Here is a 57671-nt window from a genome sequence, read left to right on the forward strand (position 1 = left end):
AAGTATTTTGAGGATGGAAGAGACGCATGGGCAAAGGAATTCGACTTCGATTTTACAGAGATCTACGAAAAGCATGGTCTGTTGATGCCCTTGGCATCCACGCATTTGGATTTCAAGTATCCTTTGCGTTACAACGAGATCGGGTTGGTGGAAACGACATTTATCAACTCGCCAGCGGCCAAGATGATCTTCCGCTTTAAGGTGTACAACGAAGACAGAACGCAGTTGAAAGCGAAGGGCGAAACGATTCAGGTTTTTATGGATACGGACCACGTATTGCAACTGAATACGCCACCTTTCTTCGAAGAGTGGAAACGAAAACACGGACTGGTTTGAGCGAGGTTTTCATCGGAGCGAAAAGCATTCTGTGTCCTTTGGGCGATACGCCATCCAAGGTCTATGACGCCATGCTGAACGGAGAAACGGGTTTGAAATCCGTAGACAGACCATTCGGTATTGACACCACAAGCCATGTGGGCTTGATTCCTGATCACCTCATTCCGCAAGAACACATGGATAGCCTGAAGCTGACCAATATGTTGGCGGCCTGCTACGAACGTTCGGTACGGAAGCTTCGTCATGATGCATTTCAGGATAAGGACGGATTGGTCATCATCTGTACCACCAAAGGAAACATCGACAAGGTTGGAGAACCGAATGATCCACGTTTACCTCTGGGGCGGCTCGGTCGCTTCTTGAAGCAGAGCTTTGACCTCGGAAACGACCCGATGATCATTAGTAATGCCTGTATTTCGGGTGTGTTGGGCATCATCACCGCTGCACGCTTGATACGCGCGGGCAAGTATGAACACGTGATGGTTCTGGGTGGCGATATCGTGTCTGAATTCACGCTTTCGGGCTTCGCTTCCTTGCATGCATTGACCGAAGGCCTTTGCAAGCCTTACGATAAGAACCGAACTGGAATTAACTTGGGCGAAGCAGCCGCTGGCTTGGTCCTTTCAAGCGATGAGACCATTTTCAAGGGCTCATACAGCGAATACATTTCGGGTGCGAGTTCGAATGATGCGAACCACATTTCGGGTCCATCTAGAACGGGAGAAGGTTTGCACCGCAGCATCGAACGAACATTGAAACCTGCTTCAATTGAAGCTGATCAGATCGGATATCTATCCGCTCACGGAACGGGAACTTCCTTCAACGATGAGATGGAAAGCATCGCATTTGAGCGCAGCGGCTTGTCCGAAACACCTGTGAACAGCATGAAAGGTTATTTCGGTCATACGCTTGGTGCGGCTGGCGTGATAGAAACCTTACTTGGATTGGAAGGCATGAAACGCAAACAACTCGTTCCTTCATTAGGATTCGAAGAAATGGGTGTTTCGCAGCCAATGAATATCATTCAGGAAACCACTGCTCCAAACTCAGCATACTTCCTCAAGACCGCTTCAGGTTTTGGCGGATGTAACGCTTCAGCCTTATTCAAAGTGGGATGAGTTTGTTCCTGAAAACATATTGCCGCATTAAGGGTGGAGAGGTTCACATCAATGGCGAATTGTTCTGCCAACACATGGACGAAGACCCGTTTCTGCGTTCGCTTTACAAGCACATTGGACTTAGCTATCCGAAGTTCTTCAAGATGGATGAGCTATCGCGGTTGGGTTTTATCGGTGCCGAAATGACCTTGATGCGTTCCGAATTGGAGAATTACGCAGACGATGAAGTGGCGGTTATCTTCTCCAATCGTTCGTCCAGTTTGCAAACCGATTTCCAGTATTACGAAACGCTGAAAGGCGGAATCGCCAGTCCTGCGCTGTTCGTATACACCCTTCCGAACATTGAGGTAGGCGAGATTTGCATCCGCCACAAACTCTATGGCGAGAATAACTTCCTTATTACCGAACGCTTTGATGCTGCGCAATTGCTGGAGCAATGCGAAGCCCTGTTCGAAGACAATGCCGCCAAAGCCGTTCTCATTGGTTGGACGGAGGTAGAAAGCGATAACCACGATGGTTTCTTCGCGTTCATTACCGCATCAGGAATGAACGAAGTGACGGCAGAAAGTTTGACGGATTTGTATTTGAACAGATGAACATGTTAGAGCCACAGATGCACGGATTATCACTGATTTTCCACGGAAAGGAATCATCTTTTTCATCTGTGGAAATCTGTGAATCTGTGGCTAAAAAATGTAATTATTAAGCCTTGGAAATTGCAATCACGGGCATAGGAGCGATTTCGGCCATTGGCAACGATGTAGATGGAAACCTGCGTTCGCTATTGTCGAAAGAAACAGGCATAGGCAAAGCCAAATTGCTTCGTTCCAAACTCACAGAAACGCATCTTTTTGGAGAAGTGAAACTCTCCAATGAAGAATTGAGAATAGGTTTGAACTGGACTTCAGAAGCTGTTTCTCGAACCACGCTTTTGAGTGCTTGGGCCATGAAAGAAGCCATCAAGCAGTCAGGGATTGTGATGGATAATCAGGTCGGTCTGGTTTCATCTACAAGTGTTGGCGGCATGGATCGCAGCGAAGGCTTTTTCGAGCCGTATTACACCGAACAGGATTTTGCGAATGTGTTTATGCTCGGCACGCACGATTGTGGCACCTGCACGAAACAAGCGGCCGCGCATTTCGGAATTACCGCTTATTCTACAACCATTAGCACGGCCTGTTCTTCGGCAGCAAACGCCATCGCTATGGGCGCACGCTTATTGCGCCAAAGAAAATTGAAGCGTGTGATTGTAGGCGGAACTGATGCCTTGTGCCGATTTACGGCCAACGGTTTCAATTCGCTAATGATCTTGGATACAGAATGGTGCAAACCCTTCTCTGCCAATCGTGCTGGATTGAATTTAGGCGAAGCCGCGGCTTATCTCGTGCTTGAAAGCAGGGAAGACGCAGAAGCTCGTGGAGCTGAAATCCTCGGACTGGTGACAGGCTGGGCCAATACGAATGATGCCTATCACCAAACGGCTTCATCGCCAGATGGAAACGGTGCGTTTATGGCGATGACGCAGGCGTTGGAAAAAGCGAATTTGAAGTCCACAGACATCAGTTACATCAACGCCCACGGAACGGGAACGCAGAATAACGATCAGTCGGAAAGCATTGCCATTCATCGTGTTTTCGGAGCACAGAAACCACCAATTAGCTCTACGAAAGCTTACACCGGTCATACATTGGCTGCCGCTGGCGCGATTGAAGCGGTTTATTCAGTTCTTGCTCTCAAGGAGAGTAAGTTGTTTCCGAATTTGAATTACCAAGATCCAATTGAGGAGAACGATTGGAAACCGCAATTGGAAGTTGAGAGTGCGGATATCAAGCACGTTTTGTCCAACTCATTTGGGTTTGGAGGTAACAACTCAACGGTAATCTTTAGTAAGTATTAATGGTTGCACTGTCAAATAAATCCTCCGCCTTACTTCGACAGGCTCAGCACAAGCTGTTCCTCGGCACCTCCTTTAAAAGGAGGAATGAGCTCCTTCCCCCTTTGAAAGGGGGTGGCTCGAAAGCGGAACTTGTGGAGCTTTTCGAGACGGGGGATTTAGTAATTGAGAAATTAGTCTGAAATGTATTTAGGAGCCGCCACTTGCATATCGTTTCAAGACACTTTCGGGAATGAAAACCCTTGGAGTTCACTCGCTGCAATCAACGGGGAAACGCAACTTGTCCAGCCTGATTACAAGGAATTTGTGAGCCCAGCAGCCTTGCGAAGAATGAGCAGCGTTCTAAAAATGGGTGCTGCAGGCGGTAAATCGTGTTTGTATAAAGCAGGATTGGAAAATGCAGATGCCATTACGGTTGGAACTGGCCTTGGCTGCGTTCGCGACACACTCAAGTTCTTGAAAGCGGTTTATGAAGATGGTGAAGGAGGACTTTCGCCTACGGCATTCATCCAATCCACGCATAATTCCATTGCTGGACAATTGGCGTTAATGCTCGGAAACCATGGTTACAACATGACGCATGTGCAAGGCGGGTTGTCGTTGGCCTATGCGCTTTCAGATGCAGAATTATTGATTGGTGAAGGTGATGCTGAGACGGTGCTGGTTGGTGCTGTCGATGAGAAAACGGAGGAATTGGTAGAATTGCTTTCTAAACTTGCTGATACCGTCAGTTATAAATTGCCAGAAGTAGGCGAGGGCGGAGCGTTCTTTCTTGCTTCCAAGGAAAAATTGAATTCATCTGTTGCCAAAATGGTCGGATTGAATTTGTCGGGAAAACTGGAGGTTGATGCAGACCTCGTGCTTTCAAACACGGATCAAGGATTCAATTACACCCAATTCTCAGGCGAGCATTTCACCTCTGTTGGTTTCGGACTTTTCATGGCGCTAAAGGCTTTTGAACTAGGAAAAGTTGACAACGGTCACATTTCATTCGACCATCCAACGCGTATTTTAGTGCATCATAAGTTGCTCGGACAGGAAATGAGCATCTTGCTTGAAAAGCTTTGAACTTCCAACGACTGAACATACTGGCTATTGGATTTGTCCTCGTTCTAATTCCAGCCATCACACTTGGATTTATTACATGGAAAGTCCTTATTATTCTATTGCTCGCGTATTCAATCACACTTGGTTGGGGTGTTTTCGACATCGGTTCGCAGTTTTTCATCCCGACTTTTTGGAGAGGCGAGAAGGGAACGGTCAGTTTTACCTTCGATGATGGCCCAGACCCAGAAGTGACGCCAAAGGTGCTGGATGTGCTTCGTGAGGAAGGAGTGAAGGCCGCATTTTTCGTCATAGGAAGAAATGCTGAGAAACATCCGAAGCTACTGAAACAGATCATGGATGAAGGTCATGTGATCGGGAATCACACCTACAATCATGATTACGTGTTCTCAAAAGCTGCAGCTGAAAAACAAGTAACGGAAGGACAAGAAGCCATTGAGAAGATCATCGGTAAGAAACCAGCCTATTTCCGGCCTCCATTTGGCGTAATGACGCCAGAGATTGCTTCCGCTATCCGAAAGGAAAAATGCACGGTCATCGGTTGGGATATCCGTTCGCAGGATGGACGCATTCGCACAAAAGATGCGACCATCAAGCGAATCAGTGCGCACCTCGAAAAATCAACCGTACTGTTGTTCCACGATACCAATCCGACAACGCCTGATGCACTTCGCGAGATTATTCATCTTTGCAGGCAGAATGGCATGAAGATCGTTTCAGTGCCAGAGCAATCGGGAATTGAACCCTACCATGCCTAAAATCACAACATTTTTCCTTTTCATCCTTTTTCCATTTTTCCTTTTCGCGCAGGATTGGAAAACGATTGAAGCGAGCGACCCGATGCTAACGGGGTTGAAATCAACTTTGGCGGGAATGAATAGCATCAAAGGCGATATCAAGCAAGAAAAGAGCTTTGCATTTCTAACAGATAAACTCGTTTCCACAGGCATTTTCCTCTATCAGAAGGAAAGCAAATTGCGTTGGGAGTTCAAAGAGCCAATTGATTATGTCATTCTCATCAACGAGAGCACCATGCGCTTGCGCGAAGAGGGCGTGGAGAAGAAATACAAGGGGATGAACCAGATCTTGCGGCAAGTGAAGGAGATCATTCTTGGTTGTATTGATGGTTCGATCATGAGTAATTCGAACTACAAAACGGTGTTCTCGACAGACGGAACCAACATTCGAATTCAGCTTCAACCGAAGGAGAAGAACCTGAAGGAATTCATCAAGCAGATTGATGTCGAGTTTGCAAAATCGGGTTCCATTCTAAAGAAAGTAACTTTGACCGATCCGTCTGGCGACATGACGGACATTCATTTCTCGAACGTTCAGTCCAACCAAAAGATAGATGCGGCTCTTTTTGCTGATTTTTAGTCTTCTTGCCACTTCAGTTCAGGCGCAAGCTCCCGGACAGGACGTAGAAATTCTCGCTCGCGGAAAAGAGGCTATTTATAAGGCTGAATTCAATATCACGGGAACAGCGATCAACGGATTTCTTGCGGTTCAGCACAAGCGAAATGACGTGCTTCATGTGGAATTCACCTCACCAATGGGTAATAATCTGTTGGAGATAGAGTGGAAGCGGGGTAAATGGAAAAAGATCTACGCCACCAAGAAACTCAGCGGAAAGTTGATCTTTAACATGATGACGGAAGACATTCTATTGCTCTTTGCACATTATCAGTATGATCAGAGTTTTGAGGATTTTGGCAACGAATGGAAGTGGAACAAAAAGACACTTCTTCCTGTTTTTGAGGACGGAAAACTGAGCTCGGTGAAGATCATTGGAAGACGCCATCATCCATCTAAAACGGTGAAATACAAACGTGGCGAAGATTGTATTGATGAATTAAGCATCGACCATCAAGGTTTTCCTTTTTCCATCACATTGGAACCATTGAAGAAGAAATAATGGCAACACTTGCGGGATTTTACGAACGAATTTCTGAAACCAAGACCGCTGCTGGTTCGGTGGTAAGTGCCAGACTCAATCCGGATCATGAAGTGTACGTTGGGCATTTTCCAGAAAAGCCTGTAGCGCCAGGTGCAGCGCTCACCCAAATGGTTTTGGATGAAGCCATCAGATTGACCAATGGTGAGAAGAAAGTGACTGAATTCCGCCAGATCAAATTCCTATCGGTTATTGATCCTACTCAAGTTCAAGATATTGAATTGGAGTTCGATTTTAGAGAACGGAATGGCGTTGATATGTTCACATGCGTTGGTCGCTCTGGCGAAACCAATTATTTCAAGTTGAATGGCATCTTCGGATAATTCGATGAATTACCGTTCTGAACTCAAGCAAATGGGAATTTGCGTGATTGTTCCTACATACAACAATCACAAAACGGTCAAACGCGTTATTGAAAGTGTGTTGGAATACACGGATGATCTAATCGTTGTGAATGATGGTGCCACAGATGGAACGCCAGCTATTCTGGACGAATTTGGAGATAGGATCGTTCTCATTTCGTACGCTCCCAACAAAGGAAAAGGCTATGCACTGCGGATGGCTTTCGCTAAAGCAACGGAACTGGGTTATCACTACGTTATTACGATTGATAGCGATGGGCAGCATTTTGCCAATGATATTCCAAAATTCATTGAAGTGCATCGAAGTCACCCGGATGCGGTAATTATGGGCGCCCGTAATTTGGAGGCACACGGAATGGCAGCTAAAAGCAGCTTCGCTAACCGTTTTTCCAATTTCTGGTTCCGATTACAAACGGGAATTTACATGCCCGACACGCAGACGGGTTTTCGTTTGTATCCGCTCGAAAAGATCAGGAACCTTACGCTGTTCACCAATCGGTTTGAGTTTGAAATTGAGGTGATTGTGAAACTTGCTTGGCGCGATGTGCCGTTCGTTTCCGTACCGATACAAGTGAAGTACGATCCTAATGAACGTGTTTCACATTTCCGTCCAGGACCAGATTTCACGCGTATCAGTTTTCTCAATGCGTGGTTCACGATTCTTACAGCGTTGTATCATCTTCCACGAAGACTGCTTTTGAAAGGGAAGCTGCTCAAGCTTATCAAAGAAGAAGCCATCAAACCAGAGGAAACCAATCTGCGCAAGGCGGCAAGCATCGGTTTCGGGTTCTTCTTCGGAATTCTACCTATTTGGGGATTTCAGTTGTTAATTGGTATTCCAACCGCCATTTTTCTACGGATGAATAAGGTGCTGTTCATTACAGCGGCAAACATCAGTTTGCCACCGCTCATTCCGTTCATCATCTTCTTCAGCTACTTAATGGGACAGCCGTTCGTGGATGGCGAACCAATTCCATTTGATAAACTATCTGAGCTATCGCTGGATAATATCCACGATAGTTACATCCAATATGTGATTGGAGCAATTCTGCTCGCAATCTCTACAGGATTGATGGGTTTCTTGGTGAGTTGGATAACGCTTACAGTCCTTCGGAAAGACCCTGAAGCGGTTCAAAGTGTCTGAACTTCCTTGTGACGGAAGCAATCTACCGTATGGTCGTTTACCATACCAGTTGCCTGCATGTGAGCGTAGATAACTGTTGGCCCAACGAATTTGAATCCGCGTTTCTTGAGGGCTTTACTGATCTGTTCGGCCAATTCAGTTTTGGCAGGAATGTCTTTTAGCGAAGCCAAGGAATTCTGCATCGGCTTCCCATCTACAAAATCCCAAATGTATTTGCTGAACGAACCGAATTCCTTTTGAATTTGAATGAAAGCCTGCGCATTTGAAACAGCTGCGCGAATCTTGGCTCCATTTCGGATAATACCAGCGTCAGCCATCAGGCTTTCAAGCTTAGCATCATCGTATGTGGCCACTTTTTTTACGTCAAAATGGTCGAATGCCGCACGGAAATTCTCGCGCTTGCGAAGCACTGTGATCCAACTCAATCCGGCTTGGAATGTCTCTAATATCAGAAACTCGAAAAGCCGCTGTTCATCAAACAGCGGCACTCCCCATTCTTCATCGTGATAAGAGATGTAAAGCGGATCATCAGAAACCCAGCCGCAACGTTTTTTTGCTTGTGGATGATGATTCATATCGTTCAAAAGGAGTAGTTACCCTTTCTTCTTTACGATCTTTGCTTCTTTTATGAACTTACCATTCACTGATTCGCCAAGAATCACGACTTCTTTCGATTTTTCGTAATCCTTAACTGCTAGCATCATTTCATCTTCAGTATCCCTTCTGATCTTGATTCCGGATACTGCACCCGTATTACGCACTTCAATATAATAGCCGTCTTTAAGCTTCTTCGGTCTTGTAGGAGGTCTTCCCATGTCTTGTTTTGTTCTTTTTTCACACCAAGCTCGAACAATATCATGTTCAACTCGGCCTTTACTCTTCGGTGTGAAATATAGGTATTTGAACCATACTAGGATAAAATAACTGTCAATAAGTCTTAACCGATACATGTTGATTCTGAAATTCAATGATTTCTGAGTTCAAAATGCAATTATTCAGGTTAAATTTTGTTGATTTCCGATGGTTTATAACCGACAGAAAGACCGATTCATAATCGTTTAGTAATCGAAAGCAACTGTAATACCTTTGCAACCGAATTCTGTAAGTAGATGAAACAGTTCGACATACCTGAGTTTTACCGTAGTCCGATCATCGGACCGCTGAAAGAAATGCGCAAGAGCAAAGATCCGCGTAAGCAGGACTTTACGCCAACGTTGCTCGACTTCGGTCCGGTTCAGTTTTACATCGCGCGGCATTTTGGCTTCTGTTATGGAGTGGAGAATGCGATTGAAATATCCTATCGCGCACTAAGCGAGAATCCAGGGAAACAGATTTTTCTCTTGAGTCAAATGATCCATAACCCTGCTGTGAATGACGATCTTCAAGGTCATGGTATTCAATTTATCATGGATACCTACGGAAATCAGCTTATTCCTTGGGATGATATTTCTTCGGATGATATTGTCATTACGCCTGCATTCGGAACAACGGTTGAGATTGAAGATCTATTGAAACAAAAAGGCATTCAGCCTGAATTGTACAATACAACATGTCCGTTTGTCGAGAAAGTATGGAAACGGTCTTCCAAATTGGGTGAGGACGATTTTACCGTCATTATTCACGGAAAACAGAAACACGAAGAAACGCGAGCAACGTTTTCGCACAGCTATCAAAATGCGCCATCGTTGGTCATAAAAGACCTGAATGAAGCGCACATTTTGGGCGAGATCATTATGGGCAAACGCCCGGTGGAAGAGTTTGAAAATCAATTTCGTGATCGTGCATCCGAAGGTTTTGACCCGAACACACATTTCGACCGCATTGGAGTGGTGAACCAAACAACCATGTTGGCCACGGAAACACAGGCCATTGCCGATCACCTCAAAAATGTGGTGCTTGAGAAATTTGGGGAAGCGAATTCTAAGCAACATTTTGCTGATACGCGTGACACGCTTTGCTATGCTACCAACGATAATCAATCTGCAACGTACGGCTTGATGGAAACCGATGCTGACCTGGCCATTGTGGTTGGAGGTTACAATAGTTCCAATACATCGCATTTGGTGGAGTTGCTCGAAGAGAAATTCCCAACCTATTTTATCAGTTCAGAGAATGAGATAAAAGATGATGCAAGCGTTGAGCATTTCAATTTCCATGAAGGAACTATTGGTCAAACGTCCGATTTCTTACCCAAAACCGACCGACCATTGAAAATTGCATTGACCAGTGGTGCATCGTGCCCTGATTCGGTGGTTGACCGTGTGCTTCAAAAAGTGCTTTCCTACTTTACTGGAAGTCGGGAAATAGGGAAGGTGATGGAGGAGTTGGAGGTGAATTAATTCTGCCTTTCAGCAACCCACCCCAAAGCCAATTCCAATTGCTGATCAGGAGATAGATTGGAGTTGTCTAGAACCACAGCATCTTCTGCCTGAATCAGTGGGTCTTCCTTTCTGCTGGTATCTTCCTGATCACGAGAAAGAAGGTTGTTTCGAACTTCTTCCAACGAAACGTCTTTGCCATTGGCTTTCAGCTCATCGAATCTGCGTTGGGCTCGCACGTCTGGCGAAGCCGTCATGAAAATCTTGAGTTCGGCATGCGGAAAAACGGCTGTTCCAATATCGCGGCCGTCCATAACCACACCACCGCGTTTACCCAATTCCTGCTGGAGCGAACGCAGCTTGGCGCGCACTTCTTTGATGACACTTACAAAACTGACTACCTCAGAAACACGCATACTTCGTATTTCCTCTTCCACGTTTTTTCCGTTCAAAAACGTGGTTACTCTTTTGGTATTTGAATCGTAATTCAGGTCAATATCGATGTTGTTGAGCTCTAGAACGAGGCTGTCTTTATCCACATATTCTTTTGTTGCCAAACCATGTTCTATGGCAAACAGCGCCATAGCGCGATACATCGCACCGCTATCTACATACGTGTAATTGAGTTTGGCAGCGAGTTGTTTGGCAAGTGTGCTTTTGCCGCATGAAGAATACCCATCAATGGCGATGGTGATCTTATCCATCGGTAGCTGGCTTATCTTTTTTCGGTTCTTTCTGTACTCGTTTGGGCATTTTTATATGCGTACCCAAATTGGTTGAAATCGAAATCTGGTTGGTTCCACCAGCCAAGTGGTACGTGGCGCGGCTGTATGAAAATGTGAATCGATTGACCTTGATTCCAATTCCCCACGAGAATCCGACTGTTGCAGGTTTGCTGGCCACTTTGAATTCTTGGCGTCTGCCGTAGTTATATCCAGCACGAATAAAGATTCTTCGGGCAATGGTCAACTCCGTACTGAAAATGAAATGCCGCATGATGGCATCTCCAACGTTCGATTTCTGCTTGATCGCTTCGCCAGTAAGCGGATCAATGTCTGGAGGAGAATTGGTTGGGTCTTTGTAAGTAAGATCTGGTTTCTGAAGGTCCACAATGGTCATTGACAAGCGAAGTGGAATGTATTTCAGTTTATGACTGACTCCAAGATCCAAGCTAAGCGGAAGGGGCTCGTACTGACCAGTAACATATGGCTTCAATTGAGAACCAAGATTTCGCGCTACCAAACTTACTGTCCAATTTTTCTGTGGATGATAAAACGTTGCCGCTAGGTCAACCGCCATTCCAACACTGCTGTAATCGGCCAGTTGTGAATAAATGAGTTTAAGATTCGCTCCGGTAGAGAAGAATTTTCCAAATGGGCGTGCATACGTAGCGTGAAGCAGCGTCTCGTTGGCCGAAAAGTTTCCTTGAACGGTTCCGTTCACATCCGCTCGCGTAAAATTTCCATAATTGGCATACATCACGCCAAATGCCATGTTGCCGATCTTATTGAACGTGTGTCCGTAGCCAATGTATCCGTAGTTGATGCCACCATAATAATTGGTGAAATCAGTGACGAGATACTTGTTCATGGAACTGTCCAAAATGGCCGGATTCAAGTAAACCAGATCAAGATCCCCGTCTTTGATGGCAATTTGATCACCACCCATCGCTGCATTTCGGGCCGAAGCCGTCATGTCCATAAAACTATAGGTAGAACTTCCACCAAGCTGCGCAAATGCAGCAGAAGCAGAAAGTGTAAAGGCAAGGATGGATAGGAGTCGAATTCGCATCAATGGCAAATAAAAACATTATTTGTGGCCGAGGGAACGGACAAGGTCTAGACTTATTGCCTTACACATCACAATTGTGCAATTTTTACTGAAAAGCCTTGCGGAAAGTTCAATTCAGCAGGTTCATTTTCAAATAGACCAAAGACTGTTGATCCGCTTCCGGTCATTGCTGCATAATCTGCTCCGAGTTCGTACAGTTTCATGTTCAAATCAGCAATAGCGGGATATTTTGGAAAGATCGATAGTTCAAAATCATTCTTCACGCTATGTTTCCAATGTGCCACATCCTTCGAAAGCGAGGAAAGAAGCAACGTTTCAGTTGCTTGCGGTCTAATTCCTTCGTACGCTTCCTTGGTTCCAATATGTATGTTAGGATTTACGAGAACGATCCAATAACCAGAAAGTTCAAGGTCAAATGGTTCAAGAATTTCTCCTCGCCCAGTAACGTATGCAGGCTTGTTTGAAACGAAAAACGGACAATCGCTTCCAACTTTCGCAACAATTTCTTCAAGTTTTGTTTCTGTGATACCAAGGTCGAACATATCGTTGAGCATTACAGCTGCGAAAGCCGCATCGGCACTTCCACCGCCTAAACCTGCTCCAATAGGAATGATCTTGTGCAAGTGCATTCGAACAGAAGGAAGCCCAAATTCTTGATGAAGCAAGTGATAAACGCGTTCGCAGAGGTTCGGTTTTCCGTCAGAAACAATTTCAATTCCTGATGAAGTGAAAGTCACTTTCCCTTTTCCCTTGTCGGCAACAATTTCTAAGATGTCGTGCCACGGAATAGGGTAGAAGACACTTTCAATATCATGGAAGCCATCCGCACGTTTGCGAATAACGTTCAGTCCAAGATTGATCTTTGCGTTTGGGTAAGAAATCACGGAGGCGAAATTAGAATTCACTTCGGTCTGCATCATTAAATTCATTCGTACATCTGTTTAAGAACACAGATTTTTTCTGAAATTGAATAACATTACTCGATCAACATCCAAAACGGAATGGGCATTGCAACCAAAATAGTTCTGATTCTGATAGCGCTTCATTTGATCATCGGTTTCGGATGGCTCATGTATAAGTTATCGCCACAGAAGCATGATGGTGATGACGACAAAGCGGAAGGCGCTGAATAGCGGCCAATTCCTAAACGTCAACTTTTCGGGAATAATTATGAAATTCGCACAATGAATTTGCAATGCATGCATTGCTTTAAACGAATCCTATGAGCCACCCCAAATATCCGCATCTCTTCGAACCACTTGATCTTGGTTTTACCAAGTTGAGAAACAGAACCTTGATGGGTTCTATGCACACCGGATTGGAAGAAGAAAAAGGTGGTTACGAACGCATGGCCGCTTACTTTGGCGAACGTGCAGAAGGTGGTTGCGGCCTCATCGTTACGGGTGGAATTGCGCCCGATGTGCACGGATGGACGAGTCCATTCGCCAGTACTTTAACGAACAAAAGCACTGCTGATAAACACAAGGTGATCACCGAAGCAGTACACAGGCACGATGGAAAGATCTGCCTGCAGATCCTACACACAGGTCGTTACAGTTATAGCCCGATTGCGGTGGCGCCATCGGCTCTAAAATCTCCGATTTCACCGTTCAAACCGTGGGCGTTGAGCAAATGGGGCATTGAGCGTACCATCAAGCATTTTGTGCGCTGCGCGAAGTTGGCGCAGTACGCGAATTATGATGGCGTAGAGATCATGGGTTCCGAAGGATACCTCATCAATCAGTTCATTGCAAAAAAGACCAATCATCGAACAGATGAATGGGGCGGTTCTTACGAAAATCGAATTCGTTTTGCTTTGGAAATTGTGCGCAGAACGCGAGAAGCAGTTGGCACCAATTTCATCATCATCTTCCGCCTTTCTATGCTCGATCTTGTACAAGGAGGAAGCACATGGCCTGAAGTGGTGCAATTGGCGAAGGAATTGGAGAAAGCTGGTGTTACCATCATCAACACTGGAATTGGTTGGCATGAGGCCAGAATCCCAACAATTGGAACAATGGTTCCCCGAGCTGCATTTACGTGGGTGACTCGCAAAATGAAAGGTGAAGTTTCGATTCCGCTCATCACCACCAACCGAATCAATGACCCAAAAGTGGCCGAAGAGATCATTGCCCGTGGCGATGCGGACATGGTTTCGATGGCACGTCCGTTTTTGGCCGATTCTCATTTGGTGAAGAAGGCCGAGGAAGGAAGAGAAAGCGAGATCAACACCTGTATTGCTTGCAACCAAGCTTGTTTGGATCACGTTTTTCAGCGTAAAATCGTGAGTTGCCTCGTCAATCCGCGTGCTTGCCACGAAACGGAATTGAATTACAAGGCTACTACAGCAAAAAAGAAAATTGCAGTTGTAGGCGCTGGACCTGCAGGGTTGGCAGCCGCAACCGTGGCTGCAGAACGTGGTCATTCCGTCACGCTTTTCGAAGCCGATAAGGAAATCGGTGGTCAGTTCAATATCGCGAAGCAGATTCCTGGAAAGGAGGAATTCTACGAGACCATCCGCTACTTCGATACCAAGATCAAGAAACATGGCGTTGATCTGAAATTGAATACTTGGGCTGATGAAGCTTCTTTAGCTGGATTTGACGAAGTGCTCCTCGGAACAGGCATCACACCTCGAAAACCGAACATTCCAGGCATCGATCATCCAATGGTTTTGAGCTATTTGGATGTGCTTCGCGATAAGAAAGCTGTTGGAAAACGTGTAGCTATCATTGGTGCTGGAGGAATTGGATTCGATGTGGCTGAATACTTGACTCACGAAGGTCAACCAACATCTTTGAACTTGGCAGCATTCCTCGAAGAATGGGGAATCGATGCGAATAATGAAGTGCGTGGCGGAATAGAAGGCATTCAGCCGCATCCTGAACCATCTCCACGGGAGGTGTATCTGCTTCAACGGAAAGAATCGAAGGTTGGTGCTGGATTGGGAAAAACCACTGGTTGGATCCATCGCTTGGCGCTAAAGAACAAGAACGTACAGATGATGAATAACGTTCAGTATGACAAGATCGATGATAAAGGATTGCATGTCACCATTAAAGGTCAACCAGAATTGTTGGAAGTAGATAACGTGATCATCTGTGCTGGTCAGGAAAGCAACAATAAGATGTTCGAACCGCTGAAAGCAAAAGGAATCAACGTGCATTTGATCGGTGGTGCCGATCTTGCTTCAGAATTGGATGCCAAACGAGCCATTGACCAAGGAAGTAGATTGGCTGCCGCATTGTAATTTGGCGGCTGAATGCTGAATTATCTTAAAACCCACAAACTCGCATGGCTGGTCACAGCGGTGTATGGCGTGGTTTTCTGTCTGATCTCGCTGATCAATCACTACAATTTCAGAACCTACGGGCTCGATCTGGGCATTTACACCCATGGGATCTATAGCTATTCTCACCTGCATTGGCATCAATTCACGCTTGGATTGGAAGGTGAATCATTCAATCATTTGGGGAATCATTTCTCACCGATTGTCGCGCTGCTTTCGCCCTTCTATTACCTTTTCGGGACCTACACGCTTCTGATTCTTCAGATTGCTGCCATTGTCTTTGGCGGGTGGGGCATTTATCTATTTGCGAAGGAACGACTGGAAGGATTTCAGCCAGAGTTGGTCATGGTGCTATTCTTCAGCATGTGGGGCATTTATTCGGCCTTGGCTTACGATTGGCATGCGAACGTGATGGCCGCCATGTTCGTGCCATGGTTCATCCTGTTCTACGAACGAAAAGATTGGAAAAAAGCCATGATGATGTTCGTCCTAGTGCTCATTTGCAAAGAAAACATGGCTGTTTGGATGGCTGCGATCTTAGCTGGATTGGCCGTTCGTGATTTCTTCCTAAAACCGAATCAGACCAACTGGCTTTTCCTTGGTTCATTACTTGGTTCAGCTATAGTTTATTTTCTCGTTGTTCAGGCGGTCATCATGCCTGCACTGAACACGGCAGGTGTTTCTGATCATCTCGGTAATTACAGCCATTTGGGTAACGGACCGGTTGGAGTAATCAAGACCATGCTTGGTAAGCCACGGCACATTTTCTATCTGATGTTTGAGAGTTTGCAGAACGATCCTTTAACCTTCATGCTCAAATCACAGTTGCATTTCATGGTATTGGTTTCTGGTGGATTTGCTTTGATCTATCGTCCACATTACCTCATCACGCTAGCGCCCATTTACGCGCAGAAATTGTTGTCGTCAAATCCAGCGCATTGGGGCGTTTATTCTCAATATTCGATTGAGTTCGCGCCCATCATTGCATTGGCTTTTGTTGAATGGATGCAGCATTTTCCTTTCGAAAAGTGGAAGACGACTTTGCTTATTGGTACGATTGCCACGGCAACGTTTTTCAATTGGCATCCAACACGACCGAATACGGGTTTTTATCAATCGGCACATTACCAATCGGGATTGAACTCAGAAGCCATTTACAATGCGTTGGAATTAATTCCTGCCGATGCGGTTGTTTCGGCAAGTAATGTGATTGTGCCGCATGTTGCTGATCGGGAAAAAATCTATTTGTTTCCAGTTGTAAAGGATGCGGATTATCTGGCCATTCTAACTCACGGCCGCGACCTTTATCCAGTTGATAGTCTCGAATTTCCGCAGAAAATGGTGGAACTTAGAAGCGATTCCTTGAACGAGATCATTTATGACGAGAATGATTTCCTCATCATCAAACGGAAAGTTATTTCCGAAGGAATGAGATAAAATCAGCCACTGATCTTTCAGGAATTTCTTCCATCGGAACGTGACCCATGTTTTCGTAGATCAAGAGTTCTGAATTTGGAATGTCGGCATGGAACTTAGCCGCAGCTTCCACATTTACCAATCCATCCGAATCTCCCCACATGATAAGTGTTGGACATTTGATCTGTTTGACTTCTTCAGAATGATCGTAATTGATCTGTCGCGTCTTGCCCATCAAACCAGCGCGGTTTCCTTCGCGAAGCAATAATTCGTGATAACGTTCCACCAATTCCTCTGTGATCTTCCAATCATCGAAATAAACCACTTTGACCGATTTTCTTACCAACGATTGAGGCGTAAGATGCAGCAAAACAGGTTTCATCCAGTCCATTTTCTGAAGTTTGAAACTTACAGGCGTAGGCTGATCTCCACGTGGATAACCGCTTGAATTGAGCACAGCCAACTTCTTCACCTTATCGGGATGATTGACAGCAAAGCTCCATGCCATATATCCACCGAAGGAATTACCGGCCATGTAGCACGTGTCCACATTCAGTTTCAGTAAAACATCTTCAATGAATTTTTGGTACCGTTCGCGGGTGTAATTGTCGTTCGGTTCAGGTCCAGTAATGCCGAAACCGGGCATATCGAAACTCACCACGCGGTAATATTTCGAAAGTTCGTTCGTCCAGCCTTCCCAAGTGTGCAAAGAGGAAGCCGTTCCATGCAAAAGCACCACCGTTTCGCCTGTGTCGCCATTGATGCGATAATGAACCTGCATGCCATCCAATTCTACGAACTGCGAATTGTCGTAAGCATATTTTTCGATGATCTCTTCAACCGGAATATCATCATGCCAAGAAGATGCTATGAATCCACAGACGAGACCAACTAGGCCGATAAGAATAAGACGGATGGCTATTTTCATTTTGATTTGGTTCAAAGATGCTTCGGTCGCTCTGGTTCAGAATGCTGAATTACAGAACGAATCTCATCTTTTTCGATGATAATGAGTTTTTGCTTGTAAAGTCCTCCGATGGCTTTTTTGAAGAGTTTCTTACTCATATGTAATTGTTCCTCAATGTCTTCGGGTGCGCTTTTGTCGGATAGGTGAAGAACCCCTTTGTTTCGGTTCAATGCATCCAAAATCTTACGAGAGTTGGGTTCGATGCTTGCCACTCCCAACGGTTCAAGGCTTACATCGATCTTACCGTCTTCACGAACCAGTTTGATGTAGCCTTTGGTTTCATCACCAACCTCAATTGGTCGAAAAACCTCGTTTTCATACACCAATCCACCGTGCTTACGATTGATCATTACCTGAAAACCAAGTTCGGTTTCATTATAAACTACAAGATCGACTTCTTGACCAGTTTTTAATTGGATGTCAGATTGATCCAATAGTTTTCCGATGCGCGGAGTTGCCACTAAGCGTTCCGATTTTTCGTCCAGGAAAACGCCAACTAAATATTTTTTGCCCACTTCCATTTGTTCCACCATTTCGGCATACGGAACAAAAAGATGTTTCTCCAAACCCCAGTCCAAAAACGCTCCGATCCGATTCACAGAATGAACTTCAAGCCATTCGAATTTACCCAACGAAATGCGTGGTGTCTGAGTAGTGGCAACAGGGCGTTCTTCGGTATCCAAGTAAACGAAAACAGTGAGTTCATCGCCTTCTTGCATGCCTGGTTTCAGGTATTTGTTGGGCAATAGGATAACGTCATCGTAGCCAGCATCTGGCTCGCCCAAATAGGCACCAACGCTGGTAAATCTGTGAATGGTAAGTGTATTGTATTCGCCTATTTTGAACACGAATTTTGAATTAAGAATGATGAATTAATAGTTGGTTCAAAGCTCTTTTCTGAGCCGTGCAACTGGAATTCCCAATTGCTCGCGGTATTTGGCAACGGTTCTTCTAGCAATGATGTAGCCTTTTTCTTTGAGCAACGCAGCCAATTTTTCATCGGCCAAGGGATGGTTTTTTTCCTCGCCTTCAATCGCATCGCTCAAAATCTTTTTCACTTCCCTAGAACTTACTTCTTCGCCACTTTCTGTGGTCAACGATTCAGAGAAAAAGGATTTTAATAAGAAAGTCCCGAATTGAGTTTGAACGTATTTGCTGTTCGCAACGCGAGAAATGGTGGAAATATCCAAGCCAACGATGTCTGAAATATCCTTCAGGATCATCGGTTTCAACTTCGTTTCATCTCCCGTGAGGAAATATTCTTTCTGATATTCCATAATGGCATCCATGGTGCCATAAAGTGTCATCTGTCGTTGCAGAATGGCATCAATGAACCATTTGGCGCCATCCAACTTTTGCTTTACAAACTGTACAGCTTCCTTCTGTTCTCTATTGGCCTTTCCCTTTGTTTCTGAATAGGCGCGAAGCATTTGCTTGTACTCGTTACTTACTTTCAGTTGAGGCGCATTTCGCCCGTTCAGTGTCAATTCGAGCTTGCCATCTTCATTATTGATCATGAAATCGGCAACGATGTTCTGAACAACTTTCGTGCTGTCGGAAAGTGAATTTCCAGGACGAGGATTGAGTTTTAGGACCTCATCAAGCACCTTTTTCAATTCGTCTTCTTCGATATGAAGTCGTTGACAGATTTTGGTGTAATGCTTTTTCGAAAACTCATCCATCATATTGGAGATGAGTTCTTTAGCAAGATGAACAGTGTCTGTTTCTTCCTTGCGGTTTAACTGCAATAGAAGACATTCTTGCAAGTTTCTAGCACCAACTCCAGCAGGTTCAAAGCTTTGTATCACATCCAACAGGTCTTCAACTTCATCTTCGTTGGTGTGAATGTTCTGGGTAAAAGCGAGGTCGTCAACAATGGCATAAACCTCTCTGCGTAAATAACCGTCATCGTCTAAATTCCCAATGATGGTCTCGGCAATCGTCCGCTGCTGTTCAGAAAGAACGCGCATTCCAAGCTGTTCATCAAGCAATTCGCGAAAACTGAAACCACCGCTCAGCGGCATTTCGCGCTCCTCGTCATCGGGGCTCGTGTTATTCGCGTAAAGCTTGTAGTCAGGAATGTCATCGTCATCCAAATAATCCTCTATCGTGAATTCGTCATCCGCGCTAGAGTCTTCCTCAAAATCATCCTGATCGTCATTCTGAAGATCTGACAGTTCATCATCAAACTCATCGCCTTCTGGTCCTTCTTCCAAAGCTGGATTTACTTCCAACTCTTCCTTGATGCGCTGTTCAAGTGCGATTGTAGGTATCTGAAGCAACTTCATCAGCTGGATCTGCTGAGGCGAAAGTCGCTGTAATTGCTTCTGCTGTAATCGTTGTTTCATTGCCATGGGAGTGGTCTTTTACGATTGGTCGAAGATCGGTATTCCAATTTGAGTGCCAAAGACAATTCAATGGTCAATTGGCAATTTACCGTTTTATAGATTGATTGCAATTATTCATCTCCAATTATAGATTTTTACAAAAACTGAACGGTATGGCTTACAGCGAACATTTAGTAGAACGTGTGAGACTGCGGCTTCAAAAAGCCAACATTACGGACGAAAAAAAGATGATGGGTGGTTTCATTTTCATGGTCAATGGTAAGATGTGTATTGGCGTGGATAGAGATAAAACAACAGGAGAAGACCGTTTGATGGTTCGTGTTGGTAAGGCAAGGCACGATAAGCTGTTATTCAAAAACGGAAGTCGAGAAATGGATTTCACGGGCAAGACAATGCGCGGTTTTCTTTTCATATCGCCCGAAGGATTTGATGCGGAAAGTGATCTGGATTTTTGGACTGAGAAAGCGCTAGAATTCAACCAGATGATTTGAATTCAATAAAAAATTTACCTTCGGCCGAATTCAAAAACGAGTTTAAGTAAACACAGATCAGGTACGATGGAAAAGGAAATAATTGCGAGAAGCGGTTCAAAATGCGAATTGTGTGGTTCTGAAAAGGACTTGCAGTTTTATGTCGTTCCACCGAAATCTGCCGGTTCTACCGATAATGCTATCCATGCCTGTGGAACTTGTTTTGAACAATTGAATGATTCCGAAAAAGTAGATTCCAATCATTGGAGATGCCTAAATGATAGTATGTGGAGCACGGTTCCTGCAGTGCAGGTGGTTGCTTGGCGCATGCTTAATCAGCTAAAGGCAGAAGGTTGGCCGCAAGACCTGCTTGATATGATGTATTTGGAAGATGAAACCGCTGAATGGGCAAAAGACGGAATGTTGCCAGAAGGCGAAGAGGCCATTATACATAGAGATAGTAATGGCGTGGTTCTGAGCTACGGAGATTCTGTAGTGCTGATAAAGGATTTGAATGTGAAAGGGACAAGTATGGTGGCCAAGCGTGGCGAAGCTGTTCGCAACATTACATTGGTGCACGACAATGCAGAACAGATCGAGGGCCGCGTAAACGGCCAAATGATCGTGATTCTAACGCAATACGTGAAGAAGACGAATTAGAATTCGCAGTTATTCGGAGTTCTTGGAAAAGGAATAACGTCTCGAACGTTTGTCATTCCAGTAATGAACATCATCAGTCGTTCGAAGCCAAGGCCAAAACCACTGTGTTCAACCGTTCCGAATTTACGAGTGTCCATGTACCACCAAACGCTTTCGAGTGGAATGTGGAAGTCTTCGATTTTCTTCATCAGCACATCATAACGTTCCTCACGTTGTGATCCTCCTACAATTTCTCCAATGCCTGGAAATAGAATGTCCATCGCGGCCACTGTTTTTCCATCTTCATTCAGCTTCATGTAAAACGCCTTGATCTTAGCTGGATAACCCGTAATGATCACTGGTTTTTGAAAGTGTTTCTCAACCAAGAAACGTTCGTGTTCGCTTTGAAGGTCAACACCCCATTCATCTACAGGGTATTCGAATTTCTTCTTTTTGTTTGGTTGGCTGTTTTGGAGAATATCAACTGCTTCTGTATAAGTGATACGAGCAAAGTCATTGCTTACCACAAACTTCAGTTTGTCTAACAGCTCCATTGGTTGGCGCTTATCCTGTGGCAGACTTTTTTCTTCTTCAGCTATTCGGTCGCTCAAGAATTTCAAGTCGTCCGGACAGGTTTCCATTACATATTTAATTGTCTCCTTGAGAAAATCCTCTGCAAGGTCCATGTTGTCGTAGATATCGTTGAAAGCAACTTCAGGTTCAATCATCCAGAATTCCGCCAAATGGCGAGAGGTGTTGCTGTTTTCAGCACGGAATGTTGGTCCGAAAGTATAAACCTTCGAAAGTGCCATAGCGGCCAATTCTGCTTCCAACTGACCAGTTACGCAAAGGTTAGTCTGCTTTCCGAAAAAATCTTCCGAATAATCTACTGCTCCATCTTCATTCAGCGGTGGGTTTTTAGGATCAAGCATCGTAACGCGGAACATTTCTCCAGCGCCCTCGCCATCCGTACCTGTGAGAATAGGGGAGTGGATATTGAAGAATCCGCGATCATTGAAATACTTATGAATGGCAAATGTGAGTGCATGACGCACTCGGAAAACCGATCCGAATGTATTGGTCCGCATTCGCAAGTGTGCGTTCTCACGAAGAAACTCCAAACTGTGTTTTTTTGGCTGGATTGGAAATTTCTCAGGGTCTGCAATTCCATGAACCTTTACAGATGTCGCTTTTACTTCAACAGTTTGGCCTTTGCCCTCGCTGGCAACCAATTGTCCGACAATGGAAACGCAAGCTCCCGTTGTCACTTCTTTAAGTGCTTCATCGCTAAACTGTTCCATGTCAAAAACGCACTGGAGGTTATTGACCGTAGAGCCATCATTCATTGCTACGAAATTGACATATGCGTTTCCACGTTTCGTTCTTACCCATCCTCTTACCGTCACTTCACGGTCAATTTTGTCCGTGGTCAATAATTGTTTAATGCTTTCCATTGCCATGTTTTTGAAGCGTGCAAAGATAGATGCTTAGATTATTGTGAAATGAGCCCGAAACGAATTGGCGAAGAAGATTTATACACCATGTATTCTGATGTGATTGGGCGGAAAAGATGTTTCGAAAGCTTCAAACCTGCCAAAGCAATTGAAATTTGAGCTTGAATTAACATGCGAGAACGGTTATTTAAATTACTATTTTTGCAATCCCAAAAATGGGAGGCTCTTCCCGAACAAGAGTCGTATATAAAAACAATCTCTCTAACGATACGGGAACGTTGAGATACAAATCTGACCAACATGGCAGAAGAAAAAAAATCAGCAGAAACCACAGAAAACAAGGTTGCTGCAAACGCTGGAGCAGATGCTCCGAAAGCTAAAAAACCACGAATTAAGGCAACACCAGTAGCAGAAGAAACTGAGGAATCAGTAGAAGCTGCAGCACCAGTTGCAGAAGTGGAAGTTGTAGCCGAAGTTGAAGCTGCAACTGAAGAAGTAGCTGAAGTAAAACCAAAGAGAACAGAGCCTCGCAAACCAGCTGAGCGTCCTGCTGACTTTGATTGGAGTGCCATCGGTAAGAAACAAGAAGTTTATGCTGAGAAGGAACGCGCTGCGTTGGAGGCAATGTATGATGCCACCATCACTTCGTTCAATTCTAATGACGTGCTTGATGGTACGATCATAGAAAAGACCAAAAAGGATTTCATCGTAACTATCGGTGGAAAATCTGAAGGTATCGTTCCTTTGAGCGAAACACGATACAACCCTGATTTCGAAGTAGGAAACCCGATTGAGGTTTACATTGAGAAAGTAGAGGATAAAGGTGGACAATTGGTATTGTCTCACAGAAAAGCCCGTGCCCTTCGTTCTTGGGACCGAGTTAATAAAGCCTTGGAAGATGATGAAATCATCAGAGGACAGATCAAATGCAGAACTAAAGGTGGTCTTATTGCCGATGTATTCGGAATTGAGGCATTCCTTCCAGGTTCTCAGATTGATGTGAAACCTATCCGTGACTACGATGTGTACGTAGGTAAGATCATGGAGTTCAAAGTGGTTAAGATCAATAACGAGTACAAAAACGTTGTTGTTTCGCATAAAGCGCTTATCCAAGCAGAACTTGAATCTCAGAAGAAAGAGATCATCGGTAAATTGGAGAAAGGACAGATCCTTGAAGGAACTGTTAAGAACATCACTTCATACGGTGTATTCATCGATCTTGGAGGTGTTGATGGACTTATCCACATCACCGACCTTTCTTGGGGACGAATCAATCATCCAGAAGAAATCGTTGAACTTGATCAGAAAATCAATGTGGTTATCCTTGATTTCGATGACGATAAAAAACGAATCGCTCTTGGTCTTAAACAGCTAAGCTCACATCCATGGGATGCTCTTGAAAAAGACGTTAACATTGGAGACAAAGTGAAAGGAAAAGTTGTTGTTGTTGCTGATTACGGTGCGTTTGTAGAAGTTGCTCCAGGAGTGGAAGGACTACTTCACGTTTCTGAAATGAGCTGGTCACAGCACTTGAGAAGCGCTCAGGATTTCCTTAATGTTGGAGACGAGGTTGAATGCGTTGTCCTGACTCTTGATAAAGAAGATAGGAAAATGTCATTGGGTATCAAACAATTGATGCCAGATCCTTGGACCGACATCGTTACCAAATATCCTATGGGATCGCAGCATACTGCTAAAGTTCGCAGCTTTACCAACTTCGGAATTTTTGTTGAGTTGGAAGAAGGAGTTGATGGTTTGATTCATATCTCTGACCTTTCATGGAACAAGAAAGTGAAGCATCCATCTGAATTCACCAGCATTGATGCTGATATCGAAGTTCAGGTTTTGGAAATCGATGCTGAGAACAGAAGATTGAGCCTTGGACACAAACAATTGGAGCAAAATCCATGGGATGTGTTTGAAACGGTCTTCACAATCGATAGCGTTCACCAAGGAACAGTTACCTCTGTAAATGACAAAGGAGCTACCGTTGCTTTACCTTATGGTGTTGAGGGATTCGTTCCAAAACGTCACATGGCAAAAGAAGATGGTTCTGAAGTGAAATTGGAAGAAGCTGCAGATTTCAAAGTGATTGAATTCAGCAAAGACAGCAGACGTGTCGTTGTTTCTCATGCCAAGATCCACTCAGATGAGGCATTTGCTTCTCAAGCGGAAGAAGGCGACAAGAAGAAAGCAGCTGGAAATGCTACAAGCCGCGGAGTTAAGAAAGTACAAGCAAGTCAAGAAAAGACAACACTTGGAGACCTTGACGCTCTTGCAGATCTCAAGTCTCAACTTGAGAACTCGGAAAAGGCAGCAAAAAAGGCCAAGAAGTAAATCAAGAAAAACCCCGCTAACAGCGGGGTTTTTTTTTACCTAATATCGAATTACATTTGCACGAAATCAATGAGCATTGAGTCGCGCATAATCTTAGATAGCCAACAGCTCAATCTTTCTATTGAAAGAATTTGCTATCAGCTCATCGAGAACCACAACGATTTTTCGGACACGGTTTTGGTTGGATTACAACCCAGAGGCGTTTTTGTCGCTCAGCGAATCCACAAAAGATTAGAAGATCTCCTTGGAACCAAAGTATTGCTTGGTTCATTGGATATCACTTTCAATAGGGACGACCACCGTAGGCACGACCTTCCGCTGATTCCGTCTAAAACCAAAATGGATTTTCTTATCGAAGGAAAAAATGTCATTATGATAGATGACGTGCTATTCACTGGAAGGACAATTAGAGCGGGTATGGATGCGATGATGGCATTCGGAAGACCCTCTACGGTTGAATTAGTAGTTCTGGTTGATAGAAGATTCACTAGGCAACTTCCTATAGAACCTAATTATGTAGGAGCTAGAATTGATACGATTGTTTCCGAAAGGGTAGAAGTGGCTCTTTTGGAAAGTGGCGGCAACGACACGGTTAAACTTTATTCACCTGAAGCAGAATGAGCGGGTTATCGGTAAAACATCTTCTTGGCATAAAATACATCACCAAAGAGGATATAGAACTGATTTTTCAAACGGCAGATAATTTCAAGCAGGTCATTAATCGACCTATTAAGAAAGTGCCTTCGCTTCGCGATATTACCATCGCTAATCTGTTCTTCGAAAACTCAACTCGAACAAAACTTTCCTTCGAATTAGCTGAAAAGCGTCTGTCTGCAGATGTGATCAATTTTTCAGCTTCAGCTTCTTCAGTAACGAAAGGAGAAACGCTACTCGATACGGTCAATAATATTTTGGCGATGAAGGTGGATATGGTAGTTATGCGTCATCCATTGCCTGGTGCTGGTCAGTTTCTTTCAAGAAACATCAATGCGGTCATTGTAAATGCGGGTGATGGAACGCACGAACATCCAACCCAAGGATTGTTGGATGCGTATTCCATTCGCGAAAAATATGGTGAGGTAGCTGGCAAAAAAGTCGTGATCGTAGGTGATATTCTTCATTCGCGGGTGGCGTTGTCAAACATTTTCGCCCTTCAGAAACTTGGAGCAGAGGTTAGGGTCTGTGGTCCTGCCACGCTTATCCCAAAGCACGTGGAGTCTTTAGGTGTGAAATACGAACCGAACCTTATAAAGGCTTTGGAATGGTGTGATGTCGCCAATATGTTGAGAATTCAGTTGGAACGTCAGGATGTTCAGTATTTCCCAACGTTGAGGGAATATTCGCTTCAATATGGATTGAACAAGCAATTATTGGATACCTTAAGTAAAAAGATTACGATTATGCATCCTGGCCCTATAAACCGTGGGGTTGAAATAACTTCCGATGTGGCTGATAGCGAACAGGCCATTATTTTGCCTCAAGTTGAAAATGGGGTTGCAGTGAGAATGGCAGTTATATACTTGCTGGCTGGAAAAATTGAATAGAAACGTTTTTTAGCATATTGAAATAGATCGTAACTTACCGCCTCAATATTTTGATAAATTTGCAGCAAAGCATACCATGAATTTCGAAATAGAAAAGAAAGACAACTACGCTGTAGTAAAAGTGAAGGCTGAGAAATTGGATAGTCAGATTTCACCTTCGTTGAAGTCAGAACTGGTGGTTCTGAACGCAGATGAATTCAAGAACATCATAATAGACCTTTCTGATACGCGATATTGCGATAGCTCTGGTCTTAGTGCCATCTTGGTTGCAAATAGATTGTGCAAGAATTCAAACGGTTCTTTTGTCCTTTGTGGACTTCAGCGATCTGTTTCTAAACTTATTTCTATATCTCAATTGGATACCATTTTGAATATAACACCAACGCTTGAGGAGGCAGTGGATCTCTTGGCTTTGGAATCAATTGAAAAAGACCTTAATGACGAATAATTTAAATCTAAACTCTAAACAATAATTCAAACAAAATCATGAAAAAAGTTCTACTTACATTTATTGCTGGTGCACTTTCAATCAGCTTTGCTGGTGCACAATGTACTCCAGATCCAGCCTTGGCTGGCGAATCATTTGGTCTGTTTCCAGATAGCTTGGCTACTGTTTACACTTTTCCAGGTGCTGGTGATCAAGTTCGCGTTGTTGATTTGGTTACTTTTGCTGATACCTCATTGCCAAATCCAATTAACCCAGCAGGTGGAGATATCGTTATCTACATCGATGCTTTCAAAATTGTTGATGTAAGAAACGTTCCTGCAGGAATGACTTACGGAACAAACATTCCTACGAATGACCCATCTGTCAATGCAACAACATCTCCTTGGGGAATTTGGTACAATGGAGGAACTGTTCCAAATCAAACACTTACTCAAGGTTGTGTTTATATTAACGGTACTGAAGGACAATGGAGTGCTCTTGCTGCAACTGAAACTTACGGTGCAGGTTCTATGCAAGGTGCTGTTCAATTGGAAATTGATGTTGATGCAAGAATTGCAGCATCTAATCCTGACATCAGCGCAATCATCGCAAACGGAGCTTGGTTAAGTTCAGTACCTGCTTCTTTTGGTGGTGGTGTTATTACTGTTGATTCTTACTGGTTGGTAGCTAAGGAAAGCGGTGTTGGCATTGCTGAAGTTGACGAAAGCAAATTCATGCTTGTTAACAGCTACATTGACAATGCAACTGGAATCACAAACATCGAGTTCAATGCTCCTTACGACATGAAAGGACTTGAGTTCAACGTTTACAGCGTTCTTGGAAGCAAAGTTCAAAATGTGAAGTTTGACGTTGAAAGAGGAATGAATGCTGTTAAATTCAACGGAACTCGTCATGCTGCTGGTCTTTACATCTACACTATTTCTGATGGAAACAGCATGCTTACAAGCAAAATGTACACTAACTAAGAATTAGTTGGTTTTATGAGAAGCCTCGCATCATTGATGCGGGGCTTTTTTATGCCATATACCCTCAATCGGGTATTGCTGCTGGGCAATTGGTAGGATAGATTTGCGTCACTATTTAAAATCAATCTAAATAATAAAAGCCTATTGCAAATCCTTACAAAATCATACCTCGCTGTCTCTTCAATACTCGTTTTCATTCTCATCATCACAGCTTCATGTAATCAAAATGAAGAAGGTGAATTAGAAGTTCCATTGACTTACTCCTTTGCGAGAAACGGAGTGTCTACGGTTGATTATTCAGGACAGACAGAGCGTTTGGACATGTTGACCATACTGGGTAATTACCTTAAAACTGCTAATACGGTTGGTGCGGCTCCATTGGACGCTGATGTGCTGAAAGCCATGTTCCGTAATCAGAACGATCCGTTTTCAGGTCAATCATTTGAGAAAGATCTGGTGTCGAAATGTTTTGGGCCTGACACAAGCTTTTTTCTTCAATTATTTGATGATGTAGCATTAGCAAGTCAATCTAGTACAACCGCATCAAACGGAGTGGCTGGAGTCTTGGTTGATGGAAGTAGTGATCCAAACAGTGGATATCGTGTGAATGAAAACGGAATAGAGTACAGGCAAGTGATCATCAAAGGGTTGATGGGAGCTGTTTTCTATTATCAGGCCATGGAAATTTATTTGTCGGAAGATCGAATGGGAATTGATGGAAATCTGGATTTTGAGACTGGAGAGAATTTTACATCAATGGAGCATTATTTTGATGAAGCCTTCGGTTATTTCGGAATTCCAACCGATTACCCTAATCCCGTGACGTTGGAAGATGCCAGATTTTGGGGTGAATACTGTAACACACGTGATGAAGGTCTTTATCCAGGAATTAATAATATAATCTCTACCGCTTTCCGAACCGGAAGGGCGGCTATTTCTGCGAAAGATTATGCGGCTCGTGATGAGGCCATTCAAACCCTGATGCAAAAATGGTCGGTTGTGATTGCCGCATCAGCAGTTGGCTATTTGAATGAAGGCTTGTCTACTTCCGGTACGCCTGTATACAAACGCCACCACGAAATGAGTGAAGCAATAGGTTTTATGCTTGCGCTTAAGTATCATTTCAATGGGGGAAACTCAAAATATCCACCACATTACACATATTCGCACATTGAAGATGCATTGGCAATTGTTGGCTTGGAATCCAATTTGTACGAGCTATCCGATGCACAGATTCAAATGGCCATTGACCACATAAAGATGGCATTCCCAACTGGAGAGATCAAATAATATGAAACGAATATTTATTGTGCTAAGCACTTTCCTTATCATTTCTACAGGCTGTAATCAGAAAGATGATCTGATTAATTGCGATTTTGATCAAGAAGCCATGTTGACCAATTATGCGGACAACATCATCATTCCGCGCTTTGAGAATCTTAATCTTGGGCTTGCTTTTCTGCATTCCTCTGTGCTCGCTTTTAAAGCAAATCCGACCGCTGGATTATTGGTTGAAATCCGAGTATCATTCGGAGCGGCTTATTTAGCATATCAGGATTGTAGCCCATTTGGATTTGGACCTGCCTTGATAAATGGGGTCTCGTTCCGAGAGCGGTTCAATACGTTCCCAACGAATGTTGCCGCAATTGAAGCAAATATCAGCAGCGGATCTACGGTTTTAGCGGGTTCAAAATCTGCTGTTGGATTTCCAGCCATTGAATATTTGATCTTCGGGGATGGCACGATGACCGAACAGCAACTTTTGGAAGCTTTCACAACTGGATTGAATGCTGACGCTCGAATGGCTTATCTAGAAGATTTGGCCACTGAAATGAAGAACACGGGCGCAACCATTAGTGAACATTGGGATTCATCGCGATCTGCGTTCATTTCCAACACTGGTGCTGCTGAAGGAAGCTCGATTTCACTGCTGGTCAACGATCTGAACTTTGATTTCGAGACGCTGAAGAACTTTAAGTTCAAGATTCCCTTAGGTAAGTTCAACGGTGGAGCTATTTTGCCAGAAACCGTAGAAGGTTATTATGCTGGTGGATCCATCCAACTGGCACAACGACAATTGCTTGGAATGCGTGAAATGTTTCTAGGAATTGGAAGCAATGGTGCTGATGAACTTGGGTTATATGAGTTCACGGAATGCGTAAAACCTTTAACCAATGATGAGCAACAACAAGGAATTGTTTCGTTGGCTGATGAGATCAAAGATCAATTCTTTTCTATTGGAGATGCAATGGATTTAGTTCCAGATCCAATGTCTGAAACGCTTGTTTCTGATAAACCGATTGTAGATGCTGTTTATTTACAACTACAGATGATGACTCCCTTGATCAAAAATGAAATGACATCTGCGATGGGAGTTCAGATCAATTATCAAGACAATGACGGGGATTGATGTCCTCCATCTTTAAGCATACACAACAGCTATTGAACCGTGAAGTGAGCATTGCGCCACTTGTCACGGTTCGCTTGCTTTTTGGGTTGATGATGTTCTTCGGAACTGTCAGATTCATCAGCAAAGATTGGGTCGATCAACTGTATGTTCAGCCACATTATTTCTTCCATTATTACGGATTTGATTGGGTCAAGCCGCTTCCCGAAAACGGGATGTATTTCGTGTTCGGCTCAATGGCAATCCTCGCCCTTTTTGTGGCAGCGGGTTTTCTTTATCGCATCAGTTCGCTGCTTTTCTTTATGCTATTCACTTACGCGGAATTGATCGATGTGACCAATTACCTGAATCACTACTATTTCATCAGCATATTCTCTTTTCTGATGGCATTGGTTCCTGCCCATCGCAGGTTTTCGGTAGATGGGTATCTGTGGCCAAAGATCAAGCGAGAAAGCATTCCGTTTTGGGTGATCGGTGCATTACGGTTTCAACTCGGAATCGTTTACTTTTTTGCAGGCGTTGCCAAACTGAATTTCGATTGGCTGTTCCGTGCCGAACCGCTTAGAACATGGTTTTTACCATTTACACAGTTACCGATTTTTGGTAAAATGTTCGGATACAGATTTACTGCGTTCATTTTTAGTTGGGCTGGGGCGTTGTATGACCTATCCGTTCCGTTTTTACTTTCTATGCGCAAGACTTTGCCATTTGCTTACGCAGCCGTGATTGGATTTCACATTATCACGTGGCTCATGTTTCCTATCGGCATGTTTCCGTGGGTGATGATCGTGTTGACGTGGGTTTTCTTCCCGATTCCATTCCACGAAAAACTGATTACAAAACTGGAGTCGTTTTTTCCGAAGGGAGGCGTTCAGACAGCAGCATGGAAACCCAGACTTGTCCAGCCGCTTGTTGTGTTTCTGGTTGTGCATTTCACCATTCAACTACTCGTGCCATTTCGTTATTTGCTTTATCCCGGTGAACTGTTTTGGACGGAACAGGGATTTCGATTTTCGTGGCGCGTTATGCTGATGGAAAAGTCTGGAAGTGCGCAGTTCTACGTTTCTGAACCTAAAACTGGTAGAACTTGGGACATCTACAATCCGCATTACCTTACACCGGTTCAGGAAAAGCAGATGAGCACACAGCCAGATCTCATCTTACAATATGCTCAGATTCTGGAAAGTGAGTTTCAATCCATTGGAGTAGTAGATCCTGTGGTAACGGCTGATATTTTTGTGAGCGTGAATGGGAAGCGGAGTAAGCGATACATCAGCAATAAAATTGACCTAACTAAACTGAAGGATGGTTGGGCGCACAAAACCTGGATTTTAGACAATGAATCAGATTAGTCGATTATCCATTATCCTTATACTGCTGCTGGTCAGTCATTTTGTGTACGCCCAGATTACTATAAAAGGGACCGTTACCGATGATAACGGTGAACCGATGTTCGGAGTGATTGTGCATGTTGATGGAATCACGGAAAGTTTTACGACCGATGATCAAGGTTCGTATAAGATCGTTGGCCTGAAACCAGGATCTAAGAATTTCACTTTTTTCCAGCCTGGTTACAAAAAAGTTGAGCGGACCATTGATCCAAAGAGTGGCACACATCGATTGGATGTACAACTTGCTCCACTATCGAAAGACCTCGAAGGCGTGGTTATTTCAGGTAAGAAGGAGGATTTAGAAGTGATGACCACGCTTCGACCTGTGGAAGGAACGGCCATTTATGCAGGAAAGAAAACCGAAGTGATTCAGATGAATAACATCACTGCAAACCTTTCCTCCAATCGGGCACGACAGATATTTGCACAAGTAGCAGGATTGAATATATGGGAATCTGATTGTGCAGGAATTCAAATTGGAGTAGGAGGTAGGGGACTCAGTCCGAGCAGGAACGAGAATTTCAACACACGGCAGAACGGGTACGACATTGCTGCAGATGCACTCGGCTATCCCGAAAGCTATTATTCGCCTCCGATGCAATCGATAGAACGCGTGGAAGTAGTGAGAGGCGCGGCATCGTTGCAATACGGGCCGCAGTTCGGTGGTATGATCAACTTCGTAATGAAGGAAGGCACGAAGGATCGGAAATTTGAATCAGAAAGTATTCAATCCATCGGATCGTATGGATTTTTCAATTCTTACAATGCTGTTGGCGGAACCATTGGCAGGTTCAATTACTACTCTTTCTTTCAATATAAATTAGGGAAATGCTGGCGTTGTAATTCCGATTTCGACAATTACACGGCTTATGCAGGTTTGCGCTATACATCTAAGAATGGCACGTCTGTAAAGATGGAATACACTCGAATGTGGTATCTGGTGCAACAGGCTGGAGGTTTGACTGATGCTCAATTCAATCAGGATCCGCAGGCCGCTTACCGAGACCGAAATTGGTTCCGCGTGAAATGGAACGTAATGGCGCTTTCGCTGCAACACGAATTTTCCTCAACCGCAAAATTGGATGTACGCTTGTTTGGCTTGATCGCTTCGCGCGAAGCTTTGGGTTTTCAAGGAACTCCAAATCAAAGTGATCCGATCAATAATCCCGGATCTTCCGCCATTCAGAAATTCAGGAATCTGATCTTAGGAAACTTCAACAACATAGGAGGCGAGTTCCGATTTCTTAAACGCTATCAGATAAAAGAACAGCCACAGATTTTTCTAACTGGCGTCCGATTGTATAAAGGATTCACGCAAAGTAAACAGGGAGCTGCAGATTCTACTGATGGGCACATTTTTGAATTCGTAGATGTTGTTGCAAACGGATCATCGTCAAGTTATCCGAGTGGAAATGTGGCGTGGTTTGCTGAGAATATCTTCAACCTTCATAAAAAGTTGAGTATCACACCTGGGGTTCGCATTGAGTTCATTGATACAAAGGCCACTGGTGAGTCGCGTACTGTTTACCGCGATCAGGCTGATAACGTGATTCTAGATAGTCTGCGAACAGGCGATACAAGACGACAACGATGGTTCCCGTTGTTTGGCGTTGGTCTGAGTTACAAACCTCTCAAAGGAATGGAGCTTTATTCCAACTTTTCGCAGAACTATAAGCCGATCAACTTCAACGATCTGTGGGTCTCCAATCCAAGTTATCGGATTGATCCTAATATGAAGGACGAAACAGGATTCAATGCCGATCTCGGTTTGCGAGGCAGAATAAAGAACGCGTTCCAGTTTGATGTAACAGGTTTCCTTATGATGTATAACGACCGCATCGGTTACATACAACAGGTTGATCCAGAATTGTTCAGCGTTTACAGGCTTCGCACAAATGTCTCGAATGCCCGAACGGTTGGCATAGAAAGCTATTTGAGATGGAACGCTGTGGAAACCTTCTTGCACAATTCAGATTGGAAGTTGGGAATCTTCTCAAACGTAACTTGGCTTGACGCCAGATATGTTTCGTCAGACGAATCTGCGTTTAGAAACAATCGGGTAGAACTGACGCCTTCGTTCCTTGTTCGTGCTGGATTAGATCTTGGATGGAAAGATATTAAGCTCTCTTATCTGTATTCTTATACAGCCAAGCAATTTACAGATGCAACCAATTCTGTTCAGACAAGCAACGCTGTAAATGGTGTCGTGCCGTCTTATTATGTAATGGACATCAACATGACTTACAAAATCTGGAAGTTCAATTTTGGGGCAGGAGTAGAGAACCTTACGAATAATATGTACTTCACGAGGCGTGCAACCGGATATCCTGGCCCAGGCATCATTCCTTCATCAGGAAGAACCTTTTACCTGACCGTTGGAATAAAGGTGTAATTCGTAATAGTTTTTGTAACCAATTGTGCCCGAATTAAGTAAGAAGGCATCAGATAGAATGGGAACCAGTCAAGAGCACATTTCGTTATTTGTCGATAAACCCTCTGAAAATGAGGGTTTAAGGCTCGTTCGAGACGTTGTCTGTTCCTGCTAATTTTTGTTACTTGCGAACCATAATAACCAGACATAGGTCATGACAAAAAGTAAATATTCAAACAAGTGGATCGGATACAGTGGCGCACTTGCGCTTGCTGCCATTTTTATGGTCGGCTGTGTATCTGACGTAAAGAAAGACGATGGAGGAGAGGGCGTTGCTGAAGTGGATTCTTCGGCTACTAAGTTGATGACCATTGGAGGAAGTATGTTCAGTATTCCTTCTCCAATTCAAACAGCCATGCTGATTGAAAAGTCAGGTTCAGATTACAATAAAGGTTTTTTGAATGATGCCAAAAAAGTGACCACTTACGCTACCAACTACCAAAAAGCGCTCAACTTGGGTGTTTACGGAGCTGATGTTGGTTACGTTACCATTTACGATCAAAGTCAGGATGCCATCAAATATCTTGGAGTCATCAACAAATTGTCTGATGAGCTTGGTATTACTGGTGCATTTGATGAGAACACCATCAAACGATTTGAGAACAACTTCGGAAAGCGAGATTCCATGCTGAACTTAGTAGCAGTTGCTTATCGTAATTCAGATGCTTTCTTGAAAGATAACGACCGAATGAATGTTGGAGCCTTGGTTCTTGCAGGAGGTTGGATTGAGACTCTTTACTTCTCTACTCAAATTGCAGTTAAGGATAAGAACAAAGATGTGATCAATAGAATTGGCGAGCAGAAGTACACGCTGAACAACATCGTTAAAATGTTGACTCCTTATTACAATCAACCAGAGTATGACGTGTTGGTTGATGACCTGATTGAGTTGGCTTACGATTTCGATGCGATTGATATTCAATACTCCTATGAAAAACCAGTAGTTGATATTGCCAATAAAACTACCAAGATCAACAGTAAGACCACGGTGGTGATCACTCCTGAGCATCTTCAGGGAATTGCCGATAGAGTAAAAATGATCAGAAACAAAATAGTAGGCCAATAATGAGAACGATGACACTAAGAACACTTATGGCCACCCTTATTGTGGGATTGGCGTACGTTGGAAACGTTTCCGCGCAATGTGATTCCATTGCAAAAATCTGCGCTGACAACATTACTGGAGATTACATTTCTGATGGGCAGTCTTATCGGGCCCTGTTAAATGGAGATCAAGTTGCTGAATTCCGTGCTACTTTCTACGGAGGAAGCACTTACAGAATTGCAGGTTGTAGCGGGTTTACAGATGGAAATCTCATTTTCGAGATCTATGATGAAGACCACAATCAACTTTTCGCAAGCAGCGAATACAAGAACACGCCTTACTGGGATTTTCAGTTTGGTTCTACCGTTGATTGTACGATAGAGGCGAAATTGAATACGGTTAATGTGAAATCCGGTTGTGCCACAATGGTCATCGGCTTCAAATAGCACCTAATCTTATTACGCGATTCGCGTAACCAAAGGCATCCTTACCCCGTTGTAAGGATGCCTTTCTTTTTTAGCGCCTATGAGTGAACGTATACTAAAAGCCTTAATGCAGCTCTTTGCCTTGGTAGCCAAGGACGAGAGCTTTTCCGATTCAGGAAGGAAGGTCGTTAGGGTTTTTTTAGAACAGCAGCTTAATAAAGAGCTTGTTCTTCAGTATCTCAATACGTTTGACGATTTCTTTAAGGAATATCATGGCGATACAGATGAGCTTGACGAAAAGAAGAAGAAGCGAATCTCCAGAAGTTCGGTTAAGATCCTTAAGATCTGCATGGCCATTAATTCTGAGCTTACGCAGAAGCAAAAGATCATTGTGCTTTTCAGGTTGCTTGAGTTTGTCAATTCTGACGGATCAATAGACGGACAAGAGCTTGATTTCGTCAACACTGTTTCTGATTCATTTAACATTGATGAACAGGAATTCTTACGCTGTCTTCGTTTCGTTAAGGCTACGCCAGGCGACCAACACGATTCGGATACGATTCTAGTGGTTAGCAATCAGAAGAATCAAGCATTCGAGCGCGCGCATCACATTTATTCCGAATCACTGCATGGGGAAATTCGTGTGCTTCATGTTCAAAGTGTAAGTCTTTATGTATTCAGGTATTTCGGCACGGAAACCCTGTTTATCAATGGGCAGCCGGTACGTTCCGGAACGGTAAATATTCTGTCTCAAGGATCATCCATCAGAACTTCTGGTCTTGCGCCTATTTATTACAGCGATATCGTTGGCCGATTTATGCGCGCCACGGTCGATCAGGCGTTGGTGTTTGAAGCAGATAAGATTGAATTCACTTTTCCTGGTGGAAAAACGGGCTTACATCGACTTGAGCATAGGGAAGGTTCTGGACAGTTACTTGGTATTATGGGAGCCAGCGGTGCTGGAAAATCCACTTTGCTCAATATTCTTAATGGCACAACAGCTCCAACAAAAGGAGCCGTTAAGATCAATGGCGTTGATATTTACAAAGAGCCCGAAAGGGTAAAAGGACTTATCGGATACATTTCTCAGGATGATCTTCTTATTGAAGACCTGACCGTGTTCGAGAATCTATATTACAACGCGAAGTTATGCTTTGATGGATTCACGGAGTATCGTCTTACCAAAATGGTGATGGCAACGCTTAAGAATCTAGGATTGCATGAGATAAAGGACCTGAAAGTTGGAAGTCCGCTCAATAAGAAGATCAGCGGTGGGCAGCGCAAGCGACTGAATATTGCTTTGGAATTGATTCGAGAGCCATCCATCCTATTCGTAGATGAACCAACATCAGGTCTGTCATCGCGCGATAGCGAGAACATTATGGACCTCCTGAAAGAACTGGCTTTGAAAGGAAAGCTGGTATACGTGGTGATCCATCAGCCATCGTCAGACATTTATAAAATGTTTGATAAGCTGATGATCTTGGATACGGGCGGATATCCTGTTTATTACGGAAACCCGATAGATGCCATCAGTTACTTTAAAGCGCAGATAAATGATGTGACCAGTAATGACGTTGAATGTCATAATTGCGGTAATGTGAATCCGGAGCAGGTGTTCAACATCATTGAGGGAAAGGTATTGGATGAATACGGGCAGCTTACTCAATTGAGACGAGTGAAACCGGTAGATTGGAATGAGAAATTTCTGAATTCCGGTAAAATGGAAGCGGAATTGGCGGATAAAAGCAGTCATCCGGGAACGCTTCCGAAAGCTGCAACCATTCCGTCAAAATTCACCCAGTTCGTGGTTTTTATTACGCGTGATGTTAGGTCGAAATTGGCCGATACGCAGTATATGTTGATCAATTTCCTTGAGACACCTGTGCTTGCAGTCATTCTTGCATTTCTCGTCAGGTATTTTGCCAATGATGAAGTAGGATATCTGTTCCGAGAGAACGACAACATCCCTGCATACATGTTCATGTGTGTGGTTGTGGCCTTATTTTTTGGTCTTACCGTTAGTGCTGAAGAGATCATTAAAGACAGGAAAATCCTTAAACGGGAGAAGTTCTTGAACTTAAGTAGATCCAGTTATCTGGTATCTAAGATCATGATCATGTTCTTCATTTCATTTGCTCAAACCCTTTCGTTTATACTTATTGGGAATGCGATCCTTGAAATTCAGGGCATGAACATGGCTTATTTTCTCGTCTTGTTCTCTACGGCTTGCTTTGCCAACATGTTGGGCCTTAATATTTCAGCCAGTTTCCGAAATGCAGTCACCATCTACATTCTCATTCCATTCCTCATCATTCCACAATTACTATTAAGCGGTGTTATTGTGGAATTTGACAAATTGAACCCTGGATTTTCTTCCAATGAATATGTGCCGATAACGGGAGAGATCATGGCTTCAAAATGGGCTTACGAAGCACTGGCAGTCCATCAGTTTAAAACGAATAAATACCAGAATGATCTGTTTGAATTCGATAAGACGATCAGCGAAGCGACATTCCGAAAGGATTATTGGATTCCTGAACTGAAGAAGAAGGTGATTTCGCTTGATGCTGAATCAATGGATCAGGATAAGCAGATCAGTACGCTTGGTCTTATCCGTTCTGAATTGATCAAAGAGAATAACTTCAATCAGGATCTTCAATTCGCAAAGGTTGATGAACTAACTCCTGACAAGCTTTCGGCTGAATTGCAAACGGAACTAAGAGAGTACTTAGATCGACTTGCAAAGCATTACGTGAAAAAGCGCAATACGGTTGATGCTGAAAAAGATGGGTTGATTGCTACCAAGATCAAAACTCCAGAAGAACGCGAAGCATTTAATCTTCTAAGAGACGATAATTACAATGAGAGTTTAGGTGATCTTGTGCTTAATAGTTCCGATTTCTATCGGATCATAGAGCGCGATGGCAAGTTTATCCAGCGCTTACATCCTATCTATCAGGATCCTGTTGGAAGTAACCTACTTCGATCTCATTTTTTTGCTCCTAGAAAAATGCTTTTCGGCCATTACATTGATACGTATTGGGCCAACGTGCTGGTGATCTGGTTGATGTCCATTTTCCTGATGGTCACGCTCTATTTCGATGCGCTTTCTAAGCTGCTCAATTTCATTGGCGGACTGGGCGAGAGGATTTCGGACCTACGCGAAAGGAAACGGAAGTAGCTACGTTGACCTTCTAAAAACATCAGTTGTCGGGCTAAACAAGGCAACTATTGTTAACTATGTTTCCAAATCTTGGATTTCGGCCATAAGTGCTTGAAAAAGCGCTGCATGCATACTAATTTCGGAGAGTAGCTTTTAAGTTACACTCAACCCCTAATTATACACGAATGAATTTCCGCTTATTGGCTCTTTTGTTGAGCCTTTTGTTCACCTGTCAGCTCAGCTCTCAGGCACAGATCAATGTTGCTAATGTTGAAATTGTCAGAGACAATTTTGGAGTTCCACATATTTTCGGGAAGACCGATGCAGATGTTGCTTACGGTTTAGCTTGGGCAACTGCCGAAGATGATTTTGGCACGGTTCAACAATTATTGTTGGCGGCAAACGGCCGACTTGGTGAAGTGACAGGTAAAAATGGCGCCTTGCTTGATTTTATGGGCAAGATAGCGCAAGTAGAAGAGCAGGTCGAAAAACGATTTGACGGTACGTTTTCTGAGCATTATCTGGAATATCTGAATGCATACACCGATGGATTGAATCGTTTTGCAGAATTACATCCAGACGAAATACTGCGGAAAGGCCTTTTTCCCATCACTCCTAAAGACTTGGTCAAGGCAAATACACTCACCTTGGTTTTTCTAACGAGCGTTTATGTTGAGATTCAGCAGATCTTCACGCGTTCCATCGTGCTTTACGAACGAACTATAAAGTATGATGGAAACCTTCCCGATGGTTCGAATGCCTTTGCAATCAATGGAAACAAAACCGCTAACGGACACACCTATCTTGCCATCAATTCCCATCAGCCTTTGGAAGGGCTTTTTTCTTGGTATGAAGCGCATTTGGTAAGCGATGAGGGAATGAACATTTTGGGAGGAACATTTCCAGGAGGAGTCAATATTTTTCATGGTGTAAATGAACATTTGGGATGGGCAGCAACGCTCAATCATCCCGATCTGTGCGATGTCTATAAATTGGAAATGAATCCGAAATCAAAATTGCAATACAAGTTTGATGACGGTTACGAAAATTTGGAGACGTTCAAAGCCAAAGTGAAGGTAAAACTTGGGCCACTTCGCGTTCCTGTTACCCGTAAATTCTACCGAAGCAAGCACGGAGTTGTCATCAGAAATAAAGATGGTTTCTATGCGCTCAGATTCCCAGCCAATATGGATCTGGCAGGGACAGAACAGCTGTATTGGATGAACAAGGCCGACAACTTCGATGAGTTCAATAGAGCCTTGGCATTGGGGCATTTTCCCGGAACAAACAACATTTACGCAGATGGTGAAGGCAATATCCAATATGCGAGTCTTGGTATGTTCGCGTACAAAGACTCCACTTACGATTGGCTTTCTGTATTGCCCGGAAATACTTCCAAAACACTTTGGGAAGAGAAGTTCCATCCTGTTTCAGACCTTCCTCGTTACGTAAATCCTACATCGGGATATCTGTTCAATACCAACGGAACGCCATTTGTGGCCACTGCGGATGAGGAGAATCTGAAATCATCCGATTTTAACAAAACCTTCGGGTATCAAGATGAGAGCAAGATCAACAATCGCACGATCAGATCTAAAGAAATACTGAGTGGCTTTGACAAGATGACTTGGGAAGATTTCAGAACACTCAAGTACGATCAAACTTTCAATGATGAATGGGCGACCTTCAATATCAACAACATGAGGACGATTGAACAATTGGATCCCGCCAAATATCCTGATCTGAAAGAAGCGATTGAGGTTGTTAACGCTTGGGACCATACTGCCAATGTGGAAGACACAGAAGCAGCTTTGTTGATTCTTGCTTTCAATAATTTGGCTGCCATCATCATGTCAAACGGAATGCAATACGCATCCAATACGATTCCTGAAGAAAAGTTTGTGGAAGCTTTGCTTGATGCCAAGAAACACATGTTGAAGCATTTTGGTGCTTTGCGCGTACCATTAGGAGACGTTCAAAAACACGTAAGAGGCGATAAAGTGATCGGAGTGGGTGGAGCCCCTGACGTGATTGCGGCCAACTTCTGCAAACCTTACAAGAAGGGAATGATGAAGACCTTTGTGGGCGATTCGTACATCATTCTGGTTGATTTTGATGAAAATGGAAAACCAACCATTGGAAGTATCAATGCATTTGGTGCAAGCAACAGACCAGAAAGCGCGCATTACAACGATCAGATGGAACTCTGGGCTGCTCAGAAAACCAAACCTATGACCTTGGACAAACAAGAGGTTTACGAAAAAGCAGAGCGCGTTTACCATCCTGAATGATCTTTCATTTTGGTCTGAGTTCAAGTAGCAGGTAGTTGCTTGCAAATGTTTTAGTCGAAATGGTCAAGCCGTGAGAGGTGGAATCTCTCTACTTTTACATTGATAAAAATCTTGGATCATGAAAGTCATTAAGTCCTTATTACTGCTTACGCTCCTAGGTGTTTTCAGCCTTCAATTGTCGGCACAGAACCAGCTAGAAGATGTGGTTTATTTGAACAACGGTAGCATCTATCGCGGTGTGATCATTGAAGAAGTTCCGAACGAGAGCCTCAAGATCCGGATCATGGGAGGAAGCGTAGTTGCCATTGCTATGGGTGATATAACGAAGAAGACCAAAGAGCCTTTTTATACGGAAGAATCACCAGCGCCCGAAACTGTTTCTCCTGTGCGAAATGAACCAAGGCCAGAGCGTGTAAAAACACCATTCGAACCAAGAAAGAAAGGCTACTTTTTCCAAGGGCAATTGATGCTCGAAATTCCACAGGCAGGGGTTAGAGTAGTGAACGGTTACAAATTCGGACGCTTCGGACATGTGGGTATTGGTGTTGGATTGGACCTCGTGGGAGGTTCCGTATTCAATGGTCCGGTCAATGATCTGGATGTGACTGATCTGGCTGGTGTTTATCTGCCTTTGTACCTCTACTATGCTGGAGACATCCTGCAAAGTCGTATCACACCATTCTATGCCATTGAGGCTGGCTATACGCACCCACTCAATTCTGGAAGTTTTGGTGGCGGCAGATTTGTAGACGATGGCTTTGGAGGAAGCAGTATTACGCTTGATAGAGGTATTGCCATGGGTTCTGTGGGAGTAGGAGTTCGGTTCAATACGGCCCGAAGAGTCAATTTTAGCCTCTTGCTGAACGTAGAGATCAAAAGCGTGCAGTATTCTGAGGAATATTACATCTACGATGATTTTAGTGGCGTGTATGATAGCTATGGAGTTCAGAATCAGAATGCCACGCTTATCATTGGCGGACTTCGATTTGGCATCGGATTCTAACGGGCCCACGTAAAAACCAGATTAAGTTATTTCCCAAAAACCACTGTGTGAATCAGAAGATACTATTTGTAACTCCTCCGTTCACACAGCTGAATACGCCCTATCCGGCCACTGCGTATCTTAAAGGCTTTCTGAACACCCAAGGAATTCCTTCTGAACAGATGGATCTTGGCATCGAAACCATTCTTCAGTTGTTTTCAAAACAAGGATTGGAGCAGTTGTTTGACGCTGCTACAGAAAAGATACGATTGGCCACTCCGAATGCCGAGCGCATCTATGATCTGCGAGAGAGTTACATCCATACCATTGATCCCGTCATTCAGTTTTTGCAGGATCAAGATCCAACCTTGGCCCATTTTATCTGCGGAAGGAACTTTTTGCCGGAAGCATCGAAGTTTGAACAACTCGAAGACCTTGAATGGGCCTTTGGCTCCATGGGAATCCGCGATCAGGCTCGACACATTGCTTCCTTGTATCTCGAAGATCTGGGTGATTTTATAGTTGAATTGATCGACCCTCATTTTGGCTTCAGTCGCTATGCCGAACGCTTGGGCATTTCGGCCAATTCCTTTGATGAATTGTATGCCGAATTGAAGGCACCAACGAGTTACATCAGCGAGGTGATGTTATCGGTATTCGAGCAACGGATTTCGGCACTCAAGCCAACGCTGGTTTGCATATCGGTGCCCTTTCCTGGCAATCTATTTGCCGCCTTCAAATGCGGACAATGGTTGAAACAAACGCACCCTGAAATTAAGATCGCGATGGGGGGCGGTTACCCGAATACGGAGCTGCGTTCGCTGAGCGATGCCCGCGTATTTGAGTTTGTCGATTTTATCAGTTTGGATGATGGCGAAGCACCGATGTTAGCGCTTCTCGATCACTTGGATGGAAAGACGGAGCTTCCAATGCTCAAACGAACCTTTGCGTTGATAGACGGAAAGGTGAGCTATTGCAACGGCAGCCTCAGTAAAGACATTCGGCAGGAAAAAGTAGGGACGCCTGACTATGCAGGCCTTCCGTTAAAGAAGTATCTATCAGTCATTCAGCTTACCAACCCCATGCACCGCCTTTGGAGTGATGGTCGTTGGAACAAGCTTACCATGGCGCACGGTTGCTATTGGGGCAAATGCACCTTTTGCGATATATCGCTCGATTACATCAAAAACTACGAAGCTTCTTCTGCATCACTTATTGTTGATCGGATGGAAATTTTGGTGCAACAAACGGGCGAACGGGGCTTCCATTTTGTGGATGAAGCCGCTCCGCCTGCATTGATGAAAGCGGTGGCCTTGGAAATACTGCGTAGAAGGTTGGTGGTGAGTTGGTGGGCCAATATCCGATTCGAGAAAAGCTTTCACTACGACCTCTGCCGACTGCTTGCCGCATCTGGCTGTATTGCTGTTTCGGGTGGTTTAGAAGTAGCTTCTGATAGACTGCTGAAACTGATTTCTAAAGGCGTATCGGTGCAACAGGTGGCGGTTGTGAATGAGAATTTCAATAGAGCCGGCATTATGGTGCATGCTTATCTGATGTATGGATTCCCTACTCAGACGGAGCAGGAAACCATCGACTCCTTGGAAGTTGTGCGGCAGTTGTTCGAAATGAATGTGCTGCAATCTGCCTTTTGGCATCGCTTTGCCATGACGGCCCACAGCCCTGTGGGCATGTTCCCTGCGCAATTCAAGGTGAAGACAGTGACGGAAGGAGTAGGCACCTTTGCAAATAACGACCTCGTGCACGAAGACCCGACAGGAGCCGATCACGACATGTTCAGCGAAGGTCTCAAGCGCTCACTTTACAATTACATGCACGGAATTGGCTTCGATCTTCCGCTTCAGAATTGGTTCGACCACGAGGTACCGTCAACCAACTTGCCGCCCGATCTGATAGAAAGCTATTTGGCCGATCTGCCTTATCGCGAGATGAAGGACAGCCACTTACTCGTTTGGATCGGTGGGCCAGTGATGTTTGATGCACAGTTTTCGCTACTTACCATTATTGGCAAGCAAGAAGGTGTGCAGATGGAATGCAGCCCCGAGGAAGGGGAGTGGTTGGCTGAAAAGCTCAACCTGATGGCACCAACCAATGCGAAGCCTATCACTTATCAATTGCTACAGGAAGCGTACGCAAACAGCGGCCTTCACGATTTTACCGCCTTCTGGTATGATGGACTAATGGAAGAACTGAGAGAAATAGGTCTGTTGATCTTGTAGAGATTGCTTCGTTGGCCTTATTCAAAGAAAAAGGGCCCCTCAGCTTTCGCCAAAGGACCCCATCCACCTACATAAGATAAAGCTTAGTGCTTTATCAAGCGTTTAGATTCTACTGTTCCATCTTTAGCTATTACTCGCACGAAGTAAACACCTGCCGGCATCATCGATACGTTCAATTCGGTAGCGTTTATACCAAGTACTGGGGTTGATTTCAGCAGCCTTCCAGAAATGTCGAGCAATTCAATTTGAGATAGGTCTGTGCCATTTACGGTAACCACCGTTGAAGCTGGATTCGGATAAATGGTCATGGTTTGTTGTTTTTCGGTTTCGTCAATTCCTGTGCAAAGCGATACGTTGACGTTCACAACATCTGTGTATTGGTTATCGAATTCGTCATAGGCCTCAACCATTATCTGATGATCCCCTGTTCCCAATTCGGTAGCATCGATAGTGAATGATGGCAGGTTGCTGTTGTTATGGGTCCATAGGTAGCTGCAAAGACCACTTGCAGCGCTTACTGTTTGGGTTTCCCCAGTACACATAACGAGGTTGTCTTCCGATACCAGATCAATATTATCACGCATCATATCTGAACGCAATTCGCAGATGCTCAAGGCACGGTCCCAAACCTTTAGGTCATCCATAACACCACTGAAATATTCACCTGAAGTACCTAAGGCACCGATTGTCCAAGGGGCAGTGGTAAATGTTGGGCCAGTTGCAGGCGTAGTGCTCTGGAGTTTATTTCCGTTGTGGTAGATGGCCATTTCGGTACCATCCCAGGTACAAGCAATGTGATGCCAATCTGTTCCGATGATGGTAGCCGTAGGCGCTATGCACCAGACGTATGAGCCAATGTAATAGTGGGCAGTCAGCTTATTGGCCTGAACGCGAAGCACGATATCTCGACCAGTTTGAGTCTTCGAAACAATGGTATGGATTCCTGCACCGTTATCCACTTTGATCCATGCAGAAATGGTGAATGCACTGGCTAGAGCTGCGTACTCAGTAATGTATGGTACCACCGTTTTGCTGCTTATACCATTGAAACGGGAAGCTTTGCTGGTCTGACCCCAACGATCGGTTGCTGCAGTTACACCGTTTGCAGTCCCGCTATTTGCATTCGGAGAGATATCCAATCCATTATTGTCTAATGGCATTTGTAGAACGATATTCTCATGCATTGGAACAAAAGCCGACATAAGACAGGCAATTTCATCTTCGGGTGTAGTGTAGGCTCTAATTTGAACATCATCTATGTGGCCATTCAATCGTTCAGCACTTCCAGTAGCAAAAGAGCCGATTCTCAAGTTTCCAGCATTCTGAAAATCGGGTCCGCCAGTTAGCACAAGGTCTTTTTTCAATTGACCATTCACATAAATGCGCATCTCGTTACCATCCCATGTGGCGGCCAAATGTTGCCAAGTATTAAGGGATATGACAGATGAATCGCAGGTAACGAAGCTGATACCATTGGAAGAGTTAGTGAAATGAACCTGCGGCTTGCCCGTATCGTCAAATCGGAATACGATGTCGCGATGACTGCCGTTCAATTTGGAGATGACCGTATTGTATTGTTGGAATGCCGTAGGATAGATCCAAGCAGCCATGGTAAAGGAGTTATTCATGATAGAAAAATCCTCTGGATTCGAAATGGAAACATAATGGTTAATTGAACTGAAACTCAATGCTCCTTGTGAACTTTGGTCTTGCCCTGTTGTGTAGCTCGGTCCGCTTACGGTAACCGTATGGAAGTAAAGAGATTCATCGATGGCAGAACCACTGACGATAGGTAGGTTCACCAATTCGTCCAGGTCAATGCACTGTGCTCTGACGCTTGCGGTCCATGCAAGTAGACTCATAATGCCCAAAAGGCTCAGTAAAAAAGGTACATGTTTTTTCATGATGTGTTGTTTTGTGGATTAATATGCCACAAGTGTAGCCATGTGCCATTGGTACATTGGGTCTACTTCAACAACTGTTATGAAAGCTGTAATAAGTGTTTGGAGCTTTGTATGTTGTTCCGAGGAACAAGGATTACGCACTGAGATGCTTCCTTCTTCAGCAAGACAAAACGAAATCTGATTTCAGAATTTACTTTCTGACTTATGACTTGGGTCTTAACAAAATGGGCTTCCTTCCCTTATAGCCGTTTCATCAGTTCGTCCTTCTTTCTTACGGAAATAGGCACCTTATGGGCTTGGCTGAGGTGTACCGTCAGGTTAACCTTATCAATGCGGTGGATGTGTGCCAGATTGATGAGGTGCGAGTGATGGATGCGCGCAAATCCACTAGGGGAGAGCAGCTGCTCATATTCCTTTAGGTTAGTGGAAACAAGAATTGGACGAAGCATTTCCTTTACAAAGAAACGGGTGTATCGGCCATCGGCCTCGCAATGGATGATGTCTGCAATTTTGAGGACGTAGATGCTGTCTAGGTCTTTGAGCACAATGCGGTCTTTTATGCCCGATGCATGTTGAAGCATTACATCTATCGGGTCTCCGCCAAGATTTACCAACTTGGTTTTGGCGCGCTCTATGGCCTCTACCAGATCGTCTGGGTCTACGGGTTTTAGAAGAAAGTCGCAGGCACTCATACGAATGGCTTCAATGGCATAATGCTGATGGGCCGTGACGAAAATGACCTCGAAATTCCGGTTGGGCAGTTGTTTCAGCAGGTCGAAACCCGTTCCATCGCCCATTTCCACATCCAGAAAAAGCAGCTCTGGCTGAAGCGTTTCAATGGCTTTCTTTGCTTCTTCTACACCACTTGCTTCGCCAATGAGCTCCGTTTCTGGAGCATACAATTGCAGCAATGCCCTCAGCGCTTCGCGCACATTCTGTTCATCATCTACTATCAGTGCTTTCATGTCTGTGTAAATGGGATTTTGAAAATTACTTCAGTCCCCGAACCATCTTCATTGGCATCTCTTATCTCTAACGAGTATTTGCCTTTTCCTTGTCGGTTAAGCAATGAGATACGTTCTTCTGTGATGACGGTTGCAAGCGATTTCTTGTCTGCTACTTTAGGGCCTTCTTCAGCTGCACGTTTTCGGCCAATGCCGTTGTCTGAAAGCTTCATTATCAGACGATCACCTTCCAACTCATACTTAAGTGTGATCTTACCGTTATCCATGTTTCGGATACCGTGCTCAATGGCGTTCTCAATAAGTGGCTGCAGAATCATTGGAGGAACCTGAACTTCTTCTGGAATCAGTTGATCATCAATTTCCACATCAAACTCGAAACCGTTGCTGAATCTCAGTTTCTGAATTCCAACGTATAGTTCTAGTGCATTCAACTCCTTATCGAGTGTTATCTGTTCTTCCTGGTTGTACTCGAGGAATGCCCGCATCACCTTGGCAAAATTGGAAAGGTAGCGAACGGCTTCGCGCAGGTCTTTTCCGCCTAGCATGTAGTTCTGCACGGCTGTGAGTGCATTGAAAATGAAATGTGGGTTCAGTTGAACACGCAAGGAAAGGAGGCGATTTTCCAGTGTTTCGCGTTCTTGCTTCAGCAAGCGCTGTCGCGATACGAAATAGATGGTTCCAGCTACCAGAAGTGCTATTACGATGAGGACGATGATCCAAATGTTCCGCTGTTTCACTTTCAGCTCCGATATCTGATTCTGCTGCGCCAGATCACGCAGTTGCTGTTCCTTTTTCTCGGTTTCGTACTTCGTTTCGAGCTCGTTCAATATGCGGATGTTCTCTTCGCTGGCCAATGTATCAGCGGCATTCTTGTATTCAACCATATACCGATACGCATCCTCAAACTTTCCGGCTGCAGCGTAGGCCAAATGGATCTGTTTAAGCACAGATTCGGTGCGCTGTAAGGAGTGTTCGTTTTTGGCATAGGCCAATGACTGCTCAAAATCGGCAACGGATTGCTGAACCTTACCCAATTTCAGATAGGCGATTCCTCGGTAATGGAGTGCCGATGAAAACGTGTGGTCGTGCTTCAGTATACCTTCAAAAGAGAGAACCTCATTCACGTATTCGATGGTTTTCTGGTAGTCTTCCTTGCGATTTGAAATGTTGGCAAGATGATTCAGTATCTGGGTAGTGGTCTTTGAGGTTCCGAACTCCCGACTCTTCGCCAGTATTTCAAGCCCCAAGGTTTCGGCTGTGTCCAGGATTTCGCTGTTCAAGTAATTCACAGCCAAATTGGAGGCCAGCGTGAGAGTTTTCCGGTCCTTGATCACCCCTCCGCCCATCGCGAAGGCTTTCTTGCTATAACCGAGTTGTTCCTCCCGTTCACGGATCTTGCCGAATAGGATTCCGATATTGGTATATACATACGAGAGCATGCTGGAATCCTTCTTTCCTTCGAACAACTTGGCAGACCGGAGCAAGGTTTCCATTGCCTTCTTAGTACTATCCAAGGCCGTATATACCGAGCCGATGTTTATCAGTACCTGAGCTTCAGCCACCGTATCGTGCAGCTCAATGGCCAACTGCCTATTCTCGTTGAAATAGCGCATGGCCTCTGCAAAGTTGTTTTCTCTGATGTAGGTAACTCCCAATACGGAAAGTGCCTCCATTTTCCCTTCTGGGTTTTGGGTTTCTTCCGAACAGGTAAGCAGCCTGGAAGCGAAATACCGCAACGAATCGTTTGCATCATAACGTTGCGAAAACAGTTTCACGCTGTCCATGTAAGCATGGCACATAGCAGTGTCTGCCGCTTGGGCATGGGCCTGCGATACAGATAATGGCGTGCATAGGAAACACGCCACAACAAAAGCCATGGTACGATGTAGGTGGATCATCACTGTAAATTTCTCATCTTCTTACGAAGAAATGGAATTCGGGTAATATGTGTTGCCAATGGAGTAATAAGTGTTGCCAGCAGAAGCGGTTTATAGAAAAGATAAGCATGGTAAGCCACCTTCAGCAACAGCAAGGTGAAACGCTTTTTTACCGTTTGGGGCGTGGCCCGATCTTTGCCTTCGTTCTCACTTTCGTGTTGATATTGCTGTTGAAGTAGAATATTGGAGAGCTTGCCTGAGCAGAACTAGACTGGCGCGATGCTTCCTTATTGAAGAAGTACTTTTGCGCTTGATGTCGCACGCATTCAGAACCATTTCAGAAGCAACAGAAGGCCTTTTTAAGGACAAGGGCTCCAAGTTCTTGGCTTACGCATTTCCGATTTCGAGTGTGGAGGATGTAAGACCGTATTTGGAACGATTGAAGTCCGAACATCCATCGGCAAGGCATGTGTGCTACGCGTATATGCTGGGAACAGATGGAAACGACTATCGGGCCAATGATGACGGAGAACCGAACGGAACAGCCGGACTGCCCATTCTCAATCAGATCAAAAGCAAGGATGTGACCAATGTGCTTGTGGCCGTAGTGCGTTATTTCGGTGGAACCAAATTGGGTGTTTCTGGTTTGATTCACGCCTATAAGGAATCGGCCAAGGAAGCCCTGGAGAAAGCCGTTGTTATCGAGAAGGTTCCAACCGTCACCATCACCGTTCAATTTCCACATTCGAGCATTGGCGAAGTGGAACGACTTATCCGTCAGAATGGATGGGAAGTGAAAAACCGAGCGTTTGCCATGGATTGCACATGGATGGTTGAAGTCATTGACGAACAGCAGGCTGCCGATGCACTAGCAACTGTTCAAGGCTTAGTGCAGTGCGAATAATAAGTAGCGCGATTGGTTCGTCAGTTGTCAATCTTGCAAATACCTCTCCTTCACCACATTCATGTGATGTATTTCGTGACCGATGATGATGAAACCAGCGGCCGCGGCTGTCAGCGGGTTTCCATTTGCTTTTCCAACACGGTTCAGTGCCTCGTCCGTAAAACTGTTGAATAGGAGCATGGTGGCATTCCGTACGCTGAAAAACTCATCGACCAATTCTTCCATTGAACGAGAATCTGCCGCAGAATGTGTGGCATATTGGTTCTCGTCATAGCCGGGTAGAGGAGTGGTTTCGCCTCGGGCAATGGCCAAGGCACGGTAACTGAAAATGCGCTCGGTATCGATGATGTGCAGCAGCAGTTCTTTTATGCTCCATTTTCCTTCGGCATAACGGTAGTTGCCTTGTTCTTCCGTCAGGTTGAGCCAAAAAGCGTAGCTTTCTTCTGTGATGGCATTAAAGGCTTCGGACAGGTCGGTCTGCGGAACCAGATCAATATATCGACCGAAATAAGTTCCGTAAGTGCTTGGGTTTGGTTTCATGAAAGTGCTTATTGCTCAGGTTACCTCATACAAAGGGGTGGTAAAGATCGGGGGATTTATTTTCTGTACACCAACAAAATTCCTGATTAAATGGCGCGCTCTACCATGGCTATCGCTACTTCAGACCCTACAACATGCGATCAATTGGCGCATTCACTTTTATTGGTCCTTGAATACTCATTTGGGTCATACACTCTATTCGAAAGTGTTGCACGAACCTTTATGTTGCCCGCTGGTGCAGATGATTCACCATAGATCCATCTCACCGTATAGCTTGTTCCTTCTGGATGGTTCTTATCTAATGCGCCACTTGCATAATACGAGTAGCTGTAATGGATGATGTATTCGCCAAGATCCTCGTCAAATCTCAAAATTGTTTCTTTGGTTCTAAGGTCCGATGATGGGAAATATCCCAATGGAGTTTCGAAACTTGGAATAATAGAAGGCACCTCCGTAGTGCGTGCACGCGCACTGTCTTCCCATTCAAAATAGATGAACATCAGTGCGTGGCATGCAGCATCTGCCGTAAAATCTCCATCCTGATCATAGTTGTTGATACTTCCAACAGCTCCTTGTGTGCTGACTATGGCGCTTTGATCGATGTACGCCTCCGCTTCGCATTCACAAGCTGATATCTCATCATCTTCGCAACCTTCGCAACCGGAAATGAAGAGCGCCATCATGGCGTATCCTAAAATGTATTTTGATTTTGTCATCGTATCTAATTTGATGGCAAGATGCCGTACTTTTCAGCTGTATTTCATGATTTCCGTCATCCGATAAACTGAGAAAATAGATGTTCGCTAAAACCCCACCAACCCCGTATTACACGGTCATTTTCAGCTCGCAACGCACAGATGTTGAAGAAGGATATACCGAAATGAACGATTCGCTTTGGAATGACGCGCAGAAATTGGAAGGATTCATTGGTGCCGAGTCATTGAGAGGCGGAGATGGATTTGGCGTCACGGTCCTTTATTTCAAAGACAAGGAAACGATACACGAGTGGTCGAAATACCAGAAGCACCTGCGTGCCAAAGAATTGGGAAAGGAGAAATGGTATGAAGGCTACCGCGTTCGGATCGCCAAAGTAGAGCGGGAGTATGGCATGGGCGAATGAACTTGAGATCAGAAATAGCTATTAGACCTCCTAACTCCTAAGCACTACTTTAGCGCGCCTAAATATCCCAGAAGCATGACATTACTAAGCGCCTTCCGAATCCTAGCCATTTTAGAAGGCATCAGCTATCTGTTGTTCGGTATTACCATGCCGCTTAAGTATGTGTATCAGATTCTTGAGCCCAACTACTATGTTGGAATGGCCCATGGTTTTCTGTTCATGTCCTATTGTGTTTTAGGCCTAAGTGCCGCTATCCATTACAAATGGAAATTCGGTTTTAGCTTCATGGTCTTCGCTGCTTCCTTGGTTCCCTTTGGCACCTTTTACTTAGATGCCAAGTACCTGAAATACAAGGCGCATTGACGGTTCCTGTGTAGCGTGGAATGGGCAACAACCTTTCTGCGCTTCAAGACACTTGATAAAGCATAGCGATCTTTCAACAATTGACCGCTGAATTACGTTTTCACTACGGGATTCACATAGATTCGCAACGCAAAAAATAAAAAGCTTTGATGAAACACTTACACATCTTGGTATTCGGCCTATTTATCAGCTCGGCCACTTTCGCTCAGAAAGACAATGTTCTGAGAAACCCGACCGAAATTCCTGTCACCTTCCATGGCGAAACTGTTCCGCTTCGCGATTACATCGAAGACCCGAATGCGGTGAACGAGATTACCAAAACACTCAAACCAGGGTATCATCCAAAGAAAGATTGGATATTGAATGAGGCTGTCAATCCATTGGCAAAGCCCAATGGTGATGATCCTGCCTGGCAACAGAGTTATGCGCCATCAGCAGTCAATACCAAGTCATTGGCTTACAGCTTTGAGGGAATTGGATTTACGAATGTGAGCCCTGCCGACCCATGCGTGGATGTAGGTCCAAACCATGTCATTCAGATGATCAATGGCGGTTCAGGTTCCTATTTTAAGGTGTATAGTAAGACGGGGCAGGTGTTGGCCAATGCTACTTACTTAGATAACTACATGGGTTTTCCTGGAGGGGCCGGAGACCCGATAGTACTTTACGACCAGCAGGCCGACCGTTGGTTGATGAGCGAGTTTGCCAGCAGCGGAAACGTACTTCATGTGGCTATTTCCACTTCGGCCGATCCGCTCGGAACGTGGTACAAATACACCTACAACGCCACCAATTTCCCCGATTACCCGAAATATTCGGTTTGGAATAACGCGTATATCGTCACAACAAATGAGAATTCGTCTGCTGTTTATGCCCTCAACAGAACTCAGATGTTGGCAGGAACAGGCGGAACAGCGCAGCGCTTTACGGTAGCAACATTTGGAACTATTGGCTTTCAGGCCATGACGCCTGTAAGTTTAGATGGCACCACCGCACCGCCTTCTGGCACGCCTGCCATGGTGATGCGTATGCGCGATGACGCTTGGAGTGGGGCAGCAACAGATGCCTTGGAAATTTGGGCATTCAACATCAATTGGAGCAATGCCAATGCAACTACCCTTACCCAAGTTGCCACCCTAGGTGTTCAGGCCTTTGATTCAAATCTTTGTGGCTACACTTCATTCTCATGCATTGATCAACCTGGTTCGAGCACCAATCTTGATCCACTGCGCGAATTGTTGATGAACCGCATACACTACAGGAATTTCGGAACTCACGAATCCATTGTATGCTGCCACGTGACAGATGTGAACGGCAGCGACCGTTCGGGAATCCGTTGGTATGAATTAAGAAGAACCAACGGAACATCAGGTTCTTGGAGCATCTATCAGCAAGGGACCTATTCTCCAGATGCCGCCAGCCGTTGGATGCCTTCTATCGGAATTTCCGCTTCAGGAAACATCGGAATGGCGTATAGCGTCAGCAGCAGTTCCATTTATCCTTCATTGCGTTACACAGGTAGAAAATCCTGCGATCCGCTCAATTCCATGACCGAACCGGAAACAAGCATCATTGCTGGCACCACTCCCAATAATTCAAACCGTTGGGGAGATTACCATGCCTTAGGTCTCGATCCAACGGATGGCGAAACCTTCTGGTTTACAGGAGCTTACGGAACAGGAAATGCCTGGAGTACCCGTGTGGCCGCATTCGACCTTCCTACGTGTTCGCCTGCTGTTACTTTCAGTGTGGCCACACAAGCGGCCAACGAAGCCAATGGAACAACAGCCAATGGTTGCTTGCCATATGTGGATGTGATCATTCCGATCGGAATTGCTTCGGCACCTTCTCAGAATGCCTCTGTTAACGTCACTGTTTCTGGCGGAACGGCCACACAGGGAGTTGATTATCAATTGCTCAACACGAACATCACCCTTTCAAGTGGAAACTTGACTGGAAACGTGACCGTGCGTGTATTTAACGATGATTATGTGGAAGGAAACGAGACCATCATTCTTAGTTATTCGTTGAATGCCAATGGTGGGAATGCCACACAGGGTGGCGTGAATCAAACCGTTACCATTACCATTAACGATGACGACCTCGACCCAGCACTGGCGCAAGGCACACAGACCATTCTTTCCGAGAATTTTGAAAACGGTTTGGGAATCATGACCACCTTGAATCCTGCAGGAGACACGCCTTGGCAAGTAGGGAATGAAGCAGCGGCAGAAACGCAACCATACAATATCCCTTCTACCAACACCAGCAATTTCGCTTATGTGAATGATGATGATTGTAATTGCGATATGAGCGAAGTAGACCTCATCTTCCCAACCATAGACCTTAGCAGCTACACCAGTGCGCAGGTAAGCTTCGATACTTATTTTGAAGGAAACACCTACCAAGGAAGCACTGAATATGCAGGGCTTTTCGTTTCGTTGGATGGACAGAATTTCAGTCTGGTGGGCGATCTGGTCGCATCGGGTGTTGATGGCCCATGGGTGTCGCAGCAGTTTGATCTGGCAGCTTACTTGGGAGAAAGCACCGTTACGCTACTTATCTATTACAACGATGGTGGCGGTTGGTTGTATGGTTGCACAGTAGATAACGTGTTGGTGACAGGCGAAACGAACATTGCTGTTCAGGCCGCAGTGAATACCAATAATGGCGATGAAGCCAAACTTGGACCGAATGGAACTGTTCACTTTTACGACCCAACCACAGGCGATGTAATGGCTTCTATTCAGAATACCAGTTCGTGGGATTATGGTTGTGTGACCTTGGAAGTGGATAGAAGTGGGTTGAATCCGAGTGCCGTGGCTTTCAATTCGAACGCCAATGCTGATAAGTTGCATTCGAAGACTTTCTCCATTGTTCCTGAAAACAACAACCCGAACGGAACCTACAATCTGAGCCTGTATTACCGACAGAATGAGGTGACCGCTTGGGAAAGCGCCACAGGCAACAGCCGGAATAATGCACAGATCATCAAGGTTTCCAACGCCCGCATTAACGATGTGACGCCAGCCAATTTCGCTTCGTATGCGATCGGAAATGCAAGTGCCACGGTCAGTTCATTCGGTTCAGATGTCAAGTTCACTGCCAGTTTCAACACAGGTTTCTCCGGTTTCGGAGTAGGTATTCTAAACACCTTGATCACAGATATTAACGAACCATTGACAGATGTGGGAGTGTATCCGAATCCGAACGATGGTTCGTTCACCATTTCTGGTTTGGAGTTGGGCTCTACCTACCGTGTATACAACGCTCTTGGAAAACTCATTCTAGGCGAGCAGTTTGCCGTTCAGAATCAACGCGTGCAACTGTCAGATGTGGCTCCAGGGGTTTATTTCCTGGTGGCAGAGCAAGATGGCAAATTGGGTAAGGTTCAATTCATAGTTACCGATTAATGCAGTTGAAATTCACATTAAACAGCGCGCTGGCTTTGGTTGCCAGCGCTCTGTTTCTTTTTGCATTGGTAGGATGTGTTCCTACCAAACCAAGCGTTTCCTTATCGGGAGAGTCTGACGAGGAAGGTTATTTTGGCGAAGTCACCACCAAGTTTGCCAAAGATGGCTGCCCGATACTTATTCAATACAAGGAAGGCACGGAGCTGAAATACCTCATTCCTGTTCAATTAGATGAACAGTTCAAAAAGAATGGGCTGAAAGTGAACTTCACCTTTCATTACTCACGGATTGCGCAAGGCGAATGCCAAATAGGACAACCAGCGGTCTTGGAAGAGATTAAGCTGCTTGACTGATAGCAGTCTTTCTGTTTGGTAAGGACTAATGGTCCTATCCTTCATATTTGCATCTTTGTTTTTAAACATCAGTCTGTGTTTCAAAAACTCAAACAACCATTTCCGGATAAGGCCGAACTGAAGCAAAGCCTGATCACCATCTTCTGGGTTGGCGTGTTCGTTGGCCTGTTTCTGTTCCTGATCCGTCCTTTCAGTATCGAAGGACCATGGGCCGACCTTGCTTGGGCATCTGCTGGTTTCGGTGCCGTTACCGTGGTTTTCGGTTGGATGTTTGAACTGGCCACCCGATTCATTTTCAAGATAGAAACCCATGGCCCCAGTTGGACGCTTGGTAAGTGGATGTTCACATCGATCATCCTTGTGGTCTGGATAGCGTTGGGCAATTTCCTTTTCGTCAATTTTCTTTCCGGTTGGAATGCCATGGGTTATTTCAGTTTTGTTCGGATGATCGGTTACACATCGCTGATAGGGATTTTTCCCGTGGCGCTTTCCGGTGTGCTTATTCAGCTACGGGCAACGCAGAAGAATGAAGAATCTGCCTTAGATATTTCGGAACATCTTCATTCGGATAAAGAAGTAGAGAACCAGCAAACGATTGTACTCGAAGCCGAGAATGGGCAGCAATTAGGCCTGAAAACGATGGATGTTTGCTACATCGAAGCCATGCAGAACTACGTAACGGTCTGGTTTCTGAAAGACGGAAAGTTGAGCAAGGAAATGCTTCGTGCTACCATCGCCTCGGTAGAAGAGAAGTTTGCAGGAACGGATGTTATCCGCTGTCATCGTTCGTATCTGGTCAATGTGGATCGCATTGAAACGGTTTACGGAAATGCCCAAGGCCTGAAGCTGAAACTCAGGGATGTTGGCGTTGTGGAAGTGCCTGTTTCACGGTCGTATATTCCGAAAGTCAGGGAACTATTGGATTGAATATCATCCCGCAGAATTGTCATCTGTCCCACGTGTTTGACACTCGTCACCAAAGCTTGTAAACCGTCCCTTTTGTTCTTGATTGTTTTCAATTTGTCTCAGATTTGAGCCGAATCAAAAAACAGAACATCATGGAGATCATCGTCAAATCACTGCTATTTCTACACGTTTCATTCGGATTTACAAGCCTGCTGCTTTTCTGGCTTCCTGTCTTTATGAAGAAAGGAGGGAAGGGCCATCGTGTGGTTGGGAAACTCTATGTATTAGCCATGTGGGTGGTGGTTACATCGGCTGCGCTGCTCTGCATCAAGAATGTCATCATCGGGAAGTATTTCATGGCGGTTTTTCTAGGATTCATCTCGCTTATCACGGCCAATCCACTTTGGTACGGTATGGCCATTCTGAAGCCAAGGGTGTACGAAACAAGCGCATTCCATTGGAAACGTACGGCATTTGATGGTCTCATCGTTTTGGCAGGCGCCTTGATGCTTGTTTACGGTATCATCCTCGAAGGAAAAGATTCAGCGGTGCTTATGCTCATTTTCGGTTGCTTGGGGCTTACAGGCATTCCATCCTTCATTAAGAATCTGAAAGGTCCGCGCGAAAAGGAAGACCGGATCCGTCTTCACATGATCGGTATGCTTACCAGTGGAATTGCTGCTTACACAGCCTTTTTCGTGTTTGGTGGCTATACATGGATGAGCAAATTGCTTCCTGGTATGTGGGGCATTCTTCCGTGGACAGCACCTGGATTGATCGGTGCCATTGGCATTAACTATGGCGTGAAGTATTTTCGAAAAAAGGGAATGATTTCCGAGCAGCATTAGCACGCTGCGATCTCGGAAAGGTGCGTGAGCTCGGTTTGGTGTAGGATGGGTTGATCTTGGTTCTTTCCCAGTATCAGCACAGAGAATTCTTCCGTTCGGTCGATATTGAAGATCTTGTTGCAATTGATAAGGTCGTAGCGCGCAACTACCCGTTTCCGATGCAATAGATGATGCCAAAGGCGCTTGTTCACAGGGTCTGAAAGCGTAGAACCTTTCAAGATCAGACCGACCGAGCTCCGTTCCG

At 44.6% G+C, this 57671-nt stretch carries 52 protein-coding genes (1 of these 52 running past the window's edge); 37 read left to right on the plus strand and 15 right to left on the minus strand.

What is annotated here, in order from left to right; all coding sequences use genetic code 11:
* The 10 genes from K9J17_13520 to K9J17_13565 all read left to right on the plus strand — a co-directional run.
* On the plus strand, positions 1 to 336 hold a 336-nt coding region (locus tag K9J17_13520; protein MCF8277747.1), incomplete at its 5' end, for a thioesterase family protein.
* Positions 309 to 1454: a beta-ketoacyl synthase gene (locus tag K9J17_13525; protein MCF8277748.1), complete on the plus strand. Its 1146-nt coding sequence runs from the start codon at positions 309 to 311 to the stop codon at positions 1452 to 1454. The genes K9J17_13520 and K9J17_13525, both read left to right, overlap by 28 nt.
* Positions 1451 to 2050 (plus strand): 3-oxoacyl-ACP synthase, encoded by a 600-nt coding sequence (locus tag K9J17_13530; GenBank protein ID MCF8277749.1) that lies wholly within the window; start codon positions 1451 to 1453, stop codon positions 2048 to 2050. Before K9J17_13525 ends, K9J17_13530 begins: the two co-directional genes overlap by 4 nt.
* 113 nt (positions 2051 to 2163) lie before the next feature.
* Positions 2164 to 3351, plus strand: coding sequence for a beta-ketoacyl-[acyl-carrier-protein] synthase family protein (locus K9J17_13535; GenBank protein ID MCF8277750.1), 1188 nt, complete (start codon positions 2164 to 2166; stop codon positions 3349 to 3351).
* A 180-nt stretch (positions 3352 to 3531) separates the two neighbouring features.
* Positions 3532 to 4416 (plus strand): beta-ketoacyl synthase chain length factor, encoded by an 885-nt coding sequence (locus K9J17_13540; GenBank protein MCF8277751.1) that lies wholly within the window; start codon positions 3532 to 3534, stop codon positions 4414 to 4416.
* Entirely contained in the window at positions 4413 to 5171 is a 759-nt protein-coding gene (locus tag K9J17_13545; protein MCF8277752.1) for a polysaccharide deacetylase family protein, read from the plus strand. The genes K9J17_13540 and K9J17_13545 overlap by 4 nt, the downstream gene beginning before the upstream one ends.
* Positions 5164 to 5790 carry an outer membrane lipoprotein carrier protein LolA gene (locus K9J17_13550; GenBank protein ID MCF8277753.1) on the plus strand — a complete coding sequence of 209 codons (627 nt, stop codon included), beginning with the start codon at positions 5164 to 5166 and terminating at the stop codon, positions 5788 to 5790. The genes K9J17_13545 and K9J17_13550 overlap by 8 nt, the downstream gene beginning before the upstream one ends.
* Positions 5765 to 6328 carry a hypothetical protein gene (locus K9J17_13555; GenBank protein MCF8277754.1) on the plus strand — a complete coding sequence of 188 codons (564 nt, stop codon included), beginning with the start codon at positions 5765 to 5767 and terminating at the stop codon, positions 6326 to 6328. The genes K9J17_13550 and K9J17_13555 overlap by 26 nt, the downstream gene beginning before the upstream one ends.
* Entirely contained in the window at positions 6328 to 6690 is a 363-nt protein-coding gene (locus K9J17_13560; GenBank protein MCF8277755.1) for a hypothetical protein, read from the plus strand. Before K9J17_13555 ends, K9J17_13560 begins: the two co-directional genes overlap by 1 nt.
* Positions 6691 to 6694: 4 nt before the next feature.
* Complete coding sequence (locus K9J17_13565; GenBank protein MCF8277756.1) at positions 6695 to 7873, plus strand: DUF2062 domain-containing protein; 1179 nt, start codon at positions 6695 to 6697, stop codon at positions 7871 to 7873.
* Here the strand turns inward: K9J17_13565 and K9J17_13570 are convergent.
* Positions 7861 to 8448 (minus strand): DNA-3-methyladenine glycosylase I, encoded by a 588-nt coding sequence (locus tag K9J17_13570; protein MCF8277757.1) that lies wholly within the window; start codon positions 8446 to 8448, stop codon positions 7861 to 7863. The two genes, K9J17_13565 and K9J17_13570, sit on opposite strands and share 13 nt — an antisense overlap.
* A gap of 18 nt (positions 8449 to 8466) precedes the next feature.
* Positions 8467 to 8688 carry a hypothetical protein gene (locus K9J17_13575; protein MCF8277758.1) on the minus strand — a complete coding sequence of 74 codons (222 nt, stop codon included), beginning with the start codon at positions 8686 to 8688 and terminating at the stop codon, positions 8467 to 8469.
* 294 nt (positions 8689 to 8982) lie between these two features.
* On the opposite strand from K9J17_13575, the gene K9J17_13580 reads away from it, so the two are divergent.
* Positions 8983 to 10212, plus strand: coding sequence for a 4-hydroxy-3-methylbut-2-enyl diphosphate reductase (locus K9J17_13580; GenBank protein MCF8277759.1), 1230 nt, complete (start codon positions 8983 to 8985; stop codon positions 10210 to 10212).
* Here the strand turns inward: K9J17_13580 and cmk are convergent.
* From cmk to ispE, 3 genes are all read right to left on the minus strand, one after another.
* Positions 10209 to 10895 (minus strand): (d)CMP kinase, encoded by a 687-nt coding sequence (gene cmk, locus K9J17_13585; protein ID MCF8277760.1) that lies wholly within the window; start codon positions 10893 to 10895, stop codon positions 10209 to 10211. The genes K9J17_13580 and cmk overlap by 4 nt on opposite strands.
* The gene (gene porQ / locus K9J17_13590) at positions 10888 to 11982 is read right to left on the minus strand and encodes a type IX secretion system protein PorQ (GenBank protein MCF8277761.1); all 1095 of its coding nucleotides are present in this window, start codon (positions 11980 to 11982) and stop codon (positions 10888 to 10890) included. The genes cmk and porQ overlap by 8 nt, the downstream gene beginning before the upstream one ends.
* A 68-nt stretch (positions 11983 to 12050) precedes the next feature.
* Entirely contained in the window at positions 12051 to 12911 is an 861-nt protein-coding gene (gene ispE, locus K9J17_13595) for a 4-(cytidine 5'-diphospho)-2-C-methyl-D-erythritol kinase (GenBank protein MCF8277762.1), read from the minus strand.
* Positions 12912 to 13204: 293 nt separating this feature from the next.
* Here ispE and K9J17_13600 point away from each other — a divergent pair, with 293 nt between their 5' ends.
* Together K9J17_13600 and K9J17_13605 are read left to right on the plus strand one after the other, a co-directional pair.
* Entirely contained in the window at positions 13205 to 15232 is a 2028-nt protein-coding gene (locus K9J17_13600; protein ID MCF8277763.1) for an NADPH-dependent 2,4-dienoyl-CoA reductase, read from the plus strand.
* Between the two features lie 12 nt (positions 15233 to 15244).
* Positions 15245 to 16708, plus strand: a complete 1464-nt coding sequence (locus K9J17_13605) for a DUF2079 domain-containing protein (GenBank protein MCF8277764.1) — start codon at positions 15245 to 15247, stop codon at positions 16706 to 16708.
* On the opposite strand, the gene K9J17_13610 is transcribed toward K9J17_13605, so the two are convergent.
* From K9J17_13610 to rpoN, 3 genes are read right to left on the minus strand one after another with little or no spacing between them, the layout of a single operon-like run.
* Entirely contained in the window at positions 16686 to 17615 is a 930-nt protein-coding gene (locus tag K9J17_13610) for an alpha/beta hydrolase (protein ID MCF8277765.1), read from the minus strand. The two genes, K9J17_13605 and K9J17_13610, sit on opposite strands and share 23 nt — an antisense overlap.
* 11 nt (positions 17616 to 17626) lie before the next feature.
* Positions 17627 to 18502, minus strand: a complete 876-nt coding sequence (locus K9J17_13615; protein MCF8277766.1) for a GntR family transcriptional regulator — start codon at positions 18500 to 18502, stop codon at positions 17627 to 17629.
* Positions 18503 to 18538: 36 nt separating this feature from the next.
* Positions 18539 to 20008 (minus strand): RNA polymerase factor sigma-54, encoded by a 1470-nt coding sequence (gene rpoN, locus K9J17_13620; protein ID MCF8277767.1) that lies wholly within the window; start codon positions 20006 to 20008, stop codon positions 18539 to 18541.
* 146 nt (positions 20009 to 20154) lie between these two features.
* Here rpoN and K9J17_13625 point away from each other — a divergent pair, with 146 nt between their 5' ends.
* Together K9J17_13625 and K9J17_13630 are read left to right on the plus strand one after the other, a co-directional pair.
* Complete coding sequence (locus K9J17_13625) at positions 20155 to 20493, plus strand: TfoX/Sxy family protein (GenBank protein MCF8277768.1); 339 nt, start codon at positions 20155 to 20157, stop codon at positions 20491 to 20493.
* A 66-nt stretch (positions 20494 to 20559) separates the two neighbouring features.
* Positions 20560 to 21132, plus strand: coding sequence for a PhnA domain-containing protein (locus tag K9J17_13630; protein MCF8277769.1), 573 nt, complete (start codon positions 20560 to 20562; stop codon positions 21130 to 21132).
* On the opposite strand, the gene asnS is transcribed toward K9J17_13630, so the two are convergent.
* Positions 21129 to 22571: an asparagine--tRNA ligase gene (asnS, locus tag K9J17_13635; protein MCF8277770.1), complete on the minus strand. Its 1443-nt coding sequence runs from the start codon at positions 22569 to 22571 to the stop codon at positions 21129 to 21131. The two genes, K9J17_13630 and asnS, sit on opposite strands and share 4 nt — an antisense overlap.
* A 294-nt stretch (positions 22572 to 22865) precedes the next feature.
* Here asnS and rpsA point away from each other — a divergent pair, with 294 nt between their 5' ends.
* The 15 genes from rpsA to K9J17_13710 all read left to right on the plus strand — a co-directional run bounded on the left by rpsA (position 22866) and on the right by K9J17_13710 (position 44234).
* Entirely contained in the window at positions 22866 to 24902 is a 2037-nt protein-coding gene (rpsA, locus tag K9J17_13640) for a 30S ribosomal protein S1 (protein MCF8277771.1), read from the plus strand.
* 75 nt (positions 24903 to 24977) lie between these two features.
* Complete coding sequence (gene pyrR / locus K9J17_13645) at positions 24978 to 25523, plus strand: bifunctional pyr operon transcriptional regulator/uracil phosphoribosyltransferase PyrR (protein MCF8277772.1); 546 nt, start codon at positions 24978 to 24980, stop codon at positions 25521 to 25523.
* On the plus strand, positions 25520 to 26446 hold the full coding sequence (locus tag K9J17_13650) for an aspartate carbamoyltransferase catalytic subunit (protein ID MCF8277773.1): 927 nt from the start codon (positions 25520 to 25522) through the stop codon (positions 26444 to 26446). The genes pyrR and K9J17_13650 overlap by 4 nt, the downstream gene beginning before the upstream one ends.
* 76 nt (positions 26447 to 26522) lie before the next feature.
* Positions 26523 to 26894, plus strand: a complete 372-nt coding sequence (locus K9J17_13655) for an STAS domain-containing protein (GenBank protein ID MCF8277774.1) — start codon at positions 26523 to 26525, stop codon at positions 26892 to 26894.
* A 38-nt stretch (positions 26895 to 26932) separates the two neighbouring features.
* Entirely contained in the window at positions 26933 to 27859 is a 927-nt protein-coding gene (locus K9J17_13660; GenBank protein ID MCF8277775.1) for a hypothetical protein, read from the plus strand.
* Between the two features lie 144 nt (positions 27860 to 28003).
* Positions 28004 to 29149 carry a DUF4856 domain-containing protein gene (locus tag K9J17_13665; GenBank protein ID MCF8277776.1) on the plus strand — a complete coding sequence of 382 codons (1146 nt, stop codon included), beginning with the start codon at positions 28004 to 28006 and terminating at the stop codon, positions 29147 to 29149.
* Between the two features lies 1 nt (position 29150).
* Positions 29151 to 30269 (plus strand): imelysin family protein, encoded by a 1119-nt coding sequence (locus K9J17_13670; GenBank protein MCF8277777.1) that lies wholly within the window; start codon positions 29151 to 29153, stop codon positions 30267 to 30269.
* Positions 30269 to 31618 (plus strand): HTTM domain-containing protein, encoded by a 1350-nt coding sequence (locus tag K9J17_13675; GenBank protein MCF8277778.1) that lies wholly within the window; start codon positions 30269 to 30271, stop codon positions 31616 to 31618. Before K9J17_13670 ends, K9J17_13675 begins: the two co-directional genes overlap by 1 nt.
* Positions 31605 to 34049 carry a TonB-dependent receptor gene (locus K9J17_13680; GenBank protein MCF8277779.1) on the plus strand — a complete coding sequence of 815 codons (2445 nt, stop codon included), beginning with the start codon at positions 31605 to 31607 and terminating at the stop codon, positions 34047 to 34049. The genes K9J17_13675 and K9J17_13680 overlap by 14 nt, the downstream gene beginning before the upstream one ends.
* A gap of 193 nt (positions 34050 to 34242) precedes the next feature.
* The gene (locus K9J17_13685; protein MCF8277780.1) at positions 34243 to 35154 is read left to right on the plus strand and encodes a hypothetical protein; all 912 of its coding nucleotides are present in this window, start codon (positions 34243 to 34245) and stop codon (positions 35152 to 35154) included.
* Positions 35155 to 35162: 8 nt separating this feature from the next.
* Positions 35163 to 35579 carry a hypothetical protein gene (locus K9J17_13690; GenBank protein ID MCF8277781.1) on the plus strand — a complete coding sequence of 139 codons (417 nt, stop codon included), beginning with the start codon at positions 35163 to 35165 and terminating at the stop codon, positions 35577 to 35579.
* A gap of 79 nt (positions 35580 to 35658) precedes the next feature.
* On the plus strand, positions 35659 to 38742 hold the full coding sequence (locus K9J17_13695) for an ATP-binding cassette domain-containing protein (protein MCF8277782.1): 3084 nt from the start codon (positions 35659 to 35661) through the stop codon (positions 38740 to 38742).
* A 167-nt stretch (positions 38743 to 38909) separates the two neighbouring features.
* Positions 38910 to 41015 (plus strand): penicillin acylase family protein, encoded by a 2106-nt coding sequence (locus K9J17_13700; protein MCF8277783.1) that lies wholly within the window; start codon positions 38910 to 38912, stop codon positions 41013 to 41015.
* Between the two features lie 118 nt (positions 41016 to 41133).
* Positions 41134 to 42018: a hypothetical protein gene (locus tag K9J17_13705; protein ID MCF8277784.1), complete on the plus strand. Its 885-nt coding sequence runs from the start codon at positions 41134 to 41136 to the stop codon at positions 42016 to 42018.
* A 47-nt stretch (positions 42019 to 42065) separates the two neighbouring features.
* Complete coding sequence (locus tag K9J17_13710) at positions 42066 to 44234, plus strand: radical SAM protein (GenBank protein MCF8277785.1); 2169 nt, start codon at positions 42066 to 42068, stop codon at positions 44232 to 44234.
* An 83-nt stretch (positions 44235 to 44317) separates the two neighbouring features.
* On the opposite strand, the gene K9J17_13715 is transcribed toward K9J17_13710, so the two are convergent.
* The 3 genes from K9J17_13715 to K9J17_13725 all read right to left on the minus strand — a co-directional run bounded on the left by K9J17_13715 (position 44318) and on the right by K9J17_13725 (position 49001).
* Positions 44318 to 46138, minus strand: a complete 1821-nt coding sequence (locus K9J17_13715; protein ID MCF8277786.1) for a T9SS type A sorting domain-containing protein — start codon at positions 46136 to 46138, stop codon at positions 44318 to 44320.
* A 239-nt stretch (positions 46139 to 46377) separates the two neighbouring features.
* Entirely contained in the window at positions 46378 to 47103 is a 726-nt protein-coding gene (locus tag K9J17_13720; GenBank protein MCF8277787.1) for a LytTR family DNA-binding domain-containing protein, read from the minus strand.
* Entirely contained in the window at positions 47100 to 49001 is a 1902-nt protein-coding gene (locus K9J17_13725; GenBank protein ID MCF8277788.1) for a histidine kinase, read from the minus strand. The genes K9J17_13720 and K9J17_13725 overlap by 4 nt, the downstream gene beginning before the upstream one ends.
* A gap of 292 nt (positions 49002 to 49293) precedes the next feature.
* Here K9J17_13725 and K9J17_13730 point away from each other — a divergent pair, with 292 nt between their 5' ends.
* On the plus strand, positions 49294 to 49884 hold the full coding sequence (locus K9J17_13730; protein MCF8277789.1) for a YigZ family protein: 591 nt from the start codon (positions 49294 to 49296) through the stop codon (positions 49882 to 49884).
* A gap of 27 nt (positions 49885 to 49911) precedes the next feature.
* Here the strand turns inward: K9J17_13730 and K9J17_13735 are convergent, their stop codons facing one another.
* Together K9J17_13735 and K9J17_13740 are read right to left on the minus strand one after the other, a co-directional pair.
* Positions 49912 to 50424, minus strand: coding sequence for a DinB family protein (locus tag K9J17_13735; GenBank protein MCF8277790.1), 513 nt, complete (start codon positions 50422 to 50424; stop codon positions 49912 to 49914).
* A 140-nt stretch (positions 50425 to 50564) separates the two neighbouring features.
* Positions 50565 to 51140 carry a hypothetical protein gene (locus K9J17_13740; protein MCF8277791.1) on the minus strand — a complete coding sequence of 192 codons (576 nt, stop codon included), beginning with the start codon at positions 51138 to 51140 and terminating at the stop codon, positions 50565 to 50567.
* A gap of 80 nt (positions 51141 to 51220) precedes the next feature.
* Between K9J17_13740 and K9J17_13745 the strand changes: the two genes are divergently transcribed.
* From K9J17_13745 to K9J17_13770, 6 genes are all read left to right on the plus strand, one after another.
* Positions 51221 to 51544 (plus strand): antibiotic biosynthesis monooxygenase, encoded by a 324-nt coding sequence (locus tag K9J17_13745; GenBank protein ID MCF8277792.1) that lies wholly within the window; start codon positions 51221 to 51223, stop codon positions 51542 to 51544.
* A gap of 75 nt (positions 51545 to 51619) precedes the next feature.
* Positions 51620 to 51907 (plus strand): DUF3817 domain-containing protein, encoded by a 288-nt coding sequence (locus tag K9J17_13750; protein MCF8277793.1) that lies wholly within the window; start codon positions 51620 to 51622, stop codon positions 51905 to 51907.
* 149 nt (positions 51908 to 52056) lie between these two features.
* Positions 52057 to 55320, plus strand: coding sequence for a T9SS type A sorting domain-containing protein (locus K9J17_13755; protein MCF8277794.1), 3264 nt, complete (start codon positions 52057 to 52059; stop codon positions 55318 to 55320).
* Between the two features lie 5 nt (positions 55321 to 55325).
* A complete protein-coding gene (locus K9J17_13760; GenBank protein ID MCF8277795.1) occupies positions 55326 to 55673 on the plus strand; it encodes a hypothetical protein in 348 nt (115 codons plus the stop codon).
* 75 nt (positions 55674 to 55748) lie between these two features.
* The gene (locus K9J17_13765; protein ID MCF8277796.1) at positions 55749 to 56600 is read left to right on the plus strand and encodes a LytTR family transcriptional regulator; all 852 of its coding nucleotides are present in this window, start codon (positions 55749 to 55751) and stop codon (positions 56598 to 56600) included.
* 131 nt (positions 56601 to 56731) lie between these two features.
* The gene (locus K9J17_13770) at positions 56732 to 57427 is read left to right on the plus strand and encodes a hypothetical protein (protein MCF8277797.1); all 696 of its coding nucleotides are present in this window, start codon (positions 56732 to 56734) and stop codon (positions 57425 to 57427) included.
* On the opposite strand, the gene K9J17_13775 is transcribed toward K9J17_13770, so the two are convergent.
* Positions 57424 to 57671, minus strand: the 3' end of a protein-coding gene (locus tag K9J17_13775) for a hypothetical protein (protein MCF8277798.1). Its footprint extends 1192 nt past the window's final position; 248 of the gene's 1440 nt are visible here — the last part of the coding sequence; its start codon lies beyond the right edge, outside the window; its stop codon occupies positions 57424 to 57426. The two genes, K9J17_13770 and K9J17_13775, sit on opposite strands and share 4 nt — an antisense overlap.

Source organism: Flavobacteriales bacterium, from assembly GCA_021739695.1.
Lineage (GTDB): Bacteria > Bacteroidota > Bacteroidia > UBA10329 > UBA10329 > UBA10329.

Coding starts and splice junctions, on each gene's coding strand:
- K9J17_13530 (MCF8277749.1), top strand. CDS start 1,451: ATGAGTTTGTTCCTGAAAACATATTGCCGCATTAAGGGTGGAGAGGTT.
- K9J17_13540 (MCF8277751.1), top strand. CDS start 3,532: ATGTATTTAGGAGCCGCCACTTGCATATCGTTTCAAGACACTTTCGGG.
- K9J17_13550 (MCF8277753.1), top strand. CDS start 5,164: ATGCCTAAAATCACAACATTTTTCCTTTTCATCCTTTTTCCATTTTTC.
- K9J17_13555 (MCF8277754.1), top strand. CDS start 5,765: ATGCGGCTCTTTTTGCTGATTTTTAGTCTTCTTGCCACTTCAGTTCAG.
- K9J17_13560 (MCF8277755.1), top strand. CDS start 6,328: ATGGCAACACTTGCGGGATTTTACGAACGAATTTCTGAAACCAAGACC.
- K9J17_13565 (MCF8277756.1), top strand. CDS start 6,695: ATGAATTACCGTTCTGAACTCAAGCAAATGGGAATTTGCGTGATTGTT.
- K9J17_13570 (MCF8277757.1), bottom strand. CDS start 8,448: ATGAATCATCATCCACAAGCAAAAAAACGTTGCGGCTGGGTTTCTGAT.
- K9J17_13575 (MCF8277758.1), bottom strand. CDS start 8,688: ATGGGAAGACCTCCTACAAGACCGAAGAAGCTTAAAGACGGCTATTAT.
- K9J17_13580 (MCF8277759.1), top strand. CDS start 8,983: ATGAAACAGTTCGACATACCTGAGTTTTACCGTAGTCCGATCATCGGA.
- cmk (MCF8277760.1), bottom strand. CDS start 10,895: ATGGATAAGATCACCATCGCCATTGATGGGTATTCTTCATGCGGCAAA.
- porQ (MCF8277761.1), bottom strand. CDS start 11,982: ATGCGAATTCGACTCCTATCCATCCTTGCCTTTACACTTTCTGCTTCT.
- ispE (MCF8277762.1), bottom strand. CDS start 12,911: ATGAATTTAATGATGCAGACCGAAGTGAATTCTAATTTCGCCTCCGTG.
- K9J17_13600 (MCF8277763.1), top strand. CDS start 13,205: ATGAGCCACCCCAAATATCCGCATCTCTTCGAACCACTTGATCTTGGT.
- K9J17_13605 (MCF8277764.1), top strand. CDS start 15,245: ATGCTGAATTATCTTAAAACCCACAAACTCGCATGGCTGGTCACAGCG.
- K9J17_13610 (MCF8277765.1), bottom strand. CDS start 17,615: ATGAAAATAGCCATCCGTCTTATTCTTATCGGCCTAGTTGGTCTCGTC.
- rpoN (MCF8277767.1), bottom strand. CDS start 20,008: ATGGCAATGAAACAACGATTACAGCAGAAGCAATTACAGCGACTTTCG.
- K9J17_13625 (MCF8277768.1), top strand. CDS start 20,155: ATGGCTTACAGCGAACATTTAGTAGAACGTGTGAGACTGCGGCTTCAA.
- K9J17_13630 (MCF8277769.1), top strand. CDS start 20,560: ATGGAAAAGGAAATAATTGCGAGAAGCGGTTCAAAATGCGAATTGTGT.
- asnS (MCF8277770.1), bottom strand. CDS start 22,571: ATGGCAATGGAAAGCATTAAACAATTATTGACCACGGACAAAATTGAC.
- rpsA (MCF8277771.1), top strand. CDS start 22,866: ATGGCAGAAGAAAAAAAATCAGCAGAAACCACAGAAAACAAGGTTGCT.
- K9J17_13650 (MCF8277773.1), top strand. CDS start 25,520: ATGAGCGGGTTATCGGTAAAACATCTTCTTGGCATAAAATACATCACC.
- K9J17_13655 (MCF8277774.1), top strand. CDS start 26,523: ATGAATTTCGAAATAGAAAAGAAAGACAACTACGCTGTAGTAAAAGTG.
- K9J17_13660 (MCF8277775.1), top strand. CDS start 26,933: ATGAAAAAAGTTCTACTTACATTTATTGCTGGTGCACTTTCAATCAGC.
- K9J17_13670 (MCF8277777.1), top strand. CDS start 29,151: ATGAAACGAATATTTATTGTGCTAAGCACTTTCCTTATCATTTCTACA.
- K9J17_13675 (MCF8277778.1), top strand. CDS start 30,269: ATGTCCTCCATCTTTAAGCATACACAACAGCTATTGAACCGTGAAGTG.
- K9J17_13680 (MCF8277779.1), top strand. CDS start 31,605: ATGAATCAGATTAGTCGATTATCCATTATCCTTATACTGCTGCTGGTC.
- K9J17_13685 (MCF8277780.1), top strand. CDS start 34,243: ATGACAAAAAGTAAATATTCAAACAAGTGGATCGGATACAGTGGCGCA.
- K9J17_13690 (MCF8277781.1), top strand. CDS start 35,163: ATGACACTAAGAACACTTATGGCCACCCTTATTGTGGGATTGGCGTAC.
- K9J17_13695 (MCF8277782.1), top strand. CDS start 35,659: ATGAGTGAACGTATACTAAAAGCCTTAATGCAGCTCTTTGCCTTGGTA.
- K9J17_13700 (MCF8277783.1), top strand. CDS start 38,910: ATGAATTTCCGCTTATTGGCTCTTTTGTTGAGCCTTTTGTTCACCTGT.
- K9J17_13705 (MCF8277784.1), top strand. CDS start 41,134: ATGAAAGTCATTAAGTCCTTATTACTGCTTACGCTCCTAGGTGTTTTC.
- K9J17_13715 (MCF8277786.1), bottom strand. CDS start 46,138: ATGAAAAAACATGTACCTTTTTTACTGAGCCTTTTGGGCATTATGAGT.
- K9J17_13720 (MCF8277787.1), bottom strand. CDS start 47,103: ATGAAAGCACTGATAGTAGATGATGAACAGAATGTGCGCGAAGCGCTG.
- K9J17_13725 (MCF8277788.1), bottom strand. CDS start 49,001: ATGATCCACCTACATCGTACCATGGCTTTTGTTGTGGCGTGTTTCCTA.
- K9J17_13730 (MCF8277789.1), top strand. CDS start 49,294: ATGTCGCACGCATTCAGAACCATTTCAGAAGCAACAGAAGGCCTTTTT.
- K9J17_13735 (MCF8277790.1), bottom strand. CDS start 50,424: ATGAAACCAAACCCAAGCACTTACGGAACTTATTTCGGTCGATATATT.
- K9J17_13740 (MCF8277791.1), bottom strand. CDS start 51,140: ATGACAAAATCAAAATACATTTTAGGATACGCCATGATGGCGCTCTTC.
- K9J17_13745 (MCF8277792.1), top strand. CDS start 51,221: ATGTTCGCTAAAACCCCACCAACCCCGTATTACACGGTCATTTTCAGC.
- K9J17_13750 (MCF8277793.1), top strand. CDS start 51,620: ATGACATTACTAAGCGCCTTCCGAATCCTAGCCATTTTAGAAGGCATC.
- K9J17_13755 (MCF8277794.1), top strand. CDS start 52,057: ATGAAACACTTACACATCTTGGTATTCGGCCTATTTATCAGCTCGGCC.
- K9J17_13770 (MCF8277797.1), top strand. CDS start 56,732: ATGGAGATCATCGTCAAATCACTGCTATTTCTACACGTTTCATTCGGA.